This window comes from Roseococcus sp. GW821-FHT12F05 (assembly GCF_058806835.1).
This window is the reverse complement of record NZ_JBXAQB010000008.1, coordinates 111,448-166,658: the sequence shown is the minus strand read 5'-3', so window position 1 is coordinate 166,658 and position 55,211 is coordinate 111,448. Positions and strand designations below refer to the sequence as shown.

Here is a 55,211-nt window from a genome sequence, read left to right as displayed (position 1 = left end):
GCGAGATACGCCTCGGCCTCCTGCGGCGTCAGCGGCTTCGCGATCAGGTAGCCCTGCATGATGTCGCAGCCATGCGCGGCCAGGTAGTCGCGCTGCGCCTCGGTCTCCACGCCCTCGGCCACCGTCTGCATGCCGAGCCCGTGCGCCAGGCCGATCACCGTGCGCGCGATCGGGTTCGGCACGCCGCCCGTGCCGATGTCGCGCACGAAGCGGCGGTCGATCTTCAGCCGGTGCACCGACAGCCGCGTGAGGTGCGCGAGCGAGGCGTAGCCCGTGCCGAAATCGTCCAGCGCGATCGAGACGCCGAGGCCCTCCAGCTCCGCCAGGACCCGCGCGATGCGGTCGGCGGCGCGGTCGAGCAGCACGGTCTCCGTCACCTCGATCTCGAGCCCGGCGGGCTCCACGCCATGCGCGCGCAGCTCGCGGCGCACGAAGCCGGCGAAGTCGGGCGCCAGCAGCTGCGGGGCCGCGACGTTCACCGAGACCCGGCCCGGCTCCAGCCCGCGCCCGCGCAGCCGCGTCACCGCCGAGAGGGCGAGGCTCAGCACGCGCGCGCCCAGCGGCACGATCAGCCCCATCTCCTCGGCGACCGGGATGAACTCGGCGGGCGGGACCGGCTTCTCGCAATCCGACCAGCGGGCCAGGGCCTCGAAGCCGACATGAGCGCCGTCGCCGAGGCGCACCTGCGGCTGCAGCGCGATCTCGATGCCGCCGGCCTCGATGGACTCGCGCAGCGCCGTCGCGAGATGCGCGCGGCGCGCCAGCATGGCGGTGATGGCGGGCTCGAAGAAGGCGGTGCCGCCGATGCCCTCGCGCTTGGCGTGGTAGAGCGCCGTGTCGGCGCAGCGGAACAGCCCGTCCGCATCCGCGGCATCGGCCGGGTAGAGCGCGGCGCCGATGGAGAAGGACGGCGAGAGCCGCGTCTTGCCGATCTGGTAAGGCCGCTCCAGCTCCTGCCGCAGCCGGCGGATGAAGCCGGCGGCCTGGGTCGCGCTGGCGATTCCGGGCAGCAGCAGCCCGAACTCGTCGCCGCTGAGCCGGACGATGGTGTCCTCGGCGCGGAGGAGGCCGCGCAGCCGGTCGGCCAGGGCGCGCAGCATCGCGTCGCCGCAGTCGTGGCCGCGCGTGTCGTTGACCGTGCTGAAGTGGTCGAGGTCGAAGAAGACGAGGCAGGCGGCGGGCGGATCGTCCGCGCGGCGCCCGGCGACGAGGCCGCCCAGCCGGCGCTGCAGCAGCGCGCGGTTGCCGAGGCCCGTCAGCGGGTCCTCGCTGGCGCGGCGCTGCGCGGTCTCGGCCATCGTCTTCACGCGCGTCACGTCGGTGCCGATGGAGATGAAGGAGCCGTTGGCGAAGCGCCGCGCGCGCTGCTGCAGCCAGCGGCCGTCCGGCAGCCGCAGCAGGCGGGAGGGGCCCGGCGTGCGGTGCGCCGCGATCTCGTCGCGCATCCACGCCTCGCGGGCGGCGAGGGTGTCGCCGGCATCGGGGTACTGGCCGTGCGCGAGGCCGGCGCGCAGCACGTCCTCCAGCCGCGCGCCGACGCCGATCCAGGGCGCGGTGCGGTCGAAGATGCGGGCATGGGCGCGGTTGAAGAGGATCGCGCGCTCGTTCCGGTCATAGGCGACGACGGCGTTGGGCAGCGCGTCCAGCACCTCGCGCAGCATCGTCTCCGCGGCGGTGCGGCGGGCGGATTCCAGCCCCATCGCGGCGTCCATCTCGCGCCGCGCGGTGATGTCCTCGAAGGTGCCGACCAGGCGCACGGGCCGGCCGTCCTGCAGCACGGCGCGGCCCGAGACGCGCACCCAGCGCCGGCGGCCGCGCGCGGTGACGAAGGGCACCTCGCGGTCCCAGGGCTGCCCCTCGGCGATGCCGAGAGCCACGGCGGCGGCGATCTCGCCGCGCGATTCCGGCGGGTAGAAGCCCAGCGCCTCGTCGACGTCCCGCTCGCCCTCGTCCGTTGCCTCGTGGATCCGGTGGGTCACCTGGCTCCAGCGCACCTTCCGCGTGCCGATGTCGACCTGCCAGGTGCCGATGCCGGCGATGGCCAGCGCATCGGCGAGGGGATCCTCCTCGATCGGCGCCGGAGGCCCGGCTGCGGCCGGCGGGGTCGCGGGCCGCCGGTCCTGCAGCGCGCTAGCCATGATGATGCATCGCGGGCTGGGGCTCGCGCGGGGCGCCGGAGGGGACCAGCGCGTCGAGATGCGGCTCCAGCGCCGTCGCGGCGGCGCGCCAGGCCTGCAGGGGCTGGTCGAGGGGGCCGCTCTCGCGCGCAGCGGCCTCCAGCGCGGCGGTCGCCTCCGCCAGCGGCTCCGCCCCCAGCGCGCGCAGCGGGCCGAGCAGCCGGTGCGCGGCCGCCGCCATTCCGGGGGCGTCCTGGGCGGCGGAAGGAAGGCTGTGCAGCCCTGCCCGGATCTCCTGGACGAGCTCGGCGATGACGCGGTCCGCGCCTGTGCCCAGCTCGGCACGGAGCTTGTCCAGGGCCTCGGCGGGCAGGGGCGTGGCGCCCCCCGCCTCGTGCCGGCGCCGCCCGATCTCGGCGACCGCGGCCAGCATCTCGGCGCGGTTGATGGGCTTGGCGAGGTGCGCGTCCATGCCGGCCGCGCGGCAGGCCTCCACCTGGTCCGTCATGGCCGAGGCGGTGAGCGCGATGATCGGCACGCGCCGCGCCTCGCCGGGCAGCTGGCGGATGCGGCGCGCGGCCTCGAGCCCGTCCATGACCGGCATCTGCACGTCCATCAGCACGGCGTCGTAGGTGTTGGCCTCGACGGCGGCCAGCGCCTCGCCCCCGTCGGAGGCGAGCGTGACCTGATGGCCGGCCTGCTCCAGCATGACGCGCGCCAGCGTGCGGTTCACCGCGATGTCGTCCACGACGAGGAGGCGCAGCGGCCGCTCGGCCTCCTGCGGGGCCGGCCGGGAACCGGCGGACGGCATCGGCATCGGCGGCACGGTCCTCGCCCTCGGGGCCTCGACGGCGGGCAGCGGCACCTCGGCCCAGAACATGGCGCCGGGACCGACACCGTCGCCCACCCCGATCTGCCCGCCCATGGCGGCCACGAGCTGCGCCGAGATCGCGAGGCCGAGGCCGGTGCCGACGCCGCTCTCCGTGCCGGCCTGGAGCTGACTGAAGTCGCGGAACAGCCGCTCGCGCTGCTCGGCCGGGATGCCGGGGCCCGAATCCTCCACCTCGAAGCGCACGACGCCGGGACGCTGCGTGGCGCGCAGCCGCAGCACCACGCGGCCGCCCTGCGGGCTGAACTTCACGGCATTGGAGAGCAGGTTGAGCAGCACCTGCCGCAGCCGCATGGCGTCGACCGAGACGGTGGCCGGCAGCGAGGCCTCGGCGTCGAGCGCGACGGCGATGTGCTTGCGCTCGACCTCGGGCATCAGGAGGGCGATGCAGGCCTCGGCCAGCGGCCGCAGCGGCGCGGGCGCCGGGCGCAGCTCCAGCTTGCCGGCCTCCGCCTTGGTGAGGTCCAGCAGGGTGTTCACCACATCGCGCAGATGCGAGGCGGCATCGTGCATGAGGCGCAGCCGCTCGCGCGTCTCGTCCTCGATGCGCGGGTCCTGCAGCACGATCTGCGCGTAGCCGAGCACCGCGTTGAGCGGCGTGCGCAGCTCGTGCGACATGCGGGCGAGGAACATGCCGCGCGCCACGGTGGCCTTCTCCGCGTCGTCGCGCGCGGCGGCGAGCTGCGTCATGGCGGCCTTGAGCGCGGTGATGTCGGTGCGGATGCCGACGGTGCCGCCGTCGGGCATGCTGCGCTCGGTGATCAGGATCCAGCGCCCGCCGGGCAGCAGCCGCTCGACGATCAGGCCGCCCGCGCGCCGCTGCTCCTGCAGCTCGCGGATGAAGCTGTCGATGTCGCCCTTGAGCTGCGGGTACTGGCCGCGCCGCGCGCCCTCGCGGACGATGTCCTCGAAGCGCGCCCCCTCCCGGATGAAGTCGGCGGAGAGGTCGTACATCTCGCGGTAGCTCTGATTGGAGACGATCAGCCGGTCCTCGGCGTCGAACATGACGAAGCCGTCGGTCATGCTGTTCAGCGCGCTCTCCAGCCGCAGGCGCCAGCGCAGCCGCTCCGCCTCCACCTTGCTGCGCTGCGTGACCCAGACCAGCAGCGAGATCATGAGCGCGACCAGCACGAGCGTCAGCGCGACGGAGAAGAGCGCCGCGCGGTCGCGGTCGTCGCGCCAGTCGGCCAGCACGGGGTCGAGGTCCATCTCGGCCACGATGCGGATATGCGGATAGATGGTGGACCGCGTGGCGGAGATGACCTCGCGCCCGTCGAGGCGGGACCTGCGGATCGCGGCGGGGCCGGGCTCCGGCGGGTCCGCGATGCGCTGGCCGAGCCGGGCATTGTCCAGCGGGAAGGAGGCGAGGAGGGTGCCGTCCGTGCGCTCGATCCAGACGCGCAGCCCCGGCGCCTCGCCGCCGGCGTTGAGCAGCGTGGCGAGCTGGGGCAGCGTCACCTCGGCGACGCCGTGAACCGCGCCGAAGCCGGGCAGCTGGAGCGCGCGGGCGAAGAAGAGCGAGAACTCGGCGGTCGCCGGGTTCAGGGCGGGGCCGCCGATGGCGAGCCCGCCGGCATAGAGGCCGGCATCCTCGTAGTCGGGCCCGAGCGGCACGGGGAGCCCGCGCCGGCGCGAGGCCGGCAGCGCGGCCGCGATGGGCTGGCCGTCGGCGCCGATCAGCAGCAGGTCGCGGAAGGCGAAGTTCTGGCTGTTGATCTGCCGCAGCGCGGCGTTCACGCCGGCGATGTTCAGCCTCTCCCCGTCGGTCAGCGGCGCCAGCAGCAGCGGCAGGCCGACCAGCGTCGCGTCCACCTGCACGAAGGCGCGGTTGACCGCGCCCTCGACCGAGCGGCCGACGCGGTCGGCCAGGCCGGTCGCGGCCGTGATGGCCGTGTCGCGTGCCTTGGTGATGAGCTGGGACACCGCCAGGACCTGGGCGACCAGCAGCAGGCTCACGCCGAGGATGATGGACAAGCGGATCCGGCGCGCGGGGCTCGGCATGGCCGCGGCGCCCGGGGGCGCCCTCTCCGCGTCGGGCAGCCTGGCCATGCTCGTGCTCATGGGCGCGCCGGGATGCCGATCGAGGCGGCGAGGCTCTCGTTCCAGGCGTCCGCGCAGCTCGGCCCGCAGCGCTCGATCCAGTTCGGCAGGACCACGTCGCGCAGCAGGGTCCGCCGCCGGCGCTCGTCCTCCTCGCTGACCGGGACGACCTGCATCCGCCCCGGCCGGCCGCCGCGGCAGGAGGGCAGGCCGGCGTTGCAGTCGAAGCCGTCCTCCGTCTCCTGCTCGGCCGCGGCCCAGATCTCGGCCTCCAGCTCGGCGATACCCTGGCGCAGGATCTGACGCAGGTCGGCCGGCAGGGCGTTCCAGCTCGGCCGATGGACGCCGAAGACGCTGAGGCCCCAGGTGATGGCCATGCGGTGGACGTAGCCGGTGACCTCCGACAGCCCGATGGCGTTGCCCGAGAGCGAGCCTGTGATGGCGCATTCCACCTGGCCGTTGCGCACCGCGTTCACGGTCTCGGCGAAGGGCGTCAGGACGGAGATGGCGCCGAGGGCGGCGATGATGTCGGCCTGGCCTACGTTGGAGGCCCGGATCCGGCGGCCGCCGAGGTCGGAGAGGCTCGTGAAGGGGCGCGTGCAGAACAGCACCTGCGCCGGATAGGCGTAGATGGCCAGGACCTCGATGTCGTAGTTGTTGGCGAGGTTGCGCAGGATGCGTGGCCGGTAGGCGCGGGTGTTCTCGCGCAGCCGCGCCATGTCCGGGTTGAGGATGGCCAGGTCGCCGCCGGCGAGCTCCGGCTCGTCAGCGGCGGCGACGGCGAGGAGGAGCGTGCCGAAGGGCACTACGCCGAGGCGCATGAGATGCAGCATCTCCGCGGCGCGGATGCCGCTCCGGTCGGAGGGCTCGATCTCGGCCGTCATCCGGCCGTGCGTGATCTGCGACAGCCGCTGCTGCCAGAAGGGCGCCTCGTAGCGCAGGTACTGGCTCACCCCGGCCAGGCCGCCGATCACCTTGATCCGGATGGGGCCGGGCTGGGCCGGCGGCTGCGGGGCCGTCCGGGCCTGGGCCGGGGCGCGCGAGGTCTGCGCCTGGGCGCCCGCCGCGAGGGCGCCCGCGGCGAGGATCAGGCCGAGGCAGGCTGCCAGCAGGGCGGCTCGCCCCGCGCTTCCGTGGCGGGCCGGGCCGTTGGAGGATGCCGCCGCAAGGCGCCGAATCTGCATGCCCATCTCGCCATGGTTGAGCGACGGCTCGTGAAATCACTAAGAGATTGTATCTTCGGGCTCGGGCTCGCGGTAGCGTCTATGTCCCGGCAGGGCGTAGAGTTTTGTCGCCGTTCCCGCGGTGGAATGGGCGAAGCTCCGGTTTGAGGATGCCGTGTTCGGGTCCTTGCGCTCGGGTGGGGGTATTTTGAATTCCTTCGCATGTTGATCCGTGGCGGGCGCGGCGGGGGCCTGGGCTGCCAGCACCGCCAGCACGTTCAGCATGGCATTCCGCAGCCCCGGCTCGCGGATCCGGGCCAGGTGCCCGAAGGCCGCGCAGGCATCGGCGAAGATGGGATCGTCGGGGCCGGGGCTGTCCGCGTCGGCGCCGGGATGGAGGTTCATGAGCAGCGCCGCCGGCGAGATGTCGAGCACCGCGGCGAAGCGCAGGAGCCGGCCGATCGAGAGCCGGGTGAGGCCGGTCTCGTACTTCTCGACCTGCTGCGGCGAGACGCCGAGGCCGGCCGCCACGATGCGCCGGGAGATGCGGCGCGCCTCGCGGATCTGCCGGAGCCTGACGCCCAGGGCGAGGTCGGCGGCATCGGCGCTGACGGGAGGCTCTCGAAGCTTCTTGGCGACCATGGCCGACACTCCTTTGCTCTCTGGCCCCGATGGCCCGGCGTCGGGGCGGACGGGGGGGCGGGCCTGTCGACCTGGAGGGGTTCCGGGCCGGCGGGATGGACCACCGTTCTTCGTATGTTAAGGAATGAAATGCCCGCAAAGGTTGTGCAAAGGGTGATATGTCGGGTTTTGTAGAGGCTCGGCCGAAGGGCGTCCTGCCGCCGGGGTATGGCGATTTTTCAGCAGGTTAGGGCTCGGTCCTCAGTGCGGGTTTCCGCCAATTGCCTTTGGTTGAGGGCGGCACGGATTTATTTTCGTTTGGAAGGGAACGCGTCGGTCCTTCCAACGTTACAACCTTCGACATCGCAATGTTTGTTGACTTCAAAGCATGCGAAGTTAACCTATGCACAAGGCGTAAAACTCGACAAAGCTCTTCTCATGCCAAGGAATGCAACCTATGCGGGCAAATGCGAGGCAAACAGCCGTATGGCGCGTGTTGCTCGTCCTCCAGCTCTGCTCCGGTTGAGTGCTCTCGGCGCGAGGATGTAAATTGTATTCTTGGGAATGAAAGGGATTGGACGTGGTTCGTCACAGGGTCGGGGGGCCTGATGTCTCCACGGAAGCCGGGGGTGGGGGCCAAGCACCAGTCCGGGATTTCCAGCCGTGAGCGCCGTCGCAGCAGCCCGGCGCGGCCCGCGCCTCACGGACGGCGCCGCCATCCACCTCGCGATGCTCGGGCTCTTCCTGCTGGGTGCCGGCGTCGCGATCGGAATCGCCTGGCGCGCCCTCGCCTCCAGTGACCGTCTCGCCCTGGAGCACGTGGACTCCCTCGCGCGGGTGGCCCGCGCGGGTGCCGGCGCCCAGGCCGAGCGCGCGGCCGATACGCTGCTGTCCTTCCAGACGCTGGCACAGTCCCAGCTCGTCGCGCGCTCCGGCCGGCTGGCCACGCCCGGCGAGGCGCTCGAGACCCATCTGCGCGAGATGATCCAGGGCCGACCCGAGCTCGCCGACCTCGTGCTGTTCGACGCCACGGGCACGCCGATCTGGTCCGCCGGCGCCGCGGCCGGGCCCCAGGCGCGCGGAACGGTGACCGCCTGCTGGGACCACCTGGGCGGGCCTGACGAGATCCAGGTCGGCCGTCCGCGCCGCGCGGCGCCCCTTCAGCAGCCGGTCATCTGTCTCCGCCATGCGCTCCGGAGCCCGGCGGGGGAGCTCGTCGGCTACGCCGCCGTCGTCTTCGACGCCGAGCAGCTCTCGATGCGCCTGCGCGAGGGGCAGGCCGAGAATGCCGGCGTCACGACGCTGCTGCGCGCCGACGGCGCCATCCTTGCCCGCAGCGAGAACCCCCGCCTGCATGTCGGCGCGGTCCTGCCGCCGCGCGCCATGGAGGCGCTGCTGGAGCCGCAGGGCCTGCGTCGGGTCGCCAGCGCGATCGACAGCCGGCCCCTGCACGCCGCCTGGCGCCGCATCCCCGAGACGCCCATGATCGTCGCGGTGGGCATCGATCCCACGCCCTATCTCGCGCAGGCGGCCAAGCGACGGCGGATGATCCTGTGGTTGCTCGCCGTCGGCGTGGCGGCGCTGCTGGCCGCCTGCATGGCGGCGGCCGTCTTCCTCGACCGCCGCCGCAGCCTCGCCGAGCTCGACCGGGTCCAGGAAAGCCTGGAGCGCGACGAGGCCGAGCACACCCGGATGCTCTCCACCTTCGAGCCGCAGCCGAGCGCCGCCTATCACGGCACGATCGACGCCGAAGGCTGGCTCTACGGCCAGGAGGTCGGCCCGGAGATGCTGCGGATCACCGGCGGGCCCGACCTGCCCGTCATGCCCGGCGGCCCCGCCGCGCGCCGCGCCTTCTTCCGCCGGGTGGCCGAGTTCGGCGAGCATGTCCGCGAGTACCGCCTGCGCATGCCCGACGGCTCGGGCCTCTGGATCCGCGAGCGCTGCCGCATCGCCGCGTGGATCTCGCCCACGGAGGCCGAGGTGGTCGGCGTCGTGACCGACATCGAGGAGGAGCGGCAGATGCGCGCGCAGACCGAGGCGGGCGCGCGCCTCACCGTGCTCGGCCAGATGGCGGCGAGCATCGCGCACGAGATCAGCCAGCCGCTCTCGGCCATCTCCATCGCGGCCGAGATCAGCCTCGCGCATCTCGGCGCCCCCGGCGATGCGCCGAAGGCGCAGCGCTATGTCGAGAACATCCTCCGCCAGGTGGAGCGGATGCGCGACATCGCCAGCCACCTGCGCACCTTCTCCCGCACCGATGACGGCCCGCTCGACGAGGTCCGGCTCGACGAGGTGGTCCAGGGCGCGCTGGACGTGGTGGGCGCGTCCCTGCGCAAGGACGGGGTGACGGTGGAGGTCGCCGACCTGCACGACCTCCCGCGCGTGCAGGGCCGTCTCGTCCCGCTGGAGCAGGTGCTGGTGAACCTCCTCGTCAACGCGCGCGACGCGATGGCGCATCTGCCGGCCGAGCAGCGCGTGGTCGCCATCTCCGTCGAGCGGCCGGGCGGCGCCGACTGGATCTCGATCTTCGTGCGCGACCACGGGCATGGCCTGCCGGAGGGCATCGTCCAGCACGCCTTCGAGCCCTTCTTCACCACCAAGCCGCCGGGCCTGGGCACCGGCCTCGGCCTCTCGATCGCCTATGGCACGATCCTGGGCTTCGGCGGCGAGATCACCCTCGGCAACCGGCCCGGCGGCGGCGCCGAGGTGGCGATCCGCCTGCGCCTCGCCTATCCGGCCGAGGCCGTCGAGCCGGCGCCGGAGGTCCAGCCGGTGCCCATTGCCCGGAGCCGCGCCGAGATGGGGCATATCGGATGACACCCCAGCCCCCCCGCATCCTCGTCGTGGACGACGACGCCGATTTCGCGCAGCTGCTCGGCGACTATCTCGGCCTGCACGGCTGCCAGGTGCAGGCCGCGCGGGACGAGCCGCAGTTCCGCTCGGCCGTCGCGGCCTTCGCGCCCGACCTCGTGCTGCTCGACCAGCGGCTCGGCCATGTCTCAGGGACCGACGTGCTGCGCGGCCTCCGCGCGGTCTCCGACGTGCCCTGCATCATCGTCACCGGCGCCTCCGAGACGATGGACCGCATCGTCAACCTCGAGATCGGCGCGGATGACGAGATGGAGAAGACCATCACGCCGCGCGAGATGCTGGCCCGCATCCGCTCCGTCCTTCGCCGCCGCCGCCGCGAGGGTGACGGGCCGGCCGAGCCCGCGCGCCCGAGCTGGCACCTGGACACCGAGCGGCGGGTGCTGCGGCAGCCGGGCGGCGCGATCTGCGCGCTCACCAATGCGGAGTTCGAGACGCTGCAGATGCTGCACGCGGCGAAGGGCAACCCCGTCAGCCGGGCGGAGCTGTGCCGGCAGGTCTTCGGCCGGCCCTTCCGGGTGGGGGACCGCGCGGTGGACACGATCGTGAAGAACCTGCGCCGGAAGATCGAGCCGGAGGCGAGCGAGTTCGTCTCGATCCAGGCGGTCAGGACCTTCGGCTACGTGTTCGTCGGATTTCCGTAGGTGGTCTGCGGGGGACTTCGTTCCCCGCAGACCACTACCAAAGGCCGAGAGGCCTTGGGAAACCGGCACATGGGGATTGGTTACAAGGGGCCACTGCCCCTTGGCGGGGAGCGCGAGGGGCAGAGCCCCTCGCAGAACCACCTCAGGCCGACGCGCCGATCAGCATGTGCCGGCTCACCGAGGCCACCAGCTTCTCCACCGGCCAGTCCTCGCTGCCTTCCGGTGGCATCGGCAGCACGAGGTAGCGCATGTCCGCGTTCGAATCATGCACGCGGAGCTCGACCTCCTCCGGCAGCTCCAGCCCGAACTCCGCCAGCACCCTGCGCGGCTCGCGCACCGTGCGGGCGCGGTAGCTGTTGGAGATGTACCACCAGGGCGGCTGGCCCAGCAGCGAGCGCGGGTAGCAGGAGCACAGCGTGCAGACGATGACGTTGTGCAGCGCCGGGGTGTTCGCCACGACGATGAGCTTCGCCTCCCTGATGCGGTAGCCGAGCTCCAGCGCGGCCGCGGAGCCGTCGGCCAGCAGGCGCTCGCGATAGGCCGGGTCGCGCCAGGCCTGCGCCACGATGCGCGCGCCCCAGGTGACGTTGGGCGCCTCCAGCCCGGCGACCACCTTGTCGGTGTCCTCTTGCGACAGGATGCCCTTGTCCAGCAGCAGCCGGTGCAGCGCCTCGGCCATCAGGGCGTAGTAGTCGGCGCCGCCATGGCCCTCGGTGACGGGGCGGCAGGGATCGACGGCGCCGGCGGAGAAGCGGGTGGGGGCGGGTGCGGGCATCAGGCGATCTCCGCGGGGGCGAGCCAGTGGTCGTAGACCTCGATCTCCAGGGAATCGCTGAGGGAGCCGCCGTAGTCGGGCCAGAGCTCCTGCTGGCGGAAGTGCACGCGGTAGAGGTCGATCCTCGGCAGCCCGTCGCGGCCATAGGCGAGGTCTTCCGGGTTCGCATGCGCGCCGCAATAGCGCTCCACCTGGCCGATCTTCTGCCGGACGAAGAAGGGGATGCGGACATGGCCGGGCTTGCCGAGATCGAGCACGCGCACGGCGTCGCCGGGTTGGAAGCGCGGCACGCTCAGCCTCCCGTCACGGTCTTGGCGGCGTGGTCCACCACCTGGCCGCGCGCGGCGGCGAGGGAATCCATGCGCGCCTGCACCTCCTCGACGGTGAAGAACTCCTTCTCGGCGAGGAGGCGGCACAGCGCCTCGGTGCGGCGCTCGTAGAAGCCGAGCGTCTTGTAGAGCTCCACGCCGAAGCTCTCGAAGCTGCGCCGGATCTCGTCGAGCGTGACGCTGTGGCCGCGGGCGTTGAGCGCGCCGCGGATGGATTCGGAGAGCGCCTGCCAGGCCTCGAAGGGCCGTTCGTCCTGGATCACGGGGCCGCCGGGCAGGCCGCCGATATCGTGGTATCCGCGATAGGGTGGTTCGGTCATGTCGGTCCCCTGGGGACGCCGAGCGTGACCCGGGCCCGCCGCAGCGGCAAGGGGTTTGGTGCGGCGCCGCATCGTCCCGGCAGCGGGCTTGCCCGCGCGGGTCTGTTACCGATACCGTCCGTCCGCAGGCTCCGAGCAACGGGGCCGAGGGAAAACGTCATGCGCTCCGCCATGCGCGACTCGCCGCCCGTGCCGGCCCGGCCCGATCCTGCCCCAGGCCGGCGGCGCGGAGCCCTGCCGCATCGGGAGTCGCAAGGGACCGGGGGAACGCCGCTCCCGGATGCGCGCGGGCCGGGCGGACTCGCCATGTTCACGGATCGCGCCTTGCCTCTCCCGGCAAGCCACGATATCGACGGCACCGGATGGTCCCGCGCAAGCGGGTCAAAAGGGAATGCCGTGAGTTCTCCGGGACAAGTCCTCGGGGGGCAAGTCGGCAGCTGCCCCCGCAACTGTCAGCGGCGAGACGCTGGCCCATCCGTCGCGCCGCCTGCGCGACGGGCCACTGCGGCGAGAGCCGTGGGAAGGTGGGGCCTGCATCGACGACCCGCGAGCCAGGAGACCTGCCATCCGAACGACCCATCACGACCAGGCGGGGTGCCCTGGACAAGGAGACTGAGATGACCGATCAAGCCGCCTCACGGCCCGGCTTCGCTTTGTCGCGCCGGGCGCTCGCCGCGGGAGTCGCAGGCGCAGGCCTGGCGAGTCCGGCGCTGGCCCAGGCCCGCCCGCGCATCCGCGTCGGCGTGCCGACCAAGGCCTATTGGCCCACCATCATCGCCACCGCGGCCGAGCAGCAGCGCTTCTTCGAGAAGGAGGGGCTGACGGTCGAGACCACGATCTACCGCGGCGGCGCCGAGTGCTTCGAGGCGCTGGCCGCCGGCGCCACGGACCTGATCCTGGATCCGCCCGCGCTGGTCGCGGCGGGGATCAAGCGCGGCTTCGGCTCCAAGCTCGTGACCGCCGGCGCGCTCGCCTATTACGGCTGGCACCTGATGGTGCGCACGGATTCGCCGATCCGCGAGGTCTCGGAGCTGGCGGGCAAGAAGCTGGGCATCACCTCGCGCGGCTCGGGCTCCGACCTCCTGGCGCAATGGACCGAGACGGACCGGCGCATCACCACCAACCGCGTGCCCGTCGGCGGCGGCGGGCTGGTGCCCAACCTGCGCTCGCGCAACGTCGACGCCGCGGTGATCTACTCGCCGCTCAGCTTCCAGCTGATCCGCGCGAACCAGGCGCGCAGCCTGATCGACTACGGCACCGCCATCCCGCAGCACATCACCGCCGGCTGGATCGTGAGCGACCGCATGATCCGCGACACGCCGCAGGCGGTGCAGGGCGGCGTCAACGCCATCTATGGCGGCCTCGCCTGGCTGCGCGCGAACCGCGGCCCGGCCATCGAGCTGATCTCCACCAACAACGAGATTCCGGCCGAGATCGCGGCCATCGAGTACGAGGAGACCATCCTCAAGCTGTCCCCCGACGGGGTGATCGACCCCGCGCAGGTCGCCTATTCGCTGGAGCTGTCGCGCATGAGCGGCATGACCGAGATGGCGCCCGCCGAGGAGGTCTTCACCACCCGCTTCCGGCCGGTGCCGACGCGCTGATGTCCCGCACGGCGATGCTGGCCGTGCGGCTGCTGCTGCTGGCGCTGGCGCTGGGAATCTGGGAGGCGCTGCCGCGGCTCGGCTGGGTGGACGACGAGATCCTGCCGCCCTTCAGCGCGGTGTTCGTCACGGCGCTGCAGCTGCTGCAGCGGCCCGCCATCCATGGCGACCTCGCGATTACCGGGCTGCAGCTCGGCGCGGCGCTGATCATCTCCGTGCCGACGGGCGTCCTGCTCGGCATCCTGCTGGCGGAGAACAAGCGGCTCGCCCAGGTCTGCGAGCCGCTGCTCTACTTCCTCTTCAGCGTGCCGAAGTCGATCTTCCTGCCGCTGTTCATCCTCACGCTGGGGATCAGCTTCTGGCAGAAGGTGGCCTTCGGCTGCTTCTCCACCATCCTGATCGTGCTGATGAGCGCCACGGCCGCCGTGCGCTCGGTGCGCGAGGAGCATGTGCTGACCGCGCGCTCCTACGGCGCCACGCGGGCGCAGATCACGCGCCATGTCTACCTGCCGAGCATGCTGCCGGTGCTGCTGGAGGCGCTGCGGCTCGCGGTGATCTTCTCCACGACAGCGGTCATCCTCGCGGAGATGTACGCCTCGCGCAGCGGCATCGGGCAGCAGATCGCGGGCTGGGGCGAGGGCTTCATGATGAAGAACCTCTTCGCCGGCGTGCTGATCGTCTCGGTGACCGCCATCCTGATCAACGAAGGTATCCGATGGATCGAGACCCGATGCAGCCACTGGCGCAGCTGAAGGAGCAGCCCGTGACGGCGCGGCCGATGATCGAGGTCATCGGCCTCGGCCACACCTACGAATCCCGCGGCGTCGCCTCGCGCGCGCTGGAGGATATCGCGCTCACCGTCGAGGCCGGGCGCTTCAGCGTGATCGTGGGACCCAGCGGCTGCGGCAAATCCTCGCTGCTCATGATGATGGCGGGGCTGCGCCGGCAGACCGAGGGCACCATCCTCGTCGACGGCAAGCCCATGCTGGATCCCGATCCGGACCGCGTCGGCGTCGTCTTCCAGGACGCGAACCTCTTTCCCTGGCTGAGCGCCATCGACAACGTCGCCTTCCCGCTGATGCTGCGCGGCGTGGGAAAATCCGAGCGGCTGGACCGCGCGGCCGCGATGCTGGAGCTGGTGGGCCTGGGCCACGCCGGCGCACGCTTTCCGAACGAGCTTTCGGGCGGCATGAAGCAGCGCGTCTCCATCGCGCGCGGGCTGGTGCAGGACCCGCCGGTGCTGCTGATGGACGAGCCCTTCGCGGCGCTGGACGAGCAGACCCGCATGACCATGGGCGAGGAACTCCTCCACATCTGGTCCAGGACCTCGAAGACCGTCGTCTTCGTGACGCACAGCCTGAGCGAGGCCGTCTATCTCGCCGACGAGGTGCTGGTCATGTCCGCCCATCCCGGCCGCATCATCGACCGCATCGAGGTGGAGCTGCCGCGTCCCCGCACCTACGAGATGATGGCCAGCGCCACCTTCGGCCAGCTGCGCGAGCGCATCTGGCGGCAGATCCGGAGCCCCCAGGGCGGACATTCGACGTGAGCCCATCCGCCATCCGCTGGCTCATCGGCGCCATCCTGCTGGTGCTGTGGGAGGTGCTGCCGCGCGCGGGCCTCGTGCCGCAGCTCTTCCTGCCGCCGCTGAGCCAGGTCGTCACGGTGGGCATCGCCGACTGGCGCATCTTCGTCGAGGCGCTGGCGGTGACGCTCAGCGAGGCGGCGGTCGCGCTGGTCTTCGCCTGCGGCGGCGGCATCCTGGCGGGCGCGCTGGTGGGCAGCGTCGCGCGGCTGCGCGGGCTGCTGCTGCCGGTCGTCTCCAGCCTTTATGCCGTGCCGCTGGTGGTGCTCTACCCGGTCTTCACCGCCTGGTTCGGCATCGGCGCGCAGTCGAAGATCGCCTTCGCCTCGATCTACGGCTTCTTCCCGACCCTGCTCGGCACGGCCGCCGGCATCCAGACCATCGACGCGCAGCTGCTGGTCACCGCGCGCAGCATGGGCGCCACCCTGATGCAGCGCATGCGCCACGTCGTGCTGCCGGCCGCCATCCCCACCGTCATCGCGAGCCTGCGCCTCGGCGGCGCGCTGGTGATCGTGGGCGTGGTGGTGTCGGAGATGCTGACCTCCTCGGCCGGCATCGGGTATCTCATCACCTCCTACCGCACGGTGCTGGACAGCCCGCGCGTCTATGTCGGCATCCTCCTCGTGCTGCTGCTCGGCGTCCTGCTGGACCTCGTGATGCGCCTGCTGGAACATGCCGCAACCCGGCACCGCCCCTCGGCGATCCCTCGCCGCGCGGCGCCGGCCGTCTGACGTTCGACACTGATAGGATCGCACCCATGGCCGACACACTTCCCCTCCTGCCCACGACCGTCGTGGGGAGCTACCCGCAGCCCGCCTGGCTCGTGGACCAGGAGGCCCTGCGCTCGCGCCTCGTGCCGCGCGTGCGCGCCCCCGAGATCTGGCGCATCCCCACGGAGCGCCTGCACGACGCGCAGGACGACGCGACCCTGCTCGCCATCCGCGACATGGAGCGCGCGGGCATCGACATCATCAGCGACGGCGAGATCCGCCGGGAGAGCTACTCCAACCACTTCGCCAATTCGCTCGAGGGCGTGGACGCGGTGAACCATGCCGAGGTGATCGGCCGCACCGGCAAGGCGACCCTGGTGCCGCGCGTCGTCGGCCGGGTGAAGCGCAGCCGCGCCGTCGAGGTGGAGGACATCAAGTTCGCCCGCGCCAACACCGACCGGCAGCTCAAGATCACCCTGCCGGGCGCCTTCACCATGACGCGCCAGGCGAAGAACGAGTTCTACAAGGACGATGCCGAGCTCGCGATGGACTACGCGGCCGCGCTCAACGAGGAGATCCTGGAGCTCAAGGCCGCCGGCGTGGACGTGATCCAGCTCGACGAGCCCTGGATGCAGGCCTTCCCCGAGGAGGCGCGCCGCTTCGCCGTCGCCGCCATCAACCGCGCGCTGAAGGACGTGCCGGGCACCACCGTCGTGCACATGTGCTTCGGCTATGCGGCGATGGTGGACGGCAAGCCCGCCGGCTACTCCTTCCTGCCGGAGCTCTCGGAGACGACGGCGCAGCAGATCTCCATCGAGGCCGCGCAGCCGAACCTGGACCTGGGAGTCCTGCGGGACCTTGAGGGCAAGACCGTGCTGGTGGGCGTGCTCGACCTCAGCTCGCCGGACGTGGAGACGCCGGAGATCGTGGCCGAGCGCCTGCGCCGCGCGCTGAAGGTGCTGCCGCCGGAGCGGATCGTGGCCGCGCCGGATTGCGGGATGAAGTACCTGCCGCGCGAGCGCGCCTTCGGGAAGCTGAAGGCGATGGCGGATGGGGCCGCGATCGTGCGGAAGGAAATCCAGTAGGCGGCGAGGGAGCCCCGCAAGGGGCTCCTATCCCTGCTTGCGCAGGGAGCGGACGAAGCGTGGTCCGGCTTCGGTGAAGCCCGTGGCCCGGCAGAAGGCGTGCAGCGACGGGGCCTCCGCTGCGGTCGCAATTTCCATCCGGTTGCAGCCGGCCACGCGCGCGGCCTGCGCGGCGCTCTTGAGCAGCAGCCGGCCGATCCCCTGCCGCCGGTGCTCCTCGCCGACCAGCAGCGTCGTGATCACAGCGACGGGGCTGGCGGATTCGAGCGTCGGGTACCAGTGCATCACGAGAAGGCCGCTGGGCGGGCCCCATTGCAGGGCGACCAGCGCCGTCGCGGCGCCCTGGCGCAGCGCGGCGAGCCGCTCTGCGAGAGCACGCGCGTCGATGACGTGGCCGGCCTCGGCCAGCAGGGTGGCAAGGCCCGGTGCCTCGGCCGCCGTGGCGGCGCGGATTTCCAGGCCATGGCGTAACGTCATCAGCGAGGTCCAGGGACTGCGGGTCCCCGGACCCTACAGCTTGATGTCGGCCTGGACGAGAATGCTGCCGCCCAGCAGGTCCGACAGGGCCTGCAGCCCGGCCACGCCGCAGGCCGTGTCCTGCTCGCCATTGCCGCCGGACAGGCCGATGCCGCCGATCACGGCGCCTTCGTGGACAATCGGGAAGCCGCCGACGAAGACGGCGAACCTGCCCTCGAAGCTCCACTGGATGCCGAAGGCCTCGTTGCCGGGCAGCGCCGGCCCGTTCGGCGGCGTGTTGAACAGATGCGTCGAGCGCTTGTGGCCCGCTGCCGTGAAGGCCTTGTTCCAGGCGATCTGCGGCCCCGTCACGCGCGCGCCGTCCATGCGCTCGATGAGCAGGGGATGGCCGCCGTCGTCCACGATGCAGACGGTCTGCGCGACGCCGATCTCGCGCGCCTTGGCGGTCGCGGCGTCCACCATCGCGCGCGCCTCGCGCTGCTCCAGTTTCCAGGCGGTCTTCATGCAGGGGTGCTTCCAGGCTTGAGCGGTGGTGGCGGCCAGGAGACGGCGATGTCCCCCAGCACGAAGGTCTGGCAGGCCATGCGCCAGCCCTCGGCGAATTGTTCCTCGGTCAGGTGCTTGCGCTCCTTGGGCTTGATCGCGTCGGTGTTCTCGCGGCCCTGCTCGATCAGGCACTTGCAGGTGCCGCAGAGTCCACCGCCGCACTTGAACGGAATCCCGCCCTTCTCGCGCAGCGAGACGCGCAGCAGGTTGCTGTTCTCCGGCGCCTCGACCGTCTTGCTGCCGTTGGTGAGGAAGGTGACCTGGATCATGCGATGGCCGGCAGCGGCGCCTTCTCCAGTGCGGCGCGGACGCTGCCGTATTGCGTGAGGTGGCTGAGCTCGTGCCGCGCGGCCTCGGCGGATTCGAAGCTCGGCAGGAACTTCGAGGGGACGCGGTTCACGACGGGCGGGAAGACCTCGTCCACCACGGTCACCTTCATGGGCGTCTTCAGCTCGGCGATGACGAACTGCGCGCGGACGCGGCCGGAGAAGACGTAGTCATAGGCCTCCACGGGCACGAGGCCCTCGGTGACGTCGGTTCGGAACTGGCCGGGCTTGCTGGTGAGGATGACGTACATGTCGCGCCTCCTAAAGCGTGATGATCGAAGGCGCGAAGGCGCCGGAGATCTGAATCACGCGGTGAAAGGAATCTAGAGCTTGACGGGAGCCGGCAGGGCCACCCCGTCCTGGGTCAGGGTGATGTCGTGATGGAGCCAGAGCTGGCAGGCGAGGCGCTGGCCCCCGGCCAGCCGCTCCTCGCCCAGCACCTTCTGTTCCTTCCAGTTGGGCTCGGCGAGGTTTTCGGCCCCGTCGAGCACGAGGCAGGTGCACTTGCCGCACTTCCCCATCCCGCAGCCGTAGCGAAGGTGCGGCCAGGGGAACTTCTTGATGCCGGCGCGGACGACGAGGTTGGTGTTGTCCACCATCTCCTCGGAGTAGTCCGCGCCATCCTTGCGGAAGGTGACCTGCGGCATGCGGTGCTCAGGCCGCCATGTCGAGCTCGGCGAGCGACAGCTCGTGCTCGACATAGTCGCGGTACAGCGCCGTGGTGTAGAGCAGCCGCATCTCGGCGCCGACCTCGCAGATCTTCAGGCAGCGCTGCTGCAGCTCGACCGTGTTCGCGTGCTCCAGCACGATCTGGTAGCCGCGCTCGCCGTGGATCTCGTCGGAGACGATGTGCAGGTCGAAGAACTCCACCTCCTCGTCCGTGAAGCCATACTTGTCGCGCAGCGTCGGCGTCTGGCGGCGGTAGATGGAGGGCACCTGGCTCTCCAGACCCACGACGAGGCCGGCCACGGCGACGATCGGGTCCTCGCGCATCGCGACGCAGTAGCACCAGCTCTGCAGCGCGCGCGTCGTGGGCGACATGTTCTCCGGATCCTTCACGCGGGCGCCGGTGGTGCCGCAGGATTCGGCGAAGCGGATCAGCAGGTCGGTGTGGCGGTCGCCTCCGATCTCCTCCTCGTACATGTTGGCCAGAAGAAAGTCCTTGGCCTCCTGGTACTCCGCGGGCATGCGCGCATAGACATAGGCGAGGTATTCGGCGAAGGGGCCGACATAGTGGTAGTGGTTCTCGGCCCAGCGCGAGAGATGCGCGCGGGAGAGCTTGCCGCTCGCCCAGGCGATGCTGAAGGGCGACTTGTTGGCGCTCTTGCCCTTGATGGCGTTCTCGAGCGCGGTGCGGAACTCGTCGTGATTCATGAGCGCGGTCATGACAGGCCTCCTTGGGGTTGGGGGGTGAGGAACATCGGCGGCGTCACCACAGGACCACCGCCACGATGGTCGAGGCCACGAGGCCTGCGACCACCGGCAGGAACAGGATGCGCACGGCGTCGAGCACCGGCACGCGCGCGAAGCCGGCCACGGCGATGAGCGAGGACCAGGCGATCAGCGTGCCGCCGCCGGTCCAGACCGCGCCCATCTGGCCCACGGCCGCGAGCGTCGTGGGCTCGATGCCCGCCACGGGGCCGAGGGCGCCGGCGAGCGCGCCGGTCAGCGGCAGGCCCGCGAAGCCCGAGCCGTCGATGCCCGTGATCATGCCCACGATCATCACCGCGAAGGCCACGACCGCCGGGCTGTGCGGGATGAGGTGCTCCATGGAGCGGATGACCTCGAAGAGCAGGTCCGGCCCGCGCGTGGCCGAGGGCAGGCCCAGGATGGCGCCGGAGAACTCGGCCGCGCCCAGGAAGAAGAAGCCCGCGATCGGCAGCACCGTGCCCATGGCGCGGAAGGAGAAGACCAGGCCGTCGATGATATGGTCGGCCGTGGTGTGCATGGCCTTGGGGCCGTCGGCCGCGAAGGTCGCGACCAGCATGAGCAGCGCCGCCGTGCCGCCCACCAGCGCGGCCGCGTCGCCGCCCTTCAGCTCGGGCATGCCGGGGATCACCTTCGGCGCCAGCATGAAGAGGATCAGCAGGCCGAAGACGATCGGCGTGATGATGGCCATGCGGTTGGTCCAGAGGGAGGGCGGCGCCGCCGTGCCTTCCTCGGCGGCCTGGAGCGCGATCACCGACTTGTCGAAGGAGCCGATGTTCGGGGCGATCTCTTCCCGCTGCTCGGCGAGGCTTTCGCCCAGCGTGGCGCCGGACTGCCAGGCCACCAGATGCTGCTCGCTCGGTTGCGCGATGCGCTTGCGGATGGCGAGGTAACCCAGGATCAGCGCCACGGCACCGGTGACGAGCGAGAGGACCAGCGCCTTGTCCGCGACCACGCCCGCCAGCTCGGGGATGCCGGCGGCGCGCGCGCTGATGCCGGGTGCGACGCGGATCACGTAGTCAGAGGAGAGCGCCATGCCCTGGCCGGCGATGGCGATGGCGACGGCCGCGCCCAGCGCCGGCAGCCCGGCGACGATGGCGGCGGGCAGCAGCGTGGCGGCGACCAGCGGCACGGCCGGTGTCGGCCAGAAGAAGAGCGAGATGACATAGGTCATCGCGGCGAGGACGACGAAGGCGATATGGCCGTTCGTCATGATCTTCCGGAAGGGCTGCACCATGCGCTGGTCGGCGCCGAGCGCGCGCAGCGCGTTCAGCAGCGAGGTCATCAGCGCGATGACGAGGAAGATGCTGAACAGCTCCTTCGCCGCGACGAGCGAGCCGTTGAAGATGGCGATGGTCGCGGCGATCGGGTTGCCCGACCAGGTGAGCGCCACGGCGAAGGTCGCGAGGATGGCGGGCACGACGACATTCGCCCGCAGGATCATCGAGAGGATGATCGCCGCGACGCCGAGGAGGTAGACGTAGTGAACCGCTCCGATGGAGGCCATGCCGTTCTTACCTTCCGGGTTTGGATTGTTCCCGGTGGATTTCGTATACGATGATCCATGACGTCAACGCGAGAGTTTTTGCGTTGGGCTGGGATAGTGACCATTTTGACACAAAATGCTCTGTTATTGGGCATTTTCTCCGGGAAATCCGCCTGTATATTGGGCGATGCGGCAAGGCGGCCATTTCATCGCATACGGCTTGCGATTGTTCGTATACAAGTGAGCGAGGTTCCATCCCCGCTCTTGGGCCGGGCGCGAAGCCGGCCTATCCGTGCGGCCGAGAGGAGACAGGCTTGGACAAGGCGGCGACATCCGGAACCGATTCCCCGCAAAGGGAGGCACGTGCGCCGCGGCGCCCTTCGCTTGGCCAGAGCGCGCTCAAGGCGCTGCGCGAGGCCATCGTCGCCGGTCGGTTGCGGCCGGGCGAGCGGCTCGTCGAGGAAAAGCTCTCCGCCGATCTCGGCATGTCGCGCGTCCCCATCCGCGAGGCCATCAAGCAGCTCACCATGGAAGGCCTCGCCGAGCCGGTGGATGGCGGCCGCGGCGCGCAGGTGGCGGCCCTCTCGCCCGAGGACGCGCAGGACCTCATCGAGGTCCGCGCCGTGCTGGAGGGGCTGACGGCGCGCCTCGCCGCCCGCCGTCGCGACAGCAGCAAGGTGGCCCGCATCCAGGAGCTGCTGGCCGCCGGCGACGCGCTGGCCGCCGACGGCTCGCCGGCCGCGCTGGCCACGCTCAATGCCAGCTTTCACGAATTGCTGGCCGCGACCGGCGCCAACCAGGCGCTGCAGGAGCTCATGCGCCCGCTGCGCGAAAGGACGGAGATGGTCTTCCGCCGCAACAGCGTGGAGCGCGCGGGCCTGGACTGGCGGGAGCACGCGATGATCCTCACCGCCGTCGCCGAGGGCGACGAGGAGCTGGCCGCGCTGCTCGCCGCGCGCCACGTGCGCCGCGCCGCCCGGGCCCGGATGTCGGCGGAAGCGGAGCCCGAGATCCCCGCGGGCGCATGACGCGGCTGCTGGTCCTGTATCACTCGCGCACCGGCGGCACGGCGGCCATGGCGGAGGCCGCGCGCGAGGCCGCTTCCGGCGAGACGGAAACGCGGCTGCTGAAGGCGGAGGAGGCGGTGCCGGACGACCTGCTCGCCGCCGACGGCTACATCTTCGCCGCGCCGGAGAACCTGGCCGCGCTCTCCGGCCCGATGAAGGACCTCTTCGACCGCTGCTACTACCCGCTGCTCGACCGCCTCCAGGGCCGGCCCTTCGCGCTCATGGTCTGCGCCGGCACGGACGGGCAGGGCGCGATCCGCCAGATGCGCCGCATCGCCACGGGCTGGCGCCTGCGCGAGGTGGCCGAGCCGGTGCTGGTCCTCACCGGCGCGCAGACGCCCGAGGCCATCCTCGCGCCCAAGCGGCTTTCGGAGACGCAGCTCGCGCCTTGCCGGGAGCTGGGCGCCGCGATGGCGGCGGGGCTCGCGCTGGGGATCTTCTGACCGGGCGCGGCCCGGTTCAGCTTTCGAACTCGATGGTCACGCTGGGCGAGGAGCGCGTCGCCGGGCCGTGGTGGACGGCCTCGATGTTGTTGCCGGCGGGATCCAGCACGAAGGCCGCGTAGTAGCCGGGGTGATAGGGCCGCTCGCCCGGCCCGCCGTTGTCGGTGCCGCCATGCGCCAGGGCCGCCTTGTGGAAGGCCTCGACCTGGGCACGGTCCTTCGCCTGGAAGGCGAGGTGATGCCGGCCCGTCGGCTCGCCCTGCGCCGCCTCGCTGTCGACGGAGGAGACGAACAGCTCGTCGGCCCAGAAGTGGTCGTTCGCGCTGCCGCCCATCGGAATCTCCAGCGCCTGGAACACCGCTTCGTAGAAGCGCCGGCTGGCCGCCAGGTCCTCGACGACGAGCTGGATGTGGTCGATCAGCCGACCGCGATGAAGTTGCTGCGCTTCCATGCTTCCGGTCTCCGGTTCTGCGACGGGTCAACGACAGGCCTTCGCCGCGGGTTGCCATCTTGCCGGATCGCGCGGCGGCGGGGAGAGTTCCGCCGCCCACAACGAACGGAACCGTCTCGCATGAAGCTCACCTTCTCCGGCGCCAGCCCCTATGTCCGGAAGGCCATGGCCTGCGCCATCGCCCGCGGCATCGACGGGCAGCTCACCGATCTCGGCCTCAAGTCGTCGGACGCCGCGCTGGCCGCGCTGAATCCCCTCGCGAAGATCCCCACCTTCGTCACGCCGGACGGGCTGGCGCTCTACGACAGCCCGGTGATCTGCGAGTACCTGGACAGCGTCGGCTCCGCGCCGAAGCTCTTCCCGGAGGCCGGCCCTGCGCGCTGGAAGGCGCTGCAGCTCCAGGCGCTCGGCGACGGCATCATGGACGCCAGCCAGCCCCGCCGCCGCGAGATCGCGCTGCCGCAGGATGACGGCCGCAAGGACTATATCGCGACCCAGCGCGGCAAGGTGGAGCGGGCGATCGACAAGCTGGAGGCCGAGGCCGACCAGCTCGGCCAGCTGGCCACGATCGGCGACATCACCGTCGCCTGCGCCCTCGGCTACATCGACTTCCGCTATGCGAACGAGCCCTGGCGCCCGGGCCACCCGAAGCTGGAGGCCTGGTACGCCAAGGTCGTGACGCTGCCGCCGCTGGCGAGGACGATGCCGGTTGCGTGAGGGGCCTGTCGCCTGAACGTCATCGTCTAGATGATTGTACAACTGCGGGCCGGCCTGTAACCTGGCGCTCCCATCCCAAGGGAGCGCCCCATGACCGACCCGCGCCTCGCGCACATCGCCGAGCTGATCGAGCTCAAGGCCGGCGGCCAGTACGGCCTGGCCGACATCAACCAGCGCCAGCACGCGCTGCAATCCGCCTGGCTGGCCGAGCGGCAGGGCTGCCCGGAGAGCCTGATCGCGGCGGCCCTGCTGCACGACATCGGCCACATGGTCCATGACCTCGGCGAGAACCCCGCCGAGGAGGGCGTGGACGACAAGCACGAGGAGCTCGGCTACGAATTCCTCGTCTCCATGTTCGGCCCGGACGTGACGGAGCCGGTGCGGCTGCATGTCGCCGCCAAGCGCTACCTCTGCGCGGTGGAGCCGGACTACTTCGCCAAGCTCTCGAAGGATTCGATCCTGAGCCTGAGCCTCCAGGGCGGCCCCATGTCGGCGGAGGAGATCGCGGAGTTCGAGGCGGTGCCGCAGTATCGCGAGGCGGTGCAGCTGCGGCGCTTCGACGAGCAGGCGAAGGTGAAGGGGCTGCAGACGCCGCCGGCCTCGCATTTCATGGCATACGTCGAGAAGGTCATCCTGCCGGCCTGACGGCTTTCGGAAGGGGCTTCGCCCCTCCCGAACCCGGGTGGAGCTTGAGGAGGGCGAAGCCCTCCTCAAGACCGTGTCATTCCTTCTCGATCCCCGCGATCCGCACCACCTCGGACCACCGCCGCCGCTCCTCCTCGAGGATGCGGTCCATGTCCTCCACCGTGCCGCCGACCGGCTCCGAGCCCCAGGAGAGCAGCCGCTCCTGCACCTCCGGCAGCTTCACGATCTTGTCGATTTCCGTGGCCAGCCGCCGGCGGATCTCGATCGGCGTGCCGGCGGGCGCGCCGTAGCCCATCCAGGCCGCGGCCTCGTAGCCGGCGATGCCCACCTCCTGCAGCGTCGGCACGTCGGGCAGCAGGCGGAAGCGGTGCGTGCCGCCCACCGCCAGCGGCTTCAGCGTGCCGGCCCGGAAATCCTCCAGGAAGGAGGGCGCCTGCTCGATGACGAGCTGCACGCGGCCGGCCAGCAGGTCGGTCCGCGCCGGCGCGCCGCCGCGGTACTGCACCATCTCCATCTCGAGGTTGCCGGCCAGCGCGCGGAACAGCTCCACCGTCAGCCGCGAGGCCATGCCGGAGGTCGCGAAGTTCACCGAATTCGGCCGCGAGCGGGCGAGGGCCAGAAACTCCTGCACGGTGCTCACGCCCAGCGAGGCCGGCACGATCATCACATAGGGGATCGAGGCCACCATGCAGACGCCGCAGAGATCGCGCTCCGGCACATAGGGCAGCGTCTTGTAGACGAAGGAGTTCACGACCATCGGCCCGGGGCTGCCGCCCAGCAGCGTGTAGCCGTCCGGCGCCGCCTTCGCGACGGCGTCCGCGCCCAGCACGCCGAAGGCGCCGCCGCGGTTCTCGACCACCACCTGCTGCCCGAGCGGCCCGGCCAGACGCTCGGCGATGAGGCGCGTCATCAGGTCCGTGGCGCCGCCGGCGGCGAAGGGCACGATCACGCGGATCGGCCGGCTCGGCCAGGCCTGGGCGCTGGCGGTGCCGGCGAGGGCCGGGGCGGCGAGGGCGCCGAGGACGGCGCGGCGCGGCAGCTTCGGAAGGGTCATGCTTCTGGTCTTTCCCGGGAGGCACGACGGTAGCAGAGGAAGCTTTCCGTTCAAGCCGTTTGGGCAGACACGGCGCGCGCCCCGGGTCATCGCGGCCAGCACCAGCGCCGCGACCTCCGAATGCTCGATCGCCGGAAGCCCTGCCTCCGGTCCGACGCCATGGCCGAGCGCATGCCACCGATGGCGGGGGCCGTGGCTCGCGACCTGCCGCTGTGCCGCCTGCGCCTCGGACGACCGGTCTCTTGCAGAAGCTTTACGCCGGGGCCCGTCCTTTCGCATGGCCACGCATCGCCTCCGCGGCGCATGTCTCACGCCGTGTCATGCAGATGAAAATGTCGCGGCTGAGTGCGCCTTCCATCGCTGCCCTGGCCAGGTTCGCCGCCATGCTGATGGTGGTGGCCGTGTGGTTCCTGGTCGTGACCGCAGGGACCCGCCGCTACGCGAGCCCTGTGCCGGTCCTCCTCGTCGCCGCCTTTGTCACTGCCGTCCACGCTCTCAAGTACCGGGACACGTTCCTGGGTCCTGACCTGGGACGCGCTGATGAAGCCGCCGGCCTGATGGCCGTCGCCGGCCTCGTGCGACTGATCGAATCTTCACCGACATGGAGCCTCTCGTGAGCGACTTGGGCCTGGCCGCCTCGGCCGTCGGATTGGGCATTTTCTGCGTGGGGCTGACCATGCTCGCGTGCTTCACGCTCGGTTGAGTCCGGTCCTGTCGCCGCAGGAGGAGGTCGTCGACCGCCAGCTCGGCGCGCCGTCACTTCGCCATGGCGGGCGTCTTCGCCGGGACGAAGAAGCGGTTCTCCGGCCGGACGAGGCCGAGGTTCTCGCGCAGCGTGCGGCCCTCGTATTCCCGGCGGAACAGGCCGCGCTCCTGCAGGATGGGGATCACGAGCTTCGTGAAGCGCTCCATGCCGGTCGGTACCACCGGCGCGGCGATCATGAAGCCGTCGCAGGCCTTGCCGCGGTACCAGGCCTCCAGCTTGTCGGCGACCTGCACGGGGTCGCCCTTGAAGCTGTTGCCGGCCATCTGCGGCAGCACGGTCTTGTAGGTCTGGCGCACCGTCAGCCCCTTGGCGCGGGCCATCGCCACGATCGAATGGCCGATGGCCGTGGGGCCGAGATGCTCGCCCTTGAGCTCGGGCATGGGGCCGTCGATCGGGTAGTCCGCCATCCGCGCGCCGACCATCTTGGAGAGGTAGTCGAGGCCCACGGCGACGGGGACCAGATCCTCCAGCTCCTGCAGGATGCGGTCGGCCTCCGCCTCGGTCTCGCCGACGACGACCGTTGTGCCGGCCAGGATCTTCATCTCGTCGGGCTGGCGGCCGTGCTTGGCCATGCGGCCCTTGAGGTCGGCATAGAGCCTCTGGGCGTTCTCGATTGTGCCCTCGATGGCGAAGACGCAGTCGGCCGTCGAGGCGGAGAGCTCCTTGCCGGCGTCCGACTGCCCCGCCGAGAAGATCAGCGGATGGCCCTGCGGCGGGCGCGGTGCGTTGAGCGGGCCGGCGACCTTGAAGTGCTTGCCCTTGTGGTTGAGCGCGTGGACCCTCTTCGGGTCGAGGAATTTTCCCGTCGCCTTGTCCTGCGGGAAGGCGTCGTCGGCCCAGGAATCCCAGAGCCCCTTCACGATCTCGGCGAACTCGCCTGCGCGCTCGTAGCGGTCGGCGCGGGCCACGTGCTCGTCATGGGAAAAGTTCAGCGCGTCGCCGGGGTTGGAGGTGGTGACGAGGTTCCACCCCGCGCGGCCCTTGCTGAGATGGTCCAGCGAGGCGAAGCGCCGGGCCACGCCGAAGGGCTCGTCGTAGGTCGTGGTCGCCGTGGCCACGAGGCCGATGTGCCGCGTCACCATCGACAAGGCGGAGAGCAGCGTCACCGGCTCGAAGATGCCGGGACGGTCGGAGGGCGCGGTGGCCGCGAAGAGGTCCGGCTTGTCCAGGTTGCGCACGCCGTTGCCGTCGGCGAGGAAGAGCAGGTCCATCTTCCCGGCCTCGGCGATCTGCGAGAGGCGGACGGCGTTCTCCAGATTGGCGGCGGGCCTGTCCCAGGCGGTCGGGTGGCGCCACTCGCCCACATGGCTGCCCTGGGCATTGGCGTTGGCGGCGAGGATCATGGGCATGGCGGGACGTCCGGAAAGCTTATCGGGATAGCATCGTCGCGAACCTGAAACCGATGCAAGGGCCCCGGGGGGCGGGGCGGCCGGATGGACGGCGCATGAAAACCTCGCCCTGTCCCGGCGTTCACCTCCCGAATCCGGTTGGCATGGGCCGCCCGGATGCCCATTCTTCCTGCGCATTCCTCCTGATCGAATCAGCCCCGACGCGGCCACACCGAGAGAGACTGGATGACCGCTCCGCCCCGTTCTCCCCGAACCGGCTTCCCCATCGAGATCCACGGCGCCTTCCGCCAGCTGCAGGGGGCGCTCGCGCGGCGCCGCGGGTCGGTGAACCATCCCCCGGCCGAGGCGCGGCCGGAGGGCTGCATCATGGCGGCGTCCTACAACGTCCATAAATGCGTGGGCATCGACAAGCGCTTCGACCCGAACCGCATCATCAGCGTCATCGCCGAGCTCAATGCCGACGTCCTGGCCCTGCAGGAGGCCGACCGGCGCTTCGGCCAGCGCATCGGCCTGCTCGACGCGGCGGCGCTGGAGAAGCGCACCGGCCTCACTCTGCTGCCGGTGGCCGACACGCCCGGCGGCCATGGCTGGCACGGCAATGCCCTGCTGGTGCGCGAGGGGCGGCTGCTGCGGCTGCGGCGGATCGACCTGCCGGGCGCCGAGCCGCGCGGCGCGCTGGTGGCCGAGCTCAAGCTGCCGGGCGGCCGCATCCGGGTGATCGCGGCCCATTTCGGGCTCATGCGCCGCCACCGCGCCATGCAGGCCGCGACCCTGCTGGAGGCCATCGCCGAGGGCGACCGGCGCGCCCATACCCCCATGCCCACGCTCCTGATGGGCGACCTCAACGAGTGGCGGCCGGGCGTGCCCTCCTCGCTGGTGGCGCTGGAGCGCGTCTTCGGCCCGCTGGCCGGCGGCGCGCCGAGCTTTCCGTCCCGGCTCCCCTTCCTGGCGCTGGACCGGATCCTGGGGACGCAGGGGATCGTGGCTGGGGTGGAGGCGCACAGCACGCCGCTGGCGCGCCTCGCCTCGGACCACCTGCCGCTGAAGGCGCGGATCGACCTCGGCGCCGCCCAGGTCGCCAAGGCCGCCTGAGAGGCCGTCTCTTGGGGATGGCCTCTCAGGCTCGCTGCCAGGGGCGCCACCAGGGCCGCGGCGGCGGAAGGGCGACGAGGTCCGCCGGGTGGCAATGCTCCAGCTTTATCTCCTGGCGCCTGTGGGCGCGGTGGAGGGCGACGAGGCGGTCGGCGAGTCGGCCCACCTCCGGCCGGCCCAGGGCGGCCGCGTCGAGGCCGCCCTCCGTCAGCACGCAGGCGGCCTGGCGGTGGAAGCCGGCGCGGATGTCGTCGTTCCAGGAGGGGTAGCGGCCGGCTTCCTGGAAGGCGAGCGTCGTCGGCAGGTCCCGCACCCGGCCGCTGCGGGCGATCCAGCGCAGGCCGAGGCCCCTCCCGTCGAGGAAGGCGAAGAGCGCCAGCATCTCGTTCCACAGCCAGGTGTCGTAGTTCAGCGCCTCGTCCAGGTGGATGGCCGTGCCCGGCCCGAGATGCGGCGCCAGGGCGGCGAGCGCCGTCGCCGTGGAGCTGAACAGGTCGCAGTCGATGTTGAGCATCGCGATGGGCTCGTCGAGCGCCGCGCCGAAGCCCGGCAGGGTCCGATCGAAGAAGCCCTCGATGAAGCGGCAGTTGGCCGGCAGCCGGGGCGGCGCCCGGACGGCGAAGTCCTGCTGCCAGTCGGGCCTTCCGTCCTCGGGAAAGCCGCGCAGGCTGTCGAAGCCGACGAAGCGGCGCCCGGGATGCCGGCGCGCCGCATGCCGCAGGCTGCGGCCGCGATAGACGCCGAGCTCCACACCGATGCCCGGCCGTCCCGGCGCGAAGCCGGCGCCGAGGGCGGCGTCGAGGCAGGCGTCGCGGCGGAAGCGGCCGGCGGGCAGGGCCTGGAGCTGGGGAAGGGTGGCCAGGAGGAAGGCGGCATAGCGGTCGGGCGCGACGGGAAGGTCGGATGCGAGAGCCGGGCCGGCGACGATGGGCATGCTGTCCATCGCACCACGATAGGGTGATATGAGAGCTTAATCTTCACCTGTTGGGCGAAATTCGGCCGTCCGGCATCAGCTCGCCGGCTCGAACCGCCCCTCCACTCCGGACCGATCGGCCAGCGCGATGCTCTGCGCGAAGCTCTCGCGCCGGGCGATGTTCGTCGCCGCCAGGCTGCGCAGCCGGTCCGTGCCGGCCGAGCCGCTCGTCACCTGCACCTGCGGCACCACGGTGAAGGCCGAGCTCGAGGCATAGCCGCGCGCCTGCGGGCCGGCATCGGCGAAGGAGAAGCCGCCCGGTCCCGGCCGCAGCGTCGCCTGCGCGCCGGCCGGCAGCCGCGCCACGATCGGCGAGACGTTGTCGGGCCGCAGCCGGAGCACGATCGGCGCGGACACCACCGCCCGCGGCAGCGCTCCCGAGCCGGCACGCGCGGCCGCGACGGCTGCGCGGGTGCCGGGCGAGACGCGCTCCACCGCCGCCTCGATGCGGGCGCTGCGGGCCGTGACGCTGTCGCGGATCCGGCCGCCCTGGCCGACGTCGCGGCGCAGGCGCCCCTCGGCCGCGGCCAGCCGGCGGGGCGCCTCGGCGGGGGGGATGGTGCCCGCCTCGGCATCCGCCCGGATCAGGCGCACCTCGGTCCAGCGGCAGTAGAGCAGGGCGTCGAAGGCGATCTGCAGCCGCTCCAGCGCGACGTTCTCGCGCACCAGCTCGGCCTCCAGCTCCTCCTGCGTGGGCGGGGCCGTGCGGCGCGGCGGCTCGCCGAAGAGATCGCCGGTCGAGACGAAGACCACCACCTGCGGCCCGCAGGGGTCGGCCGGATCGGCCGCGACGGGGGTGGAGGCCGGCGGCGCGGGCGGCACGCAGGCGGCGAGCAGGCCCAGCGCGCCGGCGAGGGCGGCGGCCCGGAAGGGCGGGACGACGATGGACATGGCGGAACCTCAATCTTTGGGAAAGATGCTAGACCATGCCCGACGGGAGTCGAGCCGGCGCATGTTCCGCCCGTTTCCCACCTATTGTTACATCGGAGCCTATAGGTTTCCCCTATCTTGCGTGGATCGCACAGACCGACATGATCGCCGCCATGGGGATTCGCACAAAGTTCAACCTCGGCCTTCTGGCAGTCTTCGCCCTGGCTTTCGCTGCCGCCTGGGTCTTCCTGGACCGGCAGTTCGTCACCACCGCGCGCAACGAGGTGCTGCAGAACGCCCGGGTGATGCTGAGCGCCGCCAACGCCGTGCGCGAATACACGGTGCGCGACGTGGTCCCGGTCGTCACGCGCAACAATCCCGGCTGGATCGCGCCGCTGACCGTGCCCTCCTACGCCGCGCAGACCAACCTCCGCACCATGCGCAACGAGCATCCGGACTACACCTACAAGGAAGCGGCGCTGAACCCGACCAACCTCAACGACCGGGCGCTCGACTGGGAGGCGGATTTCATCAACAGCTTCCGCAACACGCCCGGCCTGACGGAGATGATCGGCGAGCGCGAGACGCCGACCGGCCGCGTGCTCACCCTGTCGCGCCCCATCACCATCCGCGACGAGGCCTGCCTCGTCTGCCACTCCACGCCCGAGGCCGCGCCGCCGCGCATGGTGCAGGTCTACGGCGCCGCCAACGGCTTCGGCTGGCGGATGAACGAGACGATCGGTGCGCAGCTCGTCTCCGTGCCGATGAACGTCGCCCTCGGCAATGCAAGGCGGAACCTGCACAGCGCCATGGCCATCCTGTTCGGCACCTTCCTGAGCATGATGCTGGTGCTCAACGCGCTGCTGCACGTGGTCGTGATCCGGCCGGTCACGCGCATGTCGCACGCCGCCACCGCCGTCAGCCTTGGGCAGGAGGGCGGCGCCGTGGAGTTCGAGGCGACGGGCAAGGATGAGATCTCCGAGCTCGGCCGTGCCTTCACCCGGATGCGGCGCAGCCTCGACCAGGCCGTGAAGATGCTGGGCGAGTGACGCCGTGAGCGAGGCCGCGCCGCTCGCGCGCTTCGGTCGCTACCTGGCGCTGGAGGAGCTGGGCGCGGGTGCCATGGGCCGCGTCTACCGGGCGCACGACCCGCTGATCGACCGCACCGTCGCGGTGAAGACCATCCGCGCCGACCTGCTGGAGCCGCAGGACCGGCCGGAATTCCTCGAGCGCTTCCGCACCGAGGTCCGCGCCGCCGGCCGCTGCGCGCATCCGTCCATCGTGGCCGTCTACGACTTCGCCGATGACGCCGACCCGCCCTACATCGTGATGGAATTCGTGCAGGGGCGCAGCCTCTCCAGCATCCTGCGCGGCGACCCGGCGGTTCGCGCCGCCGCGGTGCCGCGGCTGACCCAGGCGATGCTCCAGGTGCTGGACGGGCTGGGCGCGGCGCATGCGCTGGGCGTGGTCCATCGCGACATCAAGCCGGGCAACATCATGGTGACGCCCCAGGGCCAGCCGAAGATCGCCGATTTCGGCATCGCGCGGCTCGGGCTCTCGGCCCTGACGGCGGCGGGCGGCGTGGTCGGCACGCCCTCCTACATGGCGCCCGAGCAGGCCATGGGCCATCCGGTGGACCAGCGGATCGACCTCTTTGCCGCGGCGGCCATGCTCTACGAGATCCTGCTGGGACGGCCGCCCTTCGCCGCGCCCAGCCTGGCCGAGACGCTGCTGCGCCTGACCGCGCCCGAGCCCGCGGACCTCGGCGCCCTGGCCGGCACGACGATGGGCGAGGTGCTCGCCCGCGGCCTCGCGAAGGACCGGAATTTCCGCTTCGCCTCCGCGCAGGAATTTGCCGAGGCGCTGCGCACGGCGCTCGCCGGGGGCGTGCTGGCCGAGGAGGCCACGCGCGTGCTGGCCCCGCCGGCGCCGCCCGGCGGAACCCTGGCGGGGTCCGCCTTCAACCCCGCGCTGGTCGAGCGCCTGCGCGCGGACCTGGCGAGCCGGCTCGGGCCGCTGGCGATCACGCTGCTGCGCCGCGCCGTCGCCGCCTCCACGAGCGAGGAGGAGCTGCTGCGCGCCTGCGCCGCCATGATCGAATCGCCGGAGGAGCGCGTCGCCTTCCTCAGGCTGCACGGCGCCGCCGTCGAGCCCGCGCCGCCCTCCGCCACGGCGGCCCGCACGCCGACCCTGGCGTCCGGCCAGCCCTTCGGGCTTCCGCCCGGCACCCGCGAGGCCGCGACCCAGGCGCTGGCCTTCGTGGTGGGGCCGCTCGCCAGGGTCCTGGTGCAGAAGGCGGTCGGCCAGGCGGCCGACGCGGATCATTTCGTGGAGCTGCTCTGCGCCCATGCCACGCCGGAAGAGGCGCCGGCCCTGCGGCGCAAGCTCGCCGGCCTGTTCCGATCGTAATTTGCGGCGCTTGCCGTCGCATGCTGTCGTCGCCGGCACCAACTTCCGACTGACATGCCCCTGTTGCTCCGATCCTGGCCGCTGCTGCTGATCCTCGGCCTCTCCGCCTGCGCCGCCCCGGGCGCAGCACCGTCCCCCGACGCCTGCGCCCCGGCCGCGGCCCTGCTCGGCCGCCAGATGGCGGTCAGCGGCGTCGCGCCGCCCGGCGAGGGGCCGCGCCGGCCCGAGATGATCGCCGCGCTGCGGCTGGCCAACCTGCATCTCCTGCTCTCCCAGGAGGCGGCCTCGCGGCTGTTCGAGTGCCGGTCCGCCCAGGCCCGCGCGGTGCGCCAGGACCAGGCCGCCGGCCGCATCTGGCGGATCACGGCCGAGATCCGCATCGCCCGCATCCGCACCGCCCTGCGGGAGGAGATCGAGGCGGCGCTGGATGTCTCGGAGCGCATCGGCGCCGCCGATGCCGCGCTGGTCGCCGCCGCCTCGGCGCAGGCTGCCACGCCGGCGCCGTCCTCGCCCGCCGAGCTGCGGCAGGCGGCGGAGCTGCGCGGCCTCGTCGCCACCAACGCCGCCCGGCGCGAGAGCTTCGGGGCGACGGTGCTGCTGGCCGGGCAGCTCACCGACACCGAGATGGACCGCGAGGAAGCCAGCCGATAATGCCTGCTGGCAAGCGCGGGCATCGGCGGTAGTCTGGACCATAACAGGAGGCGGCAGGGTTCATGGCGGTCCAGCAGGTCGGCAAGTACGAGATTCGCGGTCGCCTCGGCGCGGGTGCCATGGGCACCGTGATGGACGCCTTCGACGTCGTGATCGAGCGCCGCGCCGCCCTGAAGGTGATCCCCAGGCCCGCCGCCGGCGATGTCGAGGGGCAGGAATCCCTGGCCCGCTTCAAGCGCGAGGCCCAGGCGGCCGGACGGCTGAACCACCCCAACATCGTCGCCGTCTACGACTATGGCGAGGACCACGAGAACGCCTGGATCGCCATGGAGCTGGTCGAGGGCGGCACGCTGAAGCAGGTGCTCGACCGCGGCGAGCGCTTCGCGCTGCCCGAGATCGTCCGGCTGATGGAGCAGATCCTCGCGGGGCTGGACTACAGCCACAAGCGCGGCGTGGTGCACCGGGACATCAAGCCGGCCAACATCATGCTGACCTCGGACGGCACGGTGAAGATCGCCGATTTCGGCATCGCCCGCATCGAGAACTCCTCGATGACGCAGGTGGGCACGGTGATGGGCACGCCGAGCTACATGGCGCCCGAGCAGCTGCGCGGCGAGCCGGTGGATGCGCGGGCCGATATCTGGGCCTCGGGCGTGCTGCTGTACCAGCTGCTGACGGGGGAGAAGCCCTTCGAGGGCGGCTTCTCCGCCGTGCAGCACAAGGCCATCCACACCGAGCCGACGCCGCCCTCCAGCCTCTCCGTGACGGCGCCGCGCGCCTTCGACGCGGTGGTGGCCAAGGCCATGGCCAAGCGCCCGGAGGACCGCTTCGCCTCGGCCGCCGCCTTTGCCGAGGCGATCCGCGGCGCGCTGAGCGCGCCCCCGGCCGCGGCGCCGCTGCCCATGGCCGATGCCGACGCGACCGTGGTCTCCGGCACGGTGCGCCCGGCCGCGCCGCCGCCGGCCCCGGCGGCCGCCGCCGCGCCGCCCCCGCCGCCCAGGGCGAAGAGCGGCCCGCCCGTGATGCTCATCGGCGGCGGCGTGGCGGCCGTGCTGGTGGCCGGCGCGGCGGCCTTCATGTTCCTGGGCAACGGAACGACGCCCGCGCCTTCGCCGGCGCCGACGACGGTCACGCTGGCGCCGACCCCCGCGCCGTCGCCCGTGCCCGCGGCGCCGTCGACGCCCTCCGCGCCGGTTGCGGCGACGCCCTCCGCGCCGGTTGCGGCGACGCCCTCCGCGCCGGTTGCAGCGCCGCCCTCGGCGCCCGCGCCGCGCCCGGCGGATGTCGCCGTCGTGCAGCCGGCGCCGGTCGCGCCCAGCCCGGCGCCCGTGCAGCCCAGCCCGGCCGCGCCGCTCCCGGCGCCGGTCCAGCCGGCGCCCTTCGTCCCGGCGCCGGTACCCGTGGCGCCGGCCCCGACGCCCGTACGGCCGGCGCCCACGACGCCCCCGCCTTCGACGCTGACGCCCTCGGCGCCTGCGACACTGACCCCCGCGGCGCCTGCGACACTGACCCCCTCGGCGCCTGCGCCGCTGACCCCCGCGGCGCCGGCGCCGCTGACCCCCGCGGCGCCGGCGCCGACCCCCTTCACGCCGGCGCCGTCGACGCCCCTGCTCGTGCCGGCCGCGCCCGCGCCCAGCCCGGCGCCGTCCACGGCTCCGCAGGGCAATTCGGGCACCGCCTCGTCGCCCGGCACCTTCCCCTCGGCGCCGCTCCAGCCGGCGGAGCGGCCGACGCCGCCCCAGCAACTCGCCCTCGCGCCCCGCCCCGCGCTCGACTTCCGCGCCGCCGCCCGTGCGGCCGCCGCGGCGCCGGCCTGCGGCCTGATCGCCGCCTCCGCCACCGACGATGCCCTGACGCTGGAGGGCGTGCTGCGCCGTGGCGAGGATGGGTCGCTGCGCCGGGCGCTCGCCGCGCGCGACATCCCGCTGGCCTCGACCCGCCTCGCGGTGCAGGGCTTCGACGGGCCCTATTGCCCCGCGACGGACGTGCTGCGCCCCTATCTCGCCCCGCCCGATGCCGCGCCGCGCGTCCGTCCCGTGGGCAACCTGCCGCTGGTCAACGGCCAGCTCCTGCGCTTCGACGTGACCATGCCGGACTGGGGGGGCAACCTCTACGTCGCCTATTTCATGAGCTCGGGCGAGGTCGCGCATCTCGTGCCCTCGGCCCCGCACCAGGCCAATGCCACGGTGCGGCTGGGCGAGCCCCGGGCCGGCTTCCCGGGTTGGGAGGTGAGCGAGCCCTTCGGCACCGACCTGCTGGTGGCGATGGTCAGCGAGGGGCCGCTCTTCCCCGCGCCGCGGCCCGAGGTGGAGAAGCAGGAGACCTATCTGGCCGCGCTGGGGGAGGCGCTGCGCAACGCCCGGGCGCAGAACCGCCGCGTGCTGGTCCGGCCCTTCGTCATCGAGACGGCGGCGAGATAGTCCTAGGCCCTCAGACGCCGGGCGGCGGCTCCGCCGCCTTGGCTTCGCCGCGCCGCTGGAGCGCCCGGCCGAAAGGTGGAGTGGGCGGCGCCGGCCGCCGTGCGGCCGGATTCCGGCAGGTACCTCCCGGCTCCCTCACGGCTCTTCGGGCGCGCCGCTCCGCAACATCCCGCGGATCCGGTCCGCCTGCCCGTCCGACCAGCCGAGATCGCGCGCCGGGTCGAAGAAGCGCCGGTCGGGCGTGTAGAGCAGATAGGCCATGGCCTCGTTGGCCATCACCTCCTCCTGCCTGACGTCGTAGCCCTCGGCGTCGAGGAAGCGCCGCACGGCGTCGCGCTCGGCCTCGGAGAAGCCGCGCTCCCAGACGCGCATCACATGCGCCGCGAAGAAGGGCAGGGTGAAGAACTGCCCGTGCCCCAGCTCGTGCCGCAGGATGGCGGCGCGCATGGCCGCGTCCACATGCGGGCCCAGCGCGGGAAGGGTGAGGAAGGCCGCGTCGCGCGAGCGGTCCACCCGCCGCGCCAGCTCCACCTGCTCCCGCACCCAGAGCTCCAGCGGATTGAGCGCCACCCCGTCGCGCTCGGCCCATTCGAAGAAGCGGGCGAGGTCCGAGGCGCGATAGTTGTGGCCGAAATACCAGGTGGAGGGGGTGCGGCGGTCGGCGGCGATGGCGGCCGCCAGCGCCTCGTCGCCGAGCACGCGGTCGCGCGGGGTGTGCGCCTTCTCGAGCAGCGCGGCCATGCGGTTCATGGCGCGGCCCTGGAGCTCCAGATTCGGGAAGTCGAGCAGCCAGACCAGCGGATTGGACGCCCAGCGCATCGCCATGGGCTCCACGGCCCGGTTGGCCAGGATCTCGGCGACGGAGAGGGCGGGCGGTCCTTCGGGCGGGGGCGGCGGCTCCGCGGGCGGGCGGGCGGGCGGCGGCTCCGGCTCGGGCAGCGGCCCGGCCGGGCGGCCCAGCCACCACCAGGCGCCGCCGCCGGCCGCGGCGAGCGCGACGGCCCCCGCGCCGATGCCGATCCAGAGGCCGGTCAGGCTCCGGCGGGGAATCTCCGGCGGGGGCGGAGAGGGCGCGGGGGCCGTCGCACGGCCCGTGGCGGCCGCCCGCGGCAGGCGTACGGTGTCGTCCTCGTCCATGGCCGTTTCCTCGCGCCCCGGTGGTGAGGCCAGTCGGTGGGACGGCGCCCGCGCGGGGCGCCGCCGGCGCGGCTCAGCCGCCCATGTTCACCACCTGGACGCGCCGGTTCCGCGACTCCGAATACTGGTCGGGCGTTGGCACGAGGAGCTGGCTCTCGCCCATGCCGACGGCCACGAGGCGGTCCGGCATCACGCTGAACTGGGCGCGCAGGAACTCGGCGACCGCCTCGGCGCGGCGCTGGGAGAGCGCCATGTTCATGTTGGCGTCGCCCACCGTGTCGGTGTGGCCCTCGATGCGGAAGCGGTAGGGCGCGAGCTCGGGCGAGCTCAGCGCGCGGCCGAGCGAGGCGAGCGAGGCCTTGGCCTGCGGCGTCAGCTCGGCCGAGCCGGAGGCGAAGTTCACGGTGATGGAGACCGCGGCGACGCCGGCCGGCGCGGTGGTCTGGCGCGGCGGGGGCACGGGGGCCGGCGGCGGCCGGTTCACGGCGACGCCGCCGCCCGGCTTGCCGTCGTCCGCGCGCCCGGCGGGCGGCTGCGGCATGGCGGGCGTCAGCGTCGGCGGGGGCGCGGTGACGGTGCCCGTGTCGCTGCCCGGCATGCGGATGCCGCGCGTCTGGCCCTCCGTCGGGCGAAGGCGCTCGATGAGCTGGCGGGCGGCGGGATCGTCCTGGGCGAGCGCGGCGCCGGCGAAGGGCAGGGCTGTCGTGCCGATCAGGGCGCCGGTGGCGCAGAGGGTGGCGTAAAGGATGGATCTCGACATGGTGTGCCTCTCCTGGGTGGCCGTCATTCGGCGGGCGGCCCTCAATCGACTTGTGCCTACAGAACCAGCGGATCGTGGCGAAGTCATGGGAAGAATTGTCACATGCGCCGCGTCGCAGTGGAACTTGCGGAAAACGCCCGGGAAACCGCCGCGGCGGCATTCCCGGGCCGATTGTCACAGCACGCCGAAGCGCTGCCAGACCGGGATGCGCTCGGCCCAGCGGTCCGCGATGATCTCCGCCGCGCGCTCCTGGCCGGCGGGGCTCAGGCCCGGCTGGAGGCGGCGGGCCAGCGCCAGCGGATCCTCCGGATCGGCGCCCTCCAGCAGCGCCGCGACGAGGGCGAGGTCGAGCGCGCTGGCCGGCAGGCCGCCGGCCGCGACGGGCGAGGCGAGGGCGAAATGGCCGGTGCCCTCGCCATCGGGCGCATGGATGGCGGCGGCGACGAGGTTGAAGCGGGTCGCGGCGGCGGCGCGCTCCGGCGGGCGGAAGACGGGCAGCACCATCTCGGTCCCCGTCAGCAGCGCCAGCACCTCCCCCGGATGCAGCGCCTCGGCCGCGAGGGCCCGCAGCGCGCCGATCGGCCGGGGGCCCTCCGCGAGGCCCTGGGCGATCGCCTTCCAGGCCCGCTCCGGCAGGGCGGCGCGGCCGGTGCCGGTGCCGAGGATGGGGCTTTCCTCCGGGATATCAGCGCAGGCGGCGATCACCACCGCATCCAGCGCCTCGACCGGATCGGTGCGGCGCCCGCCGCGGATGAAGACGTCCGCGCGGAAGGCGCGGGGCAGGCAGAGGTCCTTCAGGAACTCGCGCGGCGCGCCCTCCGGCAGCCTGCCCATCACGGCGAGCTGCGGCGGGTCGCAGACCAGGCCGGGCACCGCCTCGAAGAGGTTGCTGCTGCCGACGAAGTCGAGCTTGGCCGGCTCCAGCGCGGCGCAGAGGTCCTCGAAGAAGACCGGCCGCCAATGTGCGGTCAGGAACTCGTGCGCGACGAAGGCGGGCTCCACCACCGGCGGATCGGCCAGCAGGCGCCTCAGCATGGCCGTCTCGCGCAGCGGCAGGTGCCCGGCCATGCCGCGCAGCCGCTCCAGGGCCGTGGCGGCGGCCGCCTCGGCCTGGCCGGGATGCGCGCCCACGGGGCCGGCGAGGTGCCGCAGCAGCCGCTGCAGGGCGAGGTCCGCGCCCGCGGCCGGCAGCGCGTTGTAGCCGAGATAGGCGAGGCCGCCCGGCTTCAGCCGGCGCGCCAGCAGCCGCACGATGCCCTCGCGCACCTCGTCCGAGACCCAGGACCAGACGCCGTGCACCATGACGACGTCGAGCGGCGGGATGCGGTCCAGCCCGGCCTCGTCCATGGCGGCGAGGTCGGCCTCGAGGAAGAGAGCGTTGCCGAGGCCCGCGCGGCCGGCGGTCTGCATCGCCTCGGCGATATGGACGGGGTTGTGGTCCAGGCCGATCACCGTCCAGTCGGGATTGGCGGCGGCCAGGGTGTTCGCGGCATAGCCGCGCCCGCAGCCGATATCGGCGACGGTCATGCGCGTGCGGGGCTGCCAGTCGACGCCGCCGGCGGCGCAGACCATGGCCATGTGGGCCGGCGTCTGCGCCGGCTGGTAGGCGATGCCGTAGGTGCTGCCGGCGACGTAGCCGTGGGACCAGTCCGCCATGGTCAGATGATCCCGAAGCGCCGCCAGATGGCCGGGCGCTCGCGGAGCAGCTCCTCGATCATGCCCCCGGCGGCCTCCAGGCCCTCGGCGCTGATGTCGGGCAGGATGCGTGTCGCGATCGTCGCCGGGTCGGGCAGGTCGGGACCGGAATCGCCCAGCTGGCAGGCGACGGCGAGCTCCATCCAGGTGCAGGGGATGCCGGCCGCCGTGACCGGCGAGGCCATGGCGTATTGCCCGCCGCGCCGGCCCTCGCGCGCATAGGTCTCGGCGACGGTGCGGTTGAAGCGCTGCGTCGCCTCGCTGGGGCCGACGTCGCGCAGCACGGGCAGGACGAAGCCGGCGCCGGCCAGCACGGTCAGCAGCTCGGCGGCGTTGGGGTTGCGGTCCGCGGTCAGGCTGCGCAGGCGGCCGAGGCTCTGCGGCCCCTCGCGCAGGGCTGCGGCGATCGGCTCCCAGAGCGCCGGCCCGAGCTCCGCCGAGCCCACCGGCACGCCGATGCTGGGGCTCTTCTCGGGCAGGTTCTTGCAGGCGCCGAGCACCAGGCGGTCCAGCGCGAGGACGGGGTCGGTGCGGCGCAGCCCGCGCACGAAGACGTCGCGGCGGAAGGGGCGCTGCAGCACGAGGTCCTTCATCAGCTCGCGCGCCGGGCCCATGGGCAGGGATTCGTAGATCCCGCGCTGCTCGGGCGAGAAGAGCAGGTCGGGCACGTTCTCGTGGAAGCCGACGCTGCCCACGTAGTCGAGCTTGGCGGGCGCCAGGTCGGCGCAGAGGTCCTCGAAGAAGACCGGGCGCCAATGGGCCGTCAGGAACTCGTGGGCGAGGTAGGCGGCGTCCATCTCCGTCTCGTCCTCGGCGATGCGCTTCAGCATGCCCGTGGGCAGCAGGTTGGCGGGCTTGGTGGCGTGCAGCGCGCGGATGGTCGGGATGACGGCCCGGGCCTTCTCCGGCGAGGAGCCGAGCGGCTGGAGCGCGGTCAGGTGCCGGAACAGCCGCTGCAGCGCCATGTCGCCGCCGAAGCCGGGCAGCGCGTTGTAGCCCATGTAGCAGAGCCCGCCCGGCTTCAGCCGGCGCGCCAGCAGCCGCACGATGCCGGCCCTGACGGGGTCGGACACCCAGGTCCAGACGCCGTGCACGCTGACCACGTCCAGCTCGGGGATCTGGTCGATCTCGGCATCGGTCATCTCGGCGAGGTCGGCCTCGACGAAGGTGGCGTTGTCGATCTGCGCCTTCTCGGCCAGGGACGCGGCCTCGGCGATATGGGCCGGGTTGTAGTCGAGGCCGAGGACCGTCCAGCCGGGATTGGCAGCGGCCAGCGCGTTGACCGTGTAGCCGCGGCCGCAGCCGATGTCGGCGACGTTCATGCGCGCGGTCGGCTGCCAGTCCACGCCCATCATGGCGCAGATCAGGGCGAGGTTCCCCGGGGCCTGCGCCGCCTGGTAGGCGAAGGTGTAGGGGCTGTCGGCGACATAGCCATGGGCCCAGGAGGTCATTCGAAATTCCTTGAAGGAGTTCAGATCGGCGGCGGGCGGAGGTACGCGTCGCGGGCGGGGGTGCGGCGGGGCCTGGAGGCGCCCATCCAGGAGGTGAGGCCGAGGCGGCCGCCGCCGCCGCTGCCCGTGCCGGTGCTGGTGGCGGGCACGGCATCGGCCGCCAGGATGGGGTTCAGCACGAAATCCTGCTCCGGCCCGACGAAGAGCCGCGTCAGCCCGCAGATCTGCTCGAAGAGCGGCTGGCCCGGCAGCAGCCGCGCGAAGGATTCGGCATCGAGCGGCCCGAGCCGGATGATGAAGCGCGCCTGCGGGTCCCAGACCTGCGCGCCGACCGCCGCGTCCACGCCGAGGCGCCCATGCGCCATCCCGACGCGCGACTGCTCCGTGACCGGCAGCCGCAGCCAGCCGCCGGCGAATTCGACGATCTCGACCTCGGCGCCGGCCTCCTCGGCGAGCATGGCGCGCAGGCGCTCGGCGCTGCGGGTGCGGGCGGCGAGGTGGCCGGCATGGTAGCGCAGGCTTTCCGCCGGCACGGCGAGGCGGCCGGCCAGGCCCGCCGTCCCCATGCCGATCGACGCGTCCAGCGCGCGGCGGGCCGGGCCGGAATCGCGGGCGGGCCGGTACTTGGCGCCGGCGCGGACCCACATGCCGGTGAAGCGGCGGGCCAGCATGTCGAGGAAGGCGTGCAGGGCCCGGCTGCGGTTGCGGAGCTCGGCGCCCGTGGTGGCGGTGTAGTGCCGCGGCAGGGTGCCGCCCGGGCCGATCAGGCCGAAGAGCGGCGAGGTGAGCGCGCCGGTCTCCGGATTGGCCGCGGTCACCTCGGAGAGCGGCAGGCCGAGGCGCGCGACGCTCGCGAAGGGCAGCTCCACCGCGTCGCGCTCGCGGGCGATGACGAAGGCGGCCTGGTCCAGGTCGAAGCGCTCGGGATGGGCGGCCAGCGTGGCCATGGGGCTCGGCGCGGGCGCGCCGGGCGGGACGGCGAGCGCCTCGGCCGGCTGCTCCAGCACCTCGGCCTCCGGCGCGGCGATGGTGACGACGGGCGGCGCAGACTCTTCCGGCGGCGCGGCCTCGGGCTGGGGCGGCGCGGGCGCAGGGGCCGGCGCGGCGGGGACCCGCCGGACGACCATGGTGGCTTCCGGATCGTCCTCGTCGCTCACAGCAGCACGCGCGTCCCGCTGCGCGGGGCCCAGTTCGCCACCGGCGTCTGGCGTCCACGGAGATAGGCCCGCGTGCGGACGAAGCCGTTCACCGAGACCTGCAGCGCCAGGAAGCGCTCCAGCACCGCGCCCAGCAGGTAGAGCCCGCCCGAATGCCAGGCCTGCGCGTCGAAGGTCAGCGAGACCTCGAGCCCGCGCACGAAGACGCCCGGGCGCTGGCCGGGAATCCGCGCCACGCCCGGCCCCGAATTCACCGCCACCAGCGCCGCGATGGCCGTGCGGCTTTCGGGCGTGTCGCGCAGGTCGTGCAGGCGCAGCATCTCGCGCAGCGCGACGGCCGCGCTGTCGCCGCCCATCACGCCGAGGTGGTTGAGCGCGAGATGCGAGACCAGCCGCCAGGCGCCGCGCTCGCCCAGCCTGGGCCGCAGCGTCGAGGTGGGCGCGGAGAGGCATTCGGCCCGCGAGGCCGGGCAGGTCGGCTCGGCGATGCGCAGCCGCGGCTGGCCGCCGCCGAAGGGCAGCAGCTCCGGCAGGTCGCGGTTGCAGCAGGTGGCGTTGACGGTGAGCACGCCGTCGGCCGGCGCGTCGGGATCGAAGTTGAGGTCGCGCAGCATGAGCCGCGTCTCGGTGCCGGTCAGCGAGGCAGGGGCGGGGCCGCGCATCGCGATCCACTGCATCGGCGCGGCATCCTCCTCGGCGGAGCCGTCGCGCGCCAGCCGCTGGAAGGGCAGCACCATGCGGCGGGCGCCGTCGGGGCGGCTCTCGCGCACCTCGTCGATGCTGTGGATCTCCAGCGCCGCCGGGCGCCGCGCGTCGGGGATCACCAGCCAGTCGGACTGCGTGCCGTCCATCGGGATGGGCTCGCAGCGCTGCGGGAAGAGGTTCACCGCCGGTGTGCAGTGCAGCGCCAGCGTGTCGAGGCCGACGGTGCGCTCCAGCTCCGGCGCGGCGCGGTTGAGGTAGACGAAGATCTCCAGCTTGTTGCTGTGCTGGAGCAGGCTGCGCGCCTCCAGCCCGTCGATCTCCAGGTAGAGGAACTTCTCGGGGTGCGCGAAATACTCGGTGAGCAGCCGGTGGCCGTCGAAGGCGCGGCGCGGCCAGGGCAGGGCGGCCTGCTCGCGCTCGAAGCCGAAGGGGCGGATCTTCTCCGGGCCGATGAGGGTGGGCGAGGCGTCGCCCGGCCCGTCGGCCAGCGCGATGCCGACGCAGGCGGTGGCCAGCAGCTCGTGCAGCCCGGCGGCGACCTGCGGCGCGCCGCGCAGGTGCAGGCGCAGCATGTCGAGCCCCATCTCGGAGAAGTTGAGGTCGGGGACCTGGGCGCGCAGCGTGATGCGCAGGCAGCCGGCCGCGCCCGGCGCGCGCGGATTGGCGGGCGCCGCGAGCGGCAGGCCCATGAGCCTGACGGCCTCGATCACGACGGGCCAGAGCGTGACCTCGTGGCAGGTGACGTAGCGCAGCGGCTCGCCGCGCACGGGCTCGGTCTCCAGCGGCGTGCCGCGGGGGGCGACGGCCGGGCCGCGGGCCTCGTCCTTGGGCTGGAGGCGCACCGTGGTCATGCTCGGCACGGGCGCCAGGAGGTGCGGCGAGAGCAGCTCCAGCAGGGCGTCGGTGATCTCGGGCAGCTCGTCCTCGAGGCGCTGCTGCACCCGGCCGCCGAGGAAGGCCACGCCCTCCAGCAGGCGGTCCACATGCGGATCGTCGACCGTGCCGTCGGAGGTGACGCGCAGCCGTCCCGCGACCTTGGGATAGGCCTCGGCGAATTCGCCCGCGAGGCGGCGCAGGGCGGCCAGCTCGCGGTTGTAGAAGGGGAGGAGGCTTTCGCTCATGCCGTCCGGCCCCGGAGCGAAGCGAAGGGATCAGCCGGCCGGCCAGCGCCTGTCCGGCCCCGGAGCGAAGCGAAGGGATCAGCCGGCCGGCCGATACGGCGGATGGCGGCGCGCCGTCGCGCCCTGGCGGAACGAGAGGATATGTCGGGGCGCGCCATCATCCCCGCTCCGTCACGATGACTTCGTGGGAGACGGCCTCGATCACCGTCTCGAAGCTGATCGGCTCCGGGATGGGATCGGTGCGCAGCACGGCGTCCACCTTGAGGCGCAGCGTGCGGTCCAGCTCGTTGCCGGACTCGCGCAGCTGCACGCGCACGGACAGCAGCCGCGGCTCGAAGCGGCGGATGATGCGCTCCACCTCCATGGCCAGCCCCTCGCGGCGCTCGGGCAGCGCATAGGCGCCCGAGGTCGCATCCGGGATGCCGTAGCCGAGCGGCGACATCGGCAATTCCGTCCCCGTGATCGGCAGGGGCCAGCGCCGGCGGCGGGCGTTGAGCAGGGCCTCGAGGTCGCGGCGGACGGCGGCGCGCAGCGTGTCCAGCGCCTCGGCGGGCGTGGGGAGCTTTTCTTCCTTAGTGCCGGGATCGGCGTCCAGCAGGCGATCGAGCAGGGGCAGCCGGACGCGCTGCGTCGGCCGTGTGCCGGAGCTGCGCTCGCCTGATCCGCTCATTGGGGGCCGCTCATGGGGCGAAGCGGATGGCGGCGAGGTCGGAGAGCGCGATCGCCTCCTCGCCGATGAGGAAGAGCCGCTGGCCGCGGCCGCGCACGGGGCCGGCATCCTCGGTCCATTCGGTGACGCGGCCGAGCTTCACGGGGTCGGGCTGGCCGGCCGGCGCGGCGTAGATCGTGGGCATGTAGACCACGCCCTCGGTGCCGTCCTTCAGCTCGATGGTGGTGCGGCGCCAGGCGAGGTCGCGCGGGCGGCGCGGCGTGTCGAAGTCGAGCGCCACCAGGCGCTCCACCGGCACCAGGATGTGCTCGCCATTGGTGGTCAGCACCTCGACCATGGGGGCCAGCAGGTCGTCGGCGTCGCGGAAGTCGTCGAAGGCGATGGTCGTGCCGTCGGCCAGCTCGGCCTCGCCCGAGATCCTGGGGCGGGCCTCCTCCGCGGCGTTCGCCTCGGCCATGGCCTCCTCGGTCGCGCCGGCGCGGGCCAGGACGGCGGCGCGCAGCGCGGCCGACTGCGCGCTCGTCGCATCGTCGGCGGAGAATTTCGGCGCGCGCGCCTCGTTCCACACCTGCTGGCGCACGACCTCGGCGCGCAGCAGCTTGCGGAACTCCAGCACCGCCGGCGAGGGATCGTCGAGCACGGCGGCGTCGAGCATGCGGTCCGCCCGCTCGGCATCGCCCGCGAAGAGCATGAGCTCGGCGAGCAGCCATCGCGCTCCCGAATCCCGCGGCGCGGCCTTCACCGCCGCCTGCGCGGCCGCGACCGCCGCCGCCAGATCGCCCGCCTTGAACGCTTCGCCCGCAGTGGCCATGAATCCGTTTCCTTCTTAGAGCGGGATGACCGCAGGCGCGAAAGCGCCGGAGGTCTGAATCCTGCGACAAAACCGATGCGGGATGACCGCAGGCGCGAAAGCGCCGGAGGTCTGAATCCTGCGACAGAACAAATGCCCTGGACCATCGTGAGTGGGCGGATGCGAACTCATGACGGTCTAGGCCGCGCGGGGCGCGGCGAGATCGGTGACGAGCCGGAAGGAGGCGCCGACCTCGTCCAGCTGGTAATGCGGCTGCAGATGGATGGTGCAGCCGTAGGAGCCCGGCCGGCCCGGCCGGTCCCGCACCTCGACCCGCGCGTCGCGCAGCGGGTATTTCGCCGCCGCCTCGCCGCTGCCCGCCAGGCCGGTGACGTGCCGGTTCAGCCATTGCTGCAGGCGCAGCTCGACCTCGTCGGCGCCGAGGAAGCTGCCCACCATGTCGCGGCCCATCAGCTTCACGATATGCGCGAAGCGCGAGACGCAGAGCACGCTGTTGAGCTGCGCCGAGATGCGCTGGTTGGCGTCGGCCACCTGCGTCGTCATCTTCGGCGGCCTGTGCAGGCTCGGCACCGCGCCGAAGGAGCCCTCGGGCAGGGAGTCGAGGCCGCAGAAGGCGACCATGCCGCCGTCGGCCGCCTCGCGCTCCTGGTCGTCGGTGAGCGCGACCTCGAGCGGGGGGCGCGGCGGCGGACCGGGCGGGTCGGCGCGGAAGCGCTCGTGCGGCAGGCTCTCGACCACGCCGCCCGTGGCCTCCCAGCCCGGCTCGGCGCCGCGGATCTCGGCGGGCCAGCGGTAGCGCGCGAAGGCGCGGGCGGCGACGGAGGCGAGCGCGTAGACCGGCGTGGTCCAGACGCGCTGCGAGGCCGCACCGGCATCCTCGCGGTAGCGGAAGCGGTCGGCACGGCTGCCGTCGTCGCGCCAGGCCGGGCGGCCCAGCGTGCGCGGCAGGACCAGCGCCAGGAAGCGCGTGTCGTCGCGCGTGGCGAGGCTGCGCCAGCGCGTCCGCTCCGGCGCGCGCAGCACCTCGGCGAGCGAGGTGGTGGTGGCGAGGTCGTGCCAGGAATCCAGCCCGAGCAGCGCGGGCGAGGCCGGCATCACGATCGGGCAGAAGGCGGCGGCGCCGACGGCGGCGAGCTGGTCGAGCACGCGCACGTCGTCCACGGGATGGCCCTGCGCGGGGCCGGGGCGGATCTCGAAATCGGCGGCCAGCATGCCGTAGGGCTCGCCGCCGGGCGTGCCGAACTCGTCCTCGTAGATCAGGCGGAAGAGCACGGACTGGTCGAACTCGGCCGCGCGCTCCAGGTCGCGCGCCAGCTCCTGCCAGCGCGCGGCGAGCAGGCGGACCTTCACCAGCCGGTCCTGCACGAAGCCCTCGACGAGCCAGTGCAGCCCGCGCCAGGAGCCCTCCAGCCGCGTCAGCCGCGGATGGTGCAGGACGGCGTCGAGCTGGCGGGAGATGGCGGCGTCCAGCGCCGCGATGTCGCGGTCCAGCGCCTCCTCCAGGATGGCCCTGCGGCTCTTCCCGGAGGCGGCGATGGCGCGCAGGCGGTCGCGGCCCATCCAGCTGCGCAGGATGGCGCCGGGATCGCGTTCCATGAGGAAGCCGGCCATCTCGGCCGCCGGCGAGCCCGCCGAGAAGTGGCGCCCCGCGAGGGCCACCTCGCGGAGGCCCCCTTCGATGCGCCTCCCATCGGCGACCCGAGTCTCGGGCGAGATGGCGCCAAGCCCCGCCATGTCTCGCCCCCTTTCCCGCAGATCAGGCCTTCTGCGGGATGCGCGCGACCATGCGCATGGAGGTGGTGAGCTCCTCCATCTGCAGCCACGGACGCATGTAGGCGACGGCGTTGTAGGAGCCCGGCTTGCCCGGGATCTCCTTCACCTCGACGCGCGCCTCGCGCAGCGGGTACTTCGCGCGGCTTTCCTGGCCGGCGCCCTCGATCGGGTTGACGTAGTTCTGGATCCAGCGGTTCAGCCACTGCTCGCAGTCCGTCGCCTCCATGAAGGAGCCGATCTTGTCGCGCGCCATCACCTTGAGGAAGTGCGCGAAGCGGCTGGTCGCCATGATGTAGGGCAGCCGGGCCGAGATCGCCGCGTTCGCCGTGGCTTCGGGGCGGTCGTACTTCTTCGGCTTCTGCGTGGTCTGCGCGCCGAAGAACACCGAGTAGTCCGTGTTCTTGTAGTGGCAGAGCGGCAGGAAGCCGTTGTTGGACAGCTCGGCCTCGCGGCGATCGGTGATGCCGATCTCGGTGGGGCACTTGGTGTCCATGTCGCCGTCGTCCGAGGTGAAGACGTGCGTCGGCAGGTTGGTCACCATGCCGCCGCCCTCAGCGCCGCGGATCGCGGTGCACCAGCCGTACTGCGCGAAGGCGTCGGTGAGGCGCGCGGCGTGGACATAGGCCGCGTTCATCCAGCAGTAGTCGCTGTGCTCCATCGCCTTGGCGGTGCCGTCGGCGTTGAAGGGCGCCTCCTCATAGGCGAACTCGTCGATCGGCTTGGTGTTCGCGCCGTAGGGCAGCCGGGCGATGACGCGCGGCAGCACCAGCGTCACGAAGCGGCTGTCCTCGCTGTCGCGGAAGGAGCGCCACTTGGCGTATTCCTGCGTCTCGAAGATCTTCGTGAGGTCGCGCGGCTTGGAGAGCTCGCGATAGTCGGAGAAGCCGAACATGCCCGGGCCGGCCGCGGAGATGAAGGGCGCGAAGCCCGCCGCCGCGACGTTGGACATGAGGCGCAGCGTCTCGACGTCGTCCGGGTGGTTGGTCCACTCGTAGTCGCCGATGAGCGCGCCGTAGGGCTCGCCGCCGGGCGTGCCGAACTCGTTCTCGTAGATCTTCTTGAAGAGGCCGCTCTGGTCGAACTCGACGGCGCGCGTGAGGTCGCGGTTGAGCTCGCGCTTGGAGGCCTGCAGCAGGCGGATCTTGAGGCTCGTCCCCGTCTCGCTGCTCATGACGAGGTGGTTCAGCCCGCGCCAGGAGCCCTCGAGCTTGGTGAACTTCTCGTGGTGGATGATCGCGTTGAGCTGCGCCGAGAGCTTGGCGTCGATCTCGGCGATGGCGCGGTTGAAGGTCTGCGTGAGGTTCTTGCTGTAGGTGACGGTGCCCTTCAGCGCTTCCTCGGTCAGGGCCTTGATGAGGTCCTGCGCGCGGTCCTTCTCGGTCTGGCGCGTGGCGCCGATGACCTGGTCGAGGAAGGAGACTCCCCCTTCCTCGGTGGTGGTCGTGCCGGCTGCGCCGGGCTGGGTCTGTGTGCCGCTCATGGGATCAGCCCTCCGTCTTGCCGAGGCCGAGCTGATCGGACAGGGCCTTCAGCTTGGATTCGTCCTGCAGAACCTCGTCCAGCAGCTCTTCCAGCTTCTCGGAATTGTCGACCTTGCTCATGAGGTCGCGCAGCTTCGCGCGCGTCTCCATGAGGGCCTTCAGCGCCGGCACCTGCTCGGCCACCTTGGCGGGCTCGAAATCGTCCATGTGGCGGAACTTGAGGTTCACCGCCATCTCGCTGCCGTCGCCGGCCAGCGTGTTCTCGACCTTCATGTTGAGGCCCGGCGCGATGCGCGCCATGACGTCGTTGAAGTTGTCGCGGTCGATCTGCGTGAACTTGCGCTCGGCCAGCGGCTTCAGCGGCTCGGACGGGTCACCCGCGAAATCGCCCATGACGCCGACGATGAAGGGCAGCTCGCGCTCGATGGCCGCGCCCTCGGTCTCGACGTCGTAGGTGATGTGGACACGCGGCTTGCGCACGCGGTTCAGCTTGTCATGAACGCTGGCCATGGCATTCTCCCCGGCGCCACGGCGCCGCCCTGGTTGTCCGCACGCCGCGAGTGCCTTTGGCCGGCCCCGCTTGGCGCGGGAGCCTAAGCCTTTGTATTTCGCGGCGTCAATCTTGCGATCGAGGTCTATTCTACCCCGCACCGCACCCGGCGGAAGCGACTATTCTGTCGCGTCCATCGCGCGGGGATGAATTCCCAGGGCGGTCAGCATCGCCGTCCGGGCGCCTTCATCCTGCATCACCTCGGCCAGCAGCTCGGGCAGCGACATGCGCCCGCGCCGCACCGCGTCGGAGAGCGTGTAGGCCAGGAAGGATTGTGGCTCCGTCTTCTGGAAGAACTCGGCGAGCTGCTCCAGCGTCTTCAGCGCCTGCTCGCGCCCGGCGAGGTTGAAGCCCGGCAGGACCATGGCGCCGCCCATCCCGGCGGCCGCCATCGCCGGCTGGCCGGGCACCGCGGGCGAGCCGTCCTCCATCACCATCGCGCCGCCGCCGTCCTCGGCGGGGCCGCCGAGCAGCGTCGCGACCTCGGCCATGCGGTCGAGCACCTCGGCGACCCGGCGCGACGGCGGCGAATCATAGCCGAAGCGGGCGTCCAGCTGATCCTGGAAGAGCTGCCAGGCGGCGCGCGTCTCCTTGGCGAGCGCGGCCATGGCGCGCAGGCCCGGGCGGTCGAACTTCGCCTCCGTCTCCACCGTCTCCAGCGGGATGACGCCTTGCGAGAAACGCTGCTCGCGCCGCGTCTCGTCGGAGATGCCCGCCGTGTCGGCCGAGGCCTCGTACTGATAGATGCTGAAGCCCTCGCCCGAGGGCCGGCGGAACAGCGAGGCGCGGCGCAGCGCCTGCATCACCGTGCCGTCGGTGTCGCCGCCGGCGAGCCCGCCGAGCGGCGCGGCGCGCCCCTCCAGCCCGTCCTCGTCCGGCTGCGGGAAGCCGGCGTCCCAGTGCTGCTCCAGCAGGCCGGCCAGCACGCGCGCGCCGGCGGCGAGGCCGGGCAGCCCCTCCTGCCGGACCAGCGCCTCGGTCAGCCAGGCGGCGATCTCGAAATCCTTCGTGCTGCTGGTGAGGGCCTCGACGGCGAGGCGGCGCACCTGGCGCCAGCCCTCGACGGGCGCGTTCTCGCTCCCGCCCTCGCTGTCCCGCGCCCGCTCGTCGGCCCGGGCCTCGGCCCGCGCATCGCGCAGCTTCTGGTAGACGGAGGAGGGCGAGTAATCGAGCCGGAGATCCTCGCCGGCACCGTCCCCGCTGCCGAGCGGCGCCACCAGCGTGGCCACATCCACCACGTCGTCGACCATGCGTATCCCCCGATTGCCATGACGGTCGCCGGTCGGGCGCCGCGTCGCCCAAGTAGAGCATGAAGCCTGGGTTTTGACACCTTTTGGCGCGCCTTTCGACGCGCCATCCGGATAGCTTTGTCGCGTCTGTCGCGCGTGCGCCGTTTGCAGGATTCTGCATGATGGCAGGACGGGATCATGCGGGTATTCAACAGGCCGTGCAGATGCACAAATTCTCGTCCATTCATGATCTTCCCTGGACACAGGGCAAGAGCGGCCCGTAGCTTCCCGCCGATAAAGGCTGGTTGCCGCGGGAAAGCGGCAAGGGAGACGTCGGCTTCATGGTAGCGATCGATCTGAAGTCCCTGGTGGCCCGGATGACGGAGCTGGGGCGCCGGCAGCTGGAGGCTGCGGCCGGACTCACGCTGTCCCGGACCCACTACAACGTGGAGATCGAGCATCTCCTGATGAAGCTGATCGAGACGCCGGGATCGGACGTCTCGATGATCCTGAAGCAGGCCGGCATCGATGTCGGCCGCGTCCTCTCCGAGCTCACCCGGGCGCTCGACAAGATGCGGACGGGCAATGCCCGTGCCCCCGGCCTCTCGCCCGACATCGTGAGCTGGCTGCGCGAGGCCTGGATGATCGCGAGCCTCGAGGCCAACCAGGGCAAGATCCGCACCGGCCACATGCTGGCCGCCCTCATCAGCGACGAGACGCTGTCGCGCACGGTGAAGGACAGCGCGCCGACGCTGCTCAACATCCCGACCGACGCGCTGCGCAAGAACCTCGATGCCCTCACCAAGGGCAGCGAGGAGGAGGCGCAGGCCTCCATCGCCGCGCCGCCCGGCGCCAGCGGCGCCCCGGCCGAGGGCGCGCCGCGCTCCGGCGGTCCGCTCGACCAGTTCTGCACGGACCTCACGGCGCAGGCCAAGGCCGGCAAGATCGATCCGATCCTCGGCCGCGACGCCGAGATCCGGCAGATGATCGACATCCTCACGCGCCGCCGCCAGAACAACCCGATCCTCACGGGCGAGGCGGGCGTCGGCAAGACGGCCGTGGTCGAGGGGCTCGCGCTGCGCATCGCCTCGGGCGACGTGCCGGAGGCGCTGGCCAAGGTGAAGCTGATGTCGCTCGACCTCGGCATGCTGCAGGCCGGCGCGGGCATGAAGGGCGAGTTCGAGAACCGCCTGAAGGGCGTGATCGACGCGGCGAAATCCTCGCCGCAGCCGGTCGTGATGTTCATCGACGAGGCGCACACGCTGATCGGCGCCGGCGGCCAGGCCGGGCAGAACGACGCGGCCAACCTGCTGAAGCCGGCGCTCGCGCGCGGCGAGATGCGCTGCGTCGCGGCCACCACCTGGGCCGAGTACAAGAAGTACTTCGAGAAGGACGCGGCGCTCACCCGCCGCTTCCAGGTCGTGAAGGTCGAGGAGCCGACGCTGCCGCTGGCCAATGCCATGCTGCGCGGCCTCGTCGCCACGCTGGAGAAGCATCACGGCGTGCGCATCCTGGACGAGGCGGTGACGGAGACGGTGCGCCTCTCCGCCCGCTACATCCCCGCGCGGCAATTGCCCGACAAGGGCGTCTCGCTGCTCGACACCGCCTGCGCGCGCGTCTCGATGAGCCAGGCCGCGATCCCCGCGCCGATCGAGGACCGCACACGGCGCCTCGCGCTGATCGCGACGGAGCTGGCCGCGCTCGGCCGCGAGGCCGCGACCGGCGGCGACCACGACAAGCGCACCGGCGCGCTCGTCATCGAGCAGGCGGAGGTCGAGGCCGAGCTCGCGGCGCTGAAGGAGCGCTGGGAGCAGGAGAAGGCCTATGTCACGCAGATCCGCGAGCTGCGCGAGAAGCTGGAGAATCCGGCGGACGGCCACGACGCCGTCGCATCTCTGGCCGAGCTGACGAAGGTCTCCGCCGCGCTGCACGAGCTGCAGGGCGAGGAGCCGCTGGTGCATCCCGTCGTCGACGGCCAGGCCGTCGCCGAGGTCGTCGCGACCTGGACCGGCATCCCGCTGGGCCGCATGGCCGGCGACGAGATCAAGGGCGTGATGGCGCTGCAGTCCCGGCTGGAGGAGCGCGTGGTCGGCCAGAGCCATGCGCTCGCGGCGATCGCGCAGGCGATCCGCACGAACCGCGCGGGCCTTGCCGATCCGCGCAAGCCGATCGGCGTCTTCATGATGGCCGGCACCTCCGGCGTCGGTAAGACCGAGACGGCGCTGGCGGTCGCGGACCTGCTCTATGGCGGCGAGCAGAACCTCACCACCATCAACATGAGCGAGTTCAAGGAAGAGCATAAGGTCGCGACGCTGATGGGCAGCCCGCCCGGCTATGTCGGCTACGGCGAGGGCGGCGTGCTCACGGAAGCGGTGCGCCGGCGCCCCTATTCGGTGATCCTGCTCGACGAGATGGAGAAGGCGCATCCCGGCGTCCAGGACGTGTTCTACCAGGTCTTCGACAAGGGCAACATGAAGGACGGCGAAGGCCGCGACATCGACTTCAAGAACTGCGTCATTATCATGACTTCCAACGCGGGCACCGACACCATCGCCAAGCTCTGCGCCGACCCCGAGACCGCGCCCGAGCCCGAGGCGCTGGCCGAGGCGCTGCGGCCGGACCTGCTGAAGTCCTTCAAGCCGGCCTTCCTCGGCCGCTGCAACGTGGTGATCTACTACCCGCTCGCGGACCACGTGCTGAAGCAGATCATCGGGCTCAAGCTGCGCAGCATCGGCAAGCGCGTGCGCGAATCCTACGACGCGTCGTTCGAGGTGGATCCCTCCGTCATCGAGGCCATCGTGGAGCGCTGCCGCGAGGTCGAGAGCGGCGCGCGCAACATCGAGAACATCCTCAACCGCACGCTCCTGCCGGAGCTCTCCGCGCAGGTGCTGGAGCGGCTGTCGGAAGGCAAGCCCATCGGCAAGGTGCGCGTCGGTCTGACCGACGATGGAGCGTTCAGCTACACGCTCGAATGAGGGCGCATGCGACGATCGGAAAGCGCGCATGCGACGCTCGGATGACCGCGCATGCGACGCTCAGATGACCGCGCATGCGACGACGCGACACACGCGAAGAATATGCCGTTGCAGCAAAGCATGGTTCGCGTGAGTCTGTGATTGTGGATTTCAGGGTTCCGCAAGCATTGGCACCGCAAGAAGGGCCAGGCAGGCGGGCACCTGCCAGGCGGCGAGGTGGTCTTGCCGCCCCAACAAACCGGCCAGGTCGCCGCCGCGGCACCCGGATCGGCTCAGCGCGCGGCAATGGAGTGAAAAAGACATGGCCATTTTCCTGAAGTTCGGTTCCCTCAAAGGCGAGACCACGCAGACCGCCCACAAGGACTGGATCGAGATCGAGTCCTTCCAGTTCGGCGTCGGCCGAGGCATCTCCATGGGCGTCGGCGGCGGCTCCAAGCGCGAGGCCTCGGCCCCGTCGGTGAGCGAGATCACGCTGACCAAGACGATGGACATCTCGTCGCCCCTGATCTTCAAGGAAGCGCTGGGCGGCAAGGCGGTCGAGGTCCATATCCAGCTGACGCAGACCGACAACAGCGGCAAGCACGTCGCCTTCCAGAAGTACATCCTGAGCGACACGCTGATCTCGGGCTACAGCATCTCCTCCGGCGGCGCGCGCCCCGCGGAGAGCCTGAGCCTGAACTTCGCGAAGGTCGACAGCGAGTACATGAACATCGACGACAAGTTCGCGTCCAAGACGACGGGCCACGTCATCTACGACATCGGCAAGTCCGAGCTTTCGTAAGCGAGGCTCGGCGCCGGGGCGCATCCGCCCCGGCCCGCAGCGCAGGTTCGCCCCTGGCGCGCCCGACCCCCGATGGGTCGCGGCGCGCCAGCCGTTTTCAGGGGATGGCGCTTGCAAATCCGTCCGCTGCGCCATAAGCGCGTTGGGACCTGACCTGGACGGCCCCGGCCGGATTCCCTCTTTGACGGAAAGACACCCTGAATGCCTGATTCCGATGGCAAGCTCGAGACGCTGATCGCCGCCCTGCCGAGCCTGTCGATGGAAGAGCTCGGCATGCTGTCCGAGGCCATCGCGAAGGCGCGGGAGGACATGGCCACCGCCGGCCGCGCCGCGCTGCTGGAGGAGTTCCGCCTCAAGGCCGAGCGCCTGGGCGTGTCGATCGAGGAGCTGGTCGGCGCCGTGGGGCCGGAGGGCTCGCGCTCGCCGAGGTCGGACGCCGGCAAGAAGGTCGCCGCCAAGTATCGCGGGCCGAATGGCGAGGAATGGACCGGCCGCGGCCGCATGCCGAACTGGCTGGCGGCGATGGAGGCCGAGGGCCGCAGCCGGGACGAGTTCCTGATCTGATCGGGCCTCAGGCCTCGATCACCACCACGCTCACATTGTCGCGCCCGCCGGCCTCGACGGCGAGCCGCACGAGCTCTTCGGCCTTGGCGCCCTGCGCCAGCAGCGTCGCGATGCGCGCCTCCGGCAGTTCCTTGAACACGCCGTCGCTGCAGAGCATGTAGCGGTCGCCCGGCTGGATCCGGTCGGCCACCTTGTCCAGCACCAGCTCGCCGCCGGCGCCCACGGCGCGGGTGATGACATTGGCCTTGGGGTGCGATTCGGCGTCGGCCGCGTCGATCTCGCCTGCATCCACCAGCTCCTGCACGAGGCTGTGGTCGCGCGTGAGGCGCAGGAGCTGGCCGTCGCGCATCAGGTAGATGCGGCTGTCGCCCGCCCAGAGCGCGGCGAAGTATTCGCCGCGCGCCAGCAGCACCACGATGGTGGAGGCGATG

Annotated in this window: 52 protein-coding genes and 1 riboswitch (2 of these 53 only partly in view); of the genes, 20 read left to right on the top strand and 32 right to left on the bottom strand. The window is 71.9% G+C overall.

All coding sequences use genetic code 11. The annotated features are described in order from the left end of the window. The 4 genes in view from AC1ROY_RS20120 to AC1ROY_RS20105 are tightly spaced (at most 39 nt apart) and all read right to left on the bottom strand, a layout consistent with a single transcriptional unit that may run on beyond the window. On the bottom strand, positions 1-2,138 hold the 5' portion of the coding sequence (locus tag AC1ROY_RS20120; protein ID WP_493150656.1) for a putative bifunctional diguanylate cyclase/phosphodiesterase. Its footprint begins 10 nt before the window's first position; 2,138 of the gene's 2,148 nt are visible here — the first part of the coding sequence; the start codon lies at positions 2,136-2,138; its stop codon lies off the left edge, out of view. After that, positions 2,131-5,055 (bottom strand): ATP-binding protein, encoded by a 2,925-nt coding sequence (locus tag AC1ROY_RS20115; protein ID WP_493150655.1) that lies wholly within the window; start codon positions 5,053-5,055, stop codon positions 2,131-2,133. Before AC1ROY_RS20115 ends, AC1ROY_RS20120 begins: the two co-directional genes overlap by 8 nt. Positions 5,056-5,063: 8 nt before the next feature. Next, positions 5,064-6,230: a TRAP transporter substrate-binding protein gene (locus tag AC1ROY_RS20110; RefSeq protein ID WP_493150654.1), complete on the bottom strand. Its 1,167-nt coding sequence runs from the start codon at positions 6,228-6,230 to the stop codon at positions 5,064-5,066. A gap of 39 nt (positions 6,231-6,269) precedes the next feature. Further along, on the bottom strand, positions 6,270-6,851 hold the full coding sequence (locus AC1ROY_RS20105) for a helix-turn-helix domain-containing protein (RefSeq protein WP_493150653.1): 582 nt from the start codon (positions 6,849-6,851) through the stop codon (positions 6,270-6,272). Between the two features lie 642 nt (positions 6,852-7,493). On the opposite strand from AC1ROY_RS20105, the gene AC1ROY_RS20100 reads away from it, so the two are divergent. Together AC1ROY_RS20100 and AC1ROY_RS20095 are read left to right on the top strand one after the other, a co-directional pair. Further along, positions 7,494-9,647, top strand: a complete 2,154-nt coding sequence (locus AC1ROY_RS20100) for an ATP-binding protein (protein WP_493150652.1) — start codon at positions 7,494-7,496, stop codon at positions 9,645-9,647. After that, positions 9,644-10,342, top strand: coding sequence for a response regulator transcription factor (locus AC1ROY_RS20095; protein ID WP_493150651.1), 699 nt, complete (start codon positions 9,644-9,646; stop codon positions 10,340-10,342). Before AC1ROY_RS20100 ends, AC1ROY_RS20095 begins: the two co-directional genes overlap by 4 nt. A gap of 142 nt (positions 10,343-10,484) precedes the next feature. On the opposite strand, the gene AC1ROY_RS20090 is transcribed toward AC1ROY_RS20095, so the two are convergent. The 3 genes from AC1ROY_RS20090 to AC1ROY_RS20080 are packed head-to-tail and all read right to left on the bottom strand — an operon-like array spanning position 10,485 to position 11,766. Further along, the gene (locus tag AC1ROY_RS20090; RefSeq protein ID WP_493150650.1) at positions 10,485-11,117 is read right to left on the bottom strand and encodes a nitrile hydratase subunit alpha; all 633 of its coding nucleotides are present in this window, start codon (positions 11,115-11,117) and stop codon (positions 10,485-10,487) included. After that, positions 11,117-11,407: an SH3-like domain-containing protein gene (locus tag AC1ROY_RS20085; protein WP_493150649.1), complete on the bottom strand. Its 291-nt coding sequence runs from the start codon at positions 11,405-11,407 to the stop codon at positions 11,117-11,119. The genes AC1ROY_RS20090 and AC1ROY_RS20085 overlap by 1 nt, the downstream gene beginning before the upstream one ends. A gap of 2 nt (positions 11,408-11,409) precedes the next feature. Next, complete coding sequence (locus tag AC1ROY_RS20080) at positions 11,410-11,766, bottom strand: hypothetical protein (RefSeq protein ID WP_493150648.1); 357 nt, start codon at positions 11,764-11,766, stop codon at positions 11,410-11,412. A 346-nt stretch (positions 11,767-12,112) separates the two neighbouring features. Beyond that, positions 12,113-12,348: riboswitch (cobalamin riboswitch) on the top strand. A gap of 35 nt (positions 12,349-12,383) precedes the next feature. Between AC1ROY_RS20080 and AC1ROY_RS20075 the strand changes: the two genes are divergently transcribed. From AC1ROY_RS20075 to AC1ROY_RS20055, 5 genes are read left to right on the top strand one after another with little or no spacing between them, the layout of a single operon-like run. After that, complete coding sequence (locus AC1ROY_RS20075) at positions 12,384-13,370, top strand: ABC transporter substrate-binding protein (protein ID WP_493150647.1); 987 nt, start codon at positions 12,384-12,386, stop codon at positions 13,368-13,370. Beyond that, positions 13,370-14,122: an ABC transporter permease gene (locus tag AC1ROY_RS20070; protein ID WP_493150646.1), complete on the top strand. Its 753-nt coding sequence runs from the start codon at positions 13,370-13,372 to the stop codon at positions 14,120-14,122. The genes AC1ROY_RS20075 and AC1ROY_RS20070 overlap by 1 nt, the downstream gene beginning before the upstream one ends. Further along, positions 14,101-14,919 carry an ABC transporter ATP-binding protein gene (locus AC1ROY_RS20065; protein ID WP_493150645.1) on the top strand — a complete coding sequence of 273 codons (819 nt, stop codon included), beginning with the start codon at positions 14,101-14,103 and terminating at the stop codon, positions 14,917-14,919. Before AC1ROY_RS20070 ends, AC1ROY_RS20065 begins: the two co-directional genes overlap by 22 nt. Beyond that, positions 14,916-15,686: an ABC transporter permease gene (locus AC1ROY_RS20060; protein WP_493150644.1), complete on the top strand. Its 771-nt coding sequence runs from the start codon at positions 14,916-14,918 to the stop codon at positions 15,684-15,686. The genes AC1ROY_RS20065 and AC1ROY_RS20060 overlap by 4 nt, the downstream gene beginning before the upstream one ends. Before the next feature lie 26 nt (positions 15,687-15,712). Next, positions 15,713-16,750 carry a 5-methyltetrahydropteroyltriglutamate--homocysteine methyltransferase gene (locus tag AC1ROY_RS20055; protein ID WP_493150643.1) on the top strand — a complete coding sequence of 346 codons (1,038 nt, stop codon included), beginning with the start codon at positions 15,713-15,715 and terminating at the stop codon, positions 16,748-16,750. Between the two features lie 27 nt (positions 16,751-16,777). Here AC1ROY_RS20055 and AC1ROY_RS20050 read toward each other — a convergent pair whose 3' ends face one another. From AC1ROY_RS20050 to AC1ROY_RS20020, 7 genes are all read right to left on the bottom strand, one after another. Next, positions 16,778-17,227, bottom strand: a complete 450-nt coding sequence (locus AC1ROY_RS20050; protein WP_493150642.1) for a GNAT family N-acetyltransferase — start codon at positions 17,225-17,227, stop codon at positions 16,778-16,780. A 33-nt stretch (positions 17,228-17,260) separates the two neighbouring features. Next, positions 17,261-17,731 carry a GlcG/HbpS family heme-binding protein gene (locus AC1ROY_RS20045; protein ID WP_493150641.1) on the bottom strand — a complete coding sequence of 157 codons (471 nt, stop codon included), beginning with the start codon at positions 17,729-17,731 and terminating at the stop codon, positions 17,261-17,263. Then, entirely contained in the window at positions 17,728-18,042 is a 315-nt protein-coding gene (locus AC1ROY_RS20040) for a 2Fe-2S iron-sulfur cluster-binding protein (protein WP_493150640.1), read from the bottom strand. The genes AC1ROY_RS20045 and AC1ROY_RS20040 overlap by 4 nt, the downstream gene beginning before the upstream one ends. Then, positions 18,039-18,350: a hypothetical protein gene (locus tag AC1ROY_RS20035; RefSeq protein WP_493150639.1), complete on the bottom strand. Its 312-nt coding sequence runs from the start codon at positions 18,348-18,350 to the stop codon at positions 18,039-18,041. The genes AC1ROY_RS20040 and AC1ROY_RS20035 overlap by 4 nt, the downstream gene beginning before the upstream one ends. A gap of 72 nt (positions 18,351-18,422) precedes the next feature. Next, positions 18,423-18,746 carry a 2Fe-2S iron-sulfur cluster-binding protein gene (locus AC1ROY_RS20030; protein WP_493150638.1) on the bottom strand — a complete coding sequence of 108 codons (324 nt, stop codon included), beginning with the start codon at positions 18,744-18,746 and terminating at the stop codon, positions 18,423-18,425. A gap of 7 nt (positions 18,747-18,753) precedes the next feature. Further along, positions 18,754-19,485, bottom strand: a complete 732-nt coding sequence (locus AC1ROY_RS20025) for an iron-containing redox enzyme family protein (protein ID WP_493150637.1) — start codon at positions 19,483-19,485, stop codon at positions 18,754-18,756. Positions 19,486-19,528: 43 nt separating this feature from the next. Beyond that, a complete protein-coding gene (locus AC1ROY_RS20020) occupies positions 19,529-21,034 on the bottom strand; it encodes a hypothetical protein (protein ID WP_493150636.1) in 1,506 nt (501 codons plus the stop codon). Between the two features lie 293 nt (positions 21,035-21,327). On the opposite strand from AC1ROY_RS20020, the gene AC1ROY_RS20015 reads away from it, so the two are divergent. Together AC1ROY_RS20015 and AC1ROY_RS20010 are read left to right on the top strand one after the other, a co-directional pair. Beyond that, the gene (locus AC1ROY_RS20015) at positions 21,328-22,041 is read left to right on the top strand and encodes a GntR family transcriptional regulator (RefSeq protein WP_493150635.1); all 714 of its coding nucleotides are present in this window, start codon (positions 21,328-21,330) and stop codon (positions 22,039-22,041) included. Then, a complete protein-coding gene (locus AC1ROY_RS20010; protein ID WP_493150634.1) occupies positions 22,038-22,523 on the top strand; it encodes a flavodoxin family protein in 486 nt (161 codons plus the stop codon). Before AC1ROY_RS20015 ends, AC1ROY_RS20010 begins: the two co-directional genes overlap by 4 nt. A gap of 16 nt (positions 22,524-22,539) precedes the next feature. On the opposite strand, the gene AC1ROY_RS20005 is transcribed toward AC1ROY_RS20010, so the two are convergent. Further along, complete coding sequence (locus tag AC1ROY_RS20005) at positions 22,540-22,974, bottom strand: VOC family protein (RefSeq protein ID WP_493150633.1); 435 nt, start codon at positions 22,972-22,974, stop codon at positions 22,540-22,542. A gap of 120 nt (positions 22,975-23,094) precedes the next feature. Here AC1ROY_RS20005 and AC1ROY_RS20000 point away from each other — a divergent pair, with 120 nt between their 5' ends. Next, positions 23,095-23,691, top strand: a complete 597-nt coding sequence (locus tag AC1ROY_RS20000; protein WP_493150632.1) for a glutathione S-transferase C-terminal domain-containing protein — start codon at positions 23,095-23,097, stop codon at positions 23,689-23,691. Positions 23,692-23,781: 90 nt separating this feature from the next. Next, positions 23,782-24,336, top strand: a complete 555-nt coding sequence (locus AC1ROY_RS19995) for an HD domain-containing protein (RefSeq protein WP_493150631.1) — start codon at positions 23,782-23,784, stop codon at positions 24,334-24,336. Positions 24,337-24,412: 76 nt separating this feature from the next. Here AC1ROY_RS19995 and AC1ROY_RS19990 read toward each other — a convergent pair whose 3' ends face one another. Further along, positions 24,413-25,390 (bottom strand): Bug family tripartite tricarboxylate transporter substrate binding protein, encoded by a 978-nt coding sequence (locus AC1ROY_RS19990; protein ID WP_493150630.1) that lies wholly within the window; start codon positions 25,388-25,390, stop codon positions 24,413-24,415. A 242-nt stretch (positions 25,391-25,632) separates the two neighbouring features. On the opposite strand from AC1ROY_RS19990, the gene AC1ROY_RS19985 reads away from it, so the two are divergent. Continuing rightward, a complete protein-coding gene (locus AC1ROY_RS19985) occupies positions 25,633-26,007 on the top strand; it encodes a hypothetical protein (protein WP_493150629.1) in 375 nt (124 codons plus the stop codon). Positions 26,008-26,146: 139 nt separating this feature from the next. Here the strand turns inward: AC1ROY_RS19985 and AC1ROY_RS19980 are convergent, their stop codons facing one another. Further along, positions 26,147-27,505 (bottom strand): LLM class flavin-dependent oxidoreductase, encoded by a 1,359-nt coding sequence (locus tag AC1ROY_RS19980; RefSeq protein ID WP_493150628.1) that lies wholly within the window; start codon positions 27,503-27,505, stop codon positions 26,147-26,149. Between the two features lie 225 nt (positions 27,506-27,730). Between AC1ROY_RS19980 and AC1ROY_RS19975 the strand changes: the two genes are divergently transcribed. Continuing rightward, positions 27,731-28,597, top strand: coding sequence for an endonuclease/exonuclease/phosphatase family protein (locus AC1ROY_RS19975; RefSeq protein WP_493150627.1), 867 nt, complete (start codon positions 27,731-27,733; stop codon positions 28,595-28,597). Between the two features lie 25 nt (positions 28,598-28,622). Here AC1ROY_RS19975 and AC1ROY_RS19970 read toward each other — a convergent pair whose 3' ends face one another. Beyond that, positions 28,623-29,531 (bottom strand): class I SAM-dependent methyltransferase, encoded by a 909-nt coding sequence (locus AC1ROY_RS19970; protein ID WP_493150626.1) that lies wholly within the window; start codon positions 29,529-29,531, stop codon positions 28,623-28,625. Positions 29,532-29,606: 75 nt separating this feature from the next. After that, a complete protein-coding gene (locus AC1ROY_RS19965) occupies positions 29,607-30,461 on the bottom strand; it encodes a hypothetical protein (RefSeq protein WP_493150625.1) in 855 nt (284 codons plus the stop codon). A 152-nt stretch (positions 30,462-30,613) separates the two neighbouring features. Between AC1ROY_RS19965 and AC1ROY_RS19960 the strand changes: the two genes are divergently transcribed. From AC1ROY_RS19960 to AC1ROY_RS19945, 4 genes are all read left to right on the top strand, one after another. After that, positions 30,614-31,489, top strand: coding sequence for a Tll0287-like domain-containing protein (locus tag AC1ROY_RS19960; RefSeq protein WP_493150624.1), 876 nt, complete (start codon positions 30,614-30,616; stop codon positions 31,487-31,489). 4 nt (positions 31,490-31,493) lie between these two features. After that, positions 31,494-32,849, top strand: coding sequence for a serine/threonine-protein kinase (locus AC1ROY_RS19955; protein WP_493150623.1), 1,356 nt, complete (start codon positions 31,494-31,496; stop codon positions 32,847-32,849). Between the two features lie 63 nt (positions 32,850-32,912). Beyond that, positions 32,913-33,500: a hypothetical protein gene (locus AC1ROY_RS19950; RefSeq protein WP_493150622.1), complete on the top strand. Its 588-nt coding sequence runs from the start codon at positions 32,913-32,915 to the stop codon at positions 33,498-33,500. A 62-nt stretch (positions 33,501-33,562) separates the two neighbouring features. Further along, complete coding sequence (locus AC1ROY_RS19945) at positions 33,563-35,920, top strand: serine/threonine protein kinase (RefSeq protein WP_493150621.1); 2,358 nt, start codon at positions 33,563-33,565, stop codon at positions 35,918-35,920. Between the two features lie 135 nt (positions 35,921-36,055). On the opposite strand, the gene AC1ROY_RS19940 is transcribed toward AC1ROY_RS19945, so the two are convergent. The 12 genes from AC1ROY_RS19940 to tssA form a co-directional block, all read right to left on the bottom strand. Further along, positions 36,056-37,057: a hypothetical protein gene (locus AC1ROY_RS19940; RefSeq protein WP_493150620.1), complete on the bottom strand. Its 1,002-nt coding sequence runs from the start codon at positions 37,055-37,057 to the stop codon at positions 36,056-36,058. 73 nt (positions 37,058-37,130) lie between these two features. Then, positions 37,131-37,817 (bottom strand): OmpA family protein, encoded by a 687-nt coding sequence (locus AC1ROY_RS19935; protein WP_493150619.1) that lies wholly within the window; start codon positions 37,815-37,817, stop codon positions 37,131-37,133. A gap of 174 nt (positions 37,818-37,991) precedes the next feature. Next, positions 37,992-39,473 (bottom strand): class I SAM-dependent methyltransferase, encoded by a 1,482-nt coding sequence (locus tag AC1ROY_RS19930; protein WP_493150618.1) that lies wholly within the window; start codon positions 39,471-39,473, stop codon positions 37,992-37,994. Positions 39,474-39,475: 2 nt separating this feature from the next. Further along, on the bottom strand, positions 39,476-40,963 hold the full coding sequence (locus AC1ROY_RS19925) for a class I SAM-dependent methyltransferase (protein ID WP_493150617.1): 1,488 nt from the start codon (positions 40,961-40,963) through the stop codon (positions 39,476-39,478). Between the two features lie 20 nt (positions 40,964-40,983). Next, positions 40,984-42,120: a type VI secretion system baseplate subunit TssG gene (tssG, locus tag AC1ROY_RS19920; protein ID WP_493150616.1), complete on the bottom strand. Its 1,137-nt coding sequence runs from the start codon at positions 42,118-42,120 to the stop codon at positions 40,984-40,986. After that, a complete protein-coding gene (gene tssF, locus AC1ROY_RS19915; protein ID WP_493150615.1) occupies positions 42,117-43,946 on the bottom strand; it encodes a type VI secretion system baseplate subunit TssF in 1,830 nt (609 codons plus the stop codon). Before tssF ends, tssG begins: the two co-directional genes overlap by 4 nt. Before the next feature lie 157 nt (positions 43,947-44,103). After that, complete coding sequence (gene tssE, locus AC1ROY_RS19910) at positions 44,104-44,616, bottom strand: type VI secretion system baseplate subunit TssE (RefSeq protein WP_493150614.1); 513 nt, start codon at positions 44,614-44,616, stop codon at positions 44,104-44,106. 10 nt (positions 44,617-44,626) lie between these two features. Beyond that, positions 44,627-45,427 carry a type VI secretion system accessory protein TagJ gene (locus AC1ROY_RS19905; protein ID WP_493150613.1) on the bottom strand — a complete coding sequence of 267 codons (801 nt, stop codon included), beginning with the start codon at positions 45,425-45,427 and terminating at the stop codon, positions 44,627-44,629. 177 nt (positions 45,428-45,604) lie between these two features. Further along, positions 45,605-47,161 (bottom strand): type VI secretion system contractile sheath large subunit, encoded by a 1,557-nt coding sequence (tssC, locus tag AC1ROY_RS19900; protein WP_493150612.1) that lies wholly within the window; start codon positions 47,159-47,161, stop codon positions 45,605-45,607. A 22-nt stretch (positions 47,162-47,183) separates the two neighbouring features. Then, positions 47,184-48,680 (bottom strand): type VI secretion system contractile sheath large subunit, encoded by a 1,497-nt coding sequence (gene tssC, locus AC1ROY_RS19895; RefSeq protein WP_493150611.1) that lies wholly within the window; start codon positions 48,678-48,680, stop codon positions 47,184-47,186. A gap of 4 nt (positions 48,681-48,684) precedes the next feature. Further along, the gene (tssB, locus tag AC1ROY_RS19890) at positions 48,685-49,191 is read right to left on the bottom strand and encodes a type VI secretion system contractile sheath small subunit (protein WP_493150610.1); all 507 of its coding nucleotides are present in this window, start codon (positions 49,189-49,191) and stop codon (positions 48,685-48,687) included. A gap of 159 nt (positions 49,192-49,350) precedes the next feature. After that, positions 49,351-50,481 carry a type VI secretion system protein TssA gene (gene tssA / locus AC1ROY_RS19885; RefSeq protein ID WP_493150609.1) on the bottom strand — a complete coding sequence of 377 codons (1,131 nt, stop codon included), beginning with the start codon at positions 50,479-50,481 and terminating at the stop codon, positions 49,351-49,353. Between the two features lie 320 nt (positions 50,482-50,801). Here tssA and tssH point away from each other — a divergent pair, with 320 nt between their 5' ends. From tssH to AC1ROY_RS19870, 3 genes are all read left to right on the top strand, one after another. Continuing rightward, positions 50,802-53,435 carry a type VI secretion system ATPase TssH gene (gene tssH, locus AC1ROY_RS19880; RefSeq protein WP_493150608.1) on the top strand — a complete coding sequence of 878 codons (2,634 nt, stop codon included), beginning with the start codon at positions 50,802-50,804 and terminating at the stop codon, positions 53,433-53,435. A 301-nt stretch (positions 53,436-53,736) separates the two neighbouring features. Continuing rightward, positions 53,737-54,216 (top strand): Hcp family type VI secretion system effector, encoded by a 480-nt coding sequence (locus AC1ROY_RS19875; RefSeq protein ID WP_493150607.1) that lies wholly within the window; start codon positions 53,737-53,739, stop codon positions 54,214-54,216. A gap of 201 nt (positions 54,217-54,417) precedes the next feature. Next, positions 54,418-54,780, top strand: coding sequence for an H-NS histone family protein (locus AC1ROY_RS19870; RefSeq protein ID WP_493150606.1), 363 nt, complete (start codon positions 54,418-54,420; stop codon positions 54,778-54,780). A gap of 7 nt (positions 54,781-54,787) precedes the next feature. Here the strand turns inward: AC1ROY_RS19870 and AC1ROY_RS19865 are convergent, their stop codons facing one another. Beyond that, positions 54,788-55,211 carry the 3' portion of a PP2C family protein-serine/threonine phosphatase gene (locus AC1ROY_RS19865; protein WP_493150605.1) on the bottom strand. 284 nt of this gene lie beyond the right edge of the window, so only the last 424 of its 708 coding nucleotides appear in the window; its start codon lies off the right edge, out of view; the stop codon is at positions 54,788-54,790.

Coding starts and splice junctions, on each gene's coding strand:
- AC1ROY_RS20115 (WP_493150655.1), bottom strand. CDS start 5,055: ATGGCCAGGCTGCCCGACGCGGAGAGGGCGCCCCCGGGCGCCGCGGCC.
- AC1ROY_RS20110 (WP_493150654.1), bottom strand. CDS start 6,230: ATGCAGATTCGGCGCCTTGCGGCGGCATCCTCCAACGGCCCGGCCCGC.
- AC1ROY_RS20105 (WP_493150653.1), bottom strand. CDS start 6,851: ATGGTCGCCAAGAAGCTTCGAGAGCCTCCCGTCAGCGCCGATGCCGCC.
- AC1ROY_RS20095 (WP_493150651.1), top strand. CDS start 9,644: ATGACACCCCAGCCCCCCCGCATCCTCGTCGTGGACGACGACGCCGAT.
- AC1ROY_RS20090 (WP_493150650.1), bottom strand. CDS start 11,117: ATGCCCGCACCCGCCCCCACCCGCTTCTCCGCCGGCGCCGTCGATCCC.
- AC1ROY_RS20080 (WP_493150648.1), bottom strand. CDS start 11,766: ATGACCGAACCACCCTATCGCGGATACCACGATATCGGCGGCCTGCCC.
- AC1ROY_RS20075 (WP_493150647.1), top strand. CDS start 12,384: ATGACCGATCAAGCCGCCTCACGGCCCGGCTTCGCTTTGTCGCGCCGG.
- AC1ROY_RS20070 (WP_493150646.1), top strand. CDS start 13,370: ATGTCCCGCACGGCGATGCTGGCCGTGCGGCTGCTGCTGCTGGCGCTG.
- AC1ROY_RS20065 (WP_493150645.1), top strand. CDS start 14,101: ATGCAGCCACTGGCGCAGCTGAAGGAGCAGCCCGTGACGGCGCGGCCG.
- AC1ROY_RS20055 (WP_493150643.1), top strand. CDS start 15,713: ATGGCCGACACACTTCCCCTCCTGCCCACGACCGTCGTGGGGAGCTAC.
- AC1ROY_RS20050 (WP_493150642.1), bottom strand. CDS start 17,227: ATGACGTTACGCCATGGCCTGGAAATCCGCGCCGCCACGGCGGCCGAG.
- AC1ROY_RS20045 (WP_493150641.1), bottom strand. CDS start 17,731: ATGAAGACCGCCTGGAAACTGGAGCAGCGCGAGGCGCGCGCGATGGTG.
- AC1ROY_RS20040 (WP_493150640.1), bottom strand. CDS start 18,042: ATGATCCAGGTCACCTTCCTCACCAACGGCAGCAAGACGGTCGAGGCG.
- AC1ROY_RS20035 (WP_493150639.1), bottom strand. CDS start 18,350: ATGTACGTCATCCTCACCAGCAAGCCCGGCCAGTTCCGAACCGACGTC.
- AC1ROY_RS20030 (WP_493150638.1), bottom strand. CDS start 18,746: ATGCCGCAGGTCACCTTCCGCAAGGATGGCGCGGACTACTCCGAGGAG.
- AC1ROY_RS20025 (WP_493150637.1), bottom strand. CDS start 19,485: ATGACCGCGCTCATGAATCACGACGAGTTCCGCACCGCGCTCGAGAAC.
- AC1ROY_RS20020 (WP_493150636.1), bottom strand. CDS start 21,034: ATGGCCTCCATCGGAGCGGTTCACTACGTCTACCTCCTCGGCGTCGCG.
- AC1ROY_RS20010 (WP_493150634.1), top strand. CDS start 22,038: ATGACGCGGCTGCTGGTCCTGTATCACTCGCGCACCGGCGGCACGGCG.
- AC1ROY_RS20005 (WP_493150633.1), bottom strand. CDS start 22,974: ATGGAAGCGCAGCAACTTCATCGCGGTCGGCTGATCGACCACATCCAG.
- AC1ROY_RS20000 (WP_493150632.1), top strand. CDS start 23,095: ATGAAGCTCACCTTCTCCGGCGCCAGCCCCTATGTCCGGAAGGCCATG.
- AC1ROY_RS19995 (WP_493150631.1), top strand. CDS start 23,782: ATGACCGACCCGCGCCTCGCGCACATCGCCGAGCTGATCGAGCTCAAG.
- AC1ROY_RS19990 (WP_493150630.1), bottom strand. CDS start 25,390: ATGACCCTTCCGAAGCTGCCGCGCCGCGCCGTCCTCGGCGCCCTCGCC.
- AC1ROY_RS19980 (WP_493150628.1), bottom strand. CDS start 27,505: ATGCCCATGATCCTCGCCGCCAACGCCAATGCCCAGGGCAGCCATGTG.
- AC1ROY_RS19975 (WP_493150627.1), top strand. CDS start 27,731: ATGACCGCTCCGCCCCGTTCTCCCCGAACCGGCTTCCCCATCGAGATC.
- AC1ROY_RS19970 (WP_493150626.1), bottom strand. CDS start 29,531: ATGCCCATCGTCGCCGGCCCGGCTCTCGCATCCGACCTTCCCGTCGCG.
- AC1ROY_RS19965 (WP_493150625.1), bottom strand. CDS start 30,461: ATGTCCATCGTCGTCCCGCCCTTCCGGGCCGCCGCCCTCGCCGGCGCG.
- AC1ROY_RS19960 (WP_493150624.1), top strand. CDS start 30,614: ATGGGGATTCGCACAAAGTTCAACCTCGGCCTTCTGGCAGTCTTCGCC.
- AC1ROY_RS19945 (WP_493150621.1), top strand. CDS start 33,563: ATGGCGGTCCAGCAGGTCGGCAAGTACGAGATTCGCGGTCGCCTCGGC.
- AC1ROY_RS19940 (WP_493150620.1), bottom strand. CDS start 37,057: ATGGACGAGGACGACACCGTACGCCTGCCGCGGGCGGCCGCCACGGGC.
- AC1ROY_RS19935 (WP_493150619.1), bottom strand. CDS start 37,817: ATGTCGAGATCCATCCTTTACGCCACCCTCTGCGCCACCGGCGCCCTG.
- AC1ROY_RS19930 (WP_493150618.1), bottom strand. CDS start 39,473: ATGGCGGACTGGTCCCACGGCTACGTCGCCGGCAGCACCTACGGCATC.
- AC1ROY_RS19925 (WP_493150617.1), bottom strand. CDS start 40,963: ATGACCTCCTGGGCCCATGGCTATGTCGCCGACAGCCCCTACACCTTC.
- tssF (WP_493150615.1), bottom strand. CDS start 43,946: ATGAGCGAAAGCCTCCTCCCCTTCTACAACCGCGAGCTGGCCGCCCTG.
- tssE (WP_493150614.1), bottom strand. CDS start 44,616: ATGAGCGGATCAGGCGAGCGCAGCTCCGGCACACGGCCGACGCAGCGC.
- AC1ROY_RS19905 (WP_493150613.1), bottom strand. CDS start 45,427: ATGGCCACTGCGGGCGAAGCGTTCAAGGCGGGCGATCTGGCGGCGGCG.
- tssC (WP_493150612.1), bottom strand. CDS start 47,161: ATGGCGGGGCTTGGCGCCATCTCGCCCGAGACTCGGGTCGCCGATGGG.
- tssC (WP_493150611.1), bottom strand. CDS start 48,680: ATGAGCGGCACACAGACCCAGCCCGGCGCAGCCGGCACGACCACCACC.
- tssB (WP_493150610.1), bottom strand. CDS start 49,191: ATGGCCAGCGTTCATGACAAGCTGAACCGCGTGCGCAAGCCGCGTGTC.
- tssA (WP_493150609.1), bottom strand. CDS start 50,481: ATGGTCGACGACGTGGTGGATGTGGCCACGCTGGTGGCGCCGCTCGGC.
- tssH (WP_493150608.1), top strand. CDS start 50,802: ATGGTAGCGATCGATCTGAAGTCCCTGGTGGCCCGGATGACGGAGCTG.
- AC1ROY_RS19875 (WP_493150607.1), top strand. CDS start 53,737: ATGGCCATTTTCCTGAAGTTCGGTTCCCTCAAAGGCGAGACCACGCAG.
- AC1ROY_RS19870 (WP_493150606.1), top strand. CDS start 54,418: ATGCCTGATTCCGATGGCAAGCTCGAGACGCTGATCGCCGCCCTGCCG.